The following is a 57,671-nucleotide window of genomic DNA, read 5'->3' as shown; positions in this document are numbered from 1 at the left end:
TCAGTTTTCCGGAGCCGGGCATCGCGGAATTTCGAGAGCAACGTCTCTCAGTCCCACCGGCGGTCCCGTCCAGCGGCTTCTACCGGGTGCGGGTCGTGCGCCCGACGCCCTGAGGGAAGGCGGTTCACCGCCCGGTCGCGGCTTGACCGGAACGCGGGCAAGCCGGGAGGCTCCGCCCGCTTTCGACCGCCCGCGGATCGCCAGCGACCAGGGAGTTTCCCCCCTCGATCGCCCGCAAGCTCCGTGGTGCGGGCTGGATGCATCCTGAGGGCCTTCAGTTGGCCGCCCGGTGAGCGGGCTGCCGCTGCGATGCCTTCGGAAACAGCAACGCATGAAGATCCTGCTGCACGATTACTCCGGTCACGCCTTTCTGGTGCAACTGGCGCGCCGCCTTGCCTCCGAGGGCCATGAGGTCCTGCACGTCCACTTTCCCGGATTCCAGACGCCCAAGGGGGTGCTGAGCCGTCGTCCAGACGATCCACCGGGTTTCGAGACCCGGGGTCTGGCACTGGATGAACCGTTTGCGAAGTACAGCTACATCAAGCGCCTTCGTCAGGAGTTTGCCTACGGCCGGCGTCTGGCAGCGACCATTGAGTCCTGGCGGCCGGACGTGGTCTTTTCGGCCAACTCGCCACTGGATCCGCAGGACCTGGCCCAGCGGGCGGCCCTTCGGCGGGGCATCCCCTTCGTTTTCTGGGTCCAGGACATCTACTCCGTGGCGATTGCCAACATCCTGCGCCGCCGGCTTCCCGTGGTGGGACATCTGGTCGGGGCCCGGTATGTGGCGCTGGAAAAGCGGCTGCTCCGGCGGTCGGCCCGGATCATTGCCATCACGGATGATTTTCTCCCGGTTCTGGAACGTTGGGGGATCCCCAGGGAACGGATGGAGGTTGTGGAAAACTGGGCCGCCCGGGAGGAATTACCCCCCCGGCCCAAGGACAACCCTTGGTCCCGCGCTCACAGTCTTCAGGACCGGCTGGTGTTTCTCTACTCAGGCAGCATTGGTTTGAAGCACGACCCGGACCTGCTGCTGGCGGTGGCCAGGGCGTTTCCCGACCGGCCGGATGTCCGCGTCGTCGTGATCTCCGAAGGTCCCGCCATGGAATGGCTGGCGACCCACGGGGCCGGCCTGTCCAATCTGGTGCTGCTGCCGTTCCAGCCGTTCGATGTGCTGCCGGACGTCGTCGGGACCGGCGATGTGTTGATGGCCGTGCTGGATCCTGAAGCGGGGATCTACTCGGTGCCTTCCAAGGTGTTGACCTACCTGTGCGCCGGCCGCCCCCTCCTTGCCGCCATGCCGCCTGAAAACCTGGCGTCACGGATCCTATCCCGGGAACAGGCGGGCCTGGTGGCACCGGCAGGGGACCGTGAGGCCTTTGTTGCCGCGGCGCGACGACTGGCGGGCGACCCGTCCCTCCGCGCCTCCCTGGGCGGGCGGGCTCTTGAGTATGCCGCACGCACCTTCGACATCGCCGCCGTTTCGCGGCGTATTCAGGACATTGCAAAGGCCGCCATGGCCGGCCGGTCCGCATCCTGAGTTGCCCGAGCCCGGGGCGCCATGGCTGCCGCTGCACCGCTGCGGCGTTCCCCGGATGGGGATCAGGGCTTCGGCGGCCCCACGCTGGGGCTGCCCGCCGGTGACACCATGATGTCCAGCATGCCGACCATGGCGTCATGGTTGCGGCCGCCCAGTTCGGTCAGCTCCTTGAGCCATTTCGCATTCCGGTAATAGACGGCCTCGGGGTCGGCGATCCGGCCCGTGACGATGGCCTCGATGATCTCCTCGGCGCCCGTGCGGATGTCCACGCGCGGCACAATCCCCTCGGCCTTCATCCGCGCAGTGCTGACGTGGTAGTTCCGGGTGTCGGGGTTATCGAGCTTCACGTAGACCTCCCGGCAGGAGGGATTGATCGCCTTGAAAATGGGAATGAGGTCCACGACCCGCAGGTTTTCAGAGGCGATGTTGTAGACGAGATGCTTGTGGTCCGGGTGCTCGGCGAAGTGGATCAGTGCCCGGGCGCAATCCGCGACGTGCAGCATCGGGCGCCACTGGAGACCGTCCCCGAAAACCCGCACTTCATTGTACAACGTCGAGCAATAGCTGAAGATGTTGATCACCAGGTCGAAGCGCATCCGCGGACTGAACCCGAACAGCGTCCCGTTCCGGAGGATGGCGGGGCGCCACGACTTGTTCGCGATGCCGACGATGAAGTTGTCGGAGTCCACCTTGGACTTGGCATAGGTGGTCAGCGGCTTCGTCTGCCCGTCTTCGTCCACCTCCTCCTCCAGTTCGCCGTAAACGGAGCAGGACGATGAGAAGACCGCCCGGATGCCCCGCTGTTTGCAGGCCAGCGCGAGGTCCCGCGTGGCCTCGAAATTGACCTCCTCGGTCAACCGCGGGTTCAGCTCCGCACTGGGGTCATTGGAAATCGCCGCCAGGTGGATCACGACGTCCATGCCTGCGAGCAACTGGTCGAGCGCGGCGGGATCCGCCAGCACCGAGCGCAGGTCCTGACGCAGAATCTCGACTGCCGGACGCATGGCGCGCAGGTGTTCGAGTCCAAAGTAGCCGATGTCGAGGGCCCGCACCCGGTGTCCGCGAATGAGCAGCTTGGGAATGAGTACGGAGCCCAGATAGCCGGCGCCGCCGGTGACAAGTACGTTCATCAGGTGGGATTGGTCCGGGTGGAAACGATCACTTAACGAAGTACGCGTTTACGGAGTCGAAGAGGTACTCCATTTCGGAATCGCTCATCACGGTGTGCAACGGGAGCGAGACGATGTTGTCCTTGATCGCATTCGTAAAGGAAAGATCCTGGCGCCGGTACCGGTCCCGGTAGTACTTCAGGTCATGCGTCGCGGTGTAGTACCGGCGCACCGCGATGTTGCGGGCCTGCATGTGCTGGACGAATGCCGTGGCGTCCTCCCCAAGGAGGATCGGGAAGTACAGGTAGGGGCACTCCACCTCCGGGAGCACCCGCATGGTCCGCAGCCACCCCTTGGACTCCAGGCCGCCGAAGAATTCCCGGTAGCGGACCGCGTTGCGGGCGCGTCCGCCCAGAATGACGTCCACCTTCTCCAGATTGCGGAGACCCACGAGGGCGCAGATTTCGGTCATCTTGGAGTTGAGTCCCGGGAGGTCCACGTCACCGCGGACCTTTTCGTACTGGCCGAAGTCGCGCAGGCGGATGAGTGCGGCGGCGATTTCGTGGTCGTTCACAATGTTGGCGCCGCCCTCCATGGTCGTGAAGATCTTCGTGGCGTGGAAGCTGATCATCTCGCTGAAGCCGTACTCCCATGCAAAACGGCCCCGGAACCGCGAGCCGAATGCCGGCGCGTTGTCGAGGATCACCGCCAGCGGTCCGGTGGCCGCCAGATCCCGGAGGTGCTCCAGGTTGACCAGGTTCCCGTAGGCCCCCACGGGGACGATCATGCGGACGTCCGGCGAGTCCACCGCCACCTTCTTGAGGTCCAGCATCAGCCCCTCATCCACATCGCAGAACACCGGACGCAGGTTGTTCGTCACGAGCGCGTGGATGGTTCCGGAGAAGGTGAAGGACGGGACGAGCACCTCGAACGAGTCGTGCGGACCAAAACCCATCCGCTCCTTCCACGCCTGGATCAGATGGTACAGCGACAACTCGCCGTTGCAGTTGACCGACGGGGTGATGGGACACCCGAAATACGCCTGGAGGCGCTCCTCGAAACGCCGGGCGTATTGGGAGTTGTTGGTGACCAACCCGGTCTGGAGGCACTCGGCAAATTCGGACTGGATCTCGGAAAGTTCCGGGAGGAACGGGCGAACGATGTTGAGCTTCATCTGGGTTGCACCACTCGCAGCGTTCACCCGTTTGGAAACTGGCTTCCCTCGGGCGATCCACGCGGAAACCCCGCCCGGTCCCCCCAGGGGATCGGCCAGAGGCCCCCACGGTCTGCGCGCCTGCAATTCGGAAGCATTCATCGGCAACCGGGCCTGAAGGCAAGCATTTCCGGGAATCGCGGGAGGCCATCCGGGGAGAATGCCGGGCCCCGGGGCCCCCCCGGGCGCGGACCCGGCGTCCCGAACTCTTGACCTTCGGATGCGCGTACCCATGCTCCGCGCGCCGGTGACTCTGGATTCGCTCAACCCGCAGCAGCGCGAGGCGGTGGTCACGCATCGCGGACCGCTGCTGATCCTCGCGGGTGCGGGCACGGGAAAAACCCGGGTGATCACCTCCCGCATCGCCCACATGGTGGCCCGCGGCATCCCCGCGGACCAGATCCTGGCTGTGACCTTCACCAACAAGGCCGCGCGGGAAATGCTCCAGCGTGTCGTCAGCCTGCTGCCACGGGTGCGGGGCGCCGGGGAGGCCAGGCCGACCGTCTGCACCTTCCATTCCCTGTGCGTCCGCATCCTGCGCCAGCACATCGAGCGTCTGGGGTATCGTCGGAACTTTGTCATCTACGACCACGGCGACCAGATCGCCGCCATCAAGAAGATCTTGGCCGGGGTTTCCGACGGCGGACGGAAGACGGACCCCGGCGCGGTCCTTTCCCTGATCAGCCGTTTCCGCAACGGCGGCCGTCGGGCGGAGGCGTTTGCCGACCCCGAGGTGCGTGCCCTTGCGGCGCACGTCACGGGCCGGTACGAGTCCGCCCTGCGCGCCGGCAATGCGGTGGATTTCGACGATCTCATCCTGTTGGTGCTCCGGTTGTTCCGGGAGCACCCGGACGCCCTCGAGTCGTGTCGCACCCGGTTCCAGTACGTGATGGTGGACGAGTACCAGGACACCAATGCGACGCAGTTTGAGGTCGTCCATGCCCTCACGCAGACCTCGCGCAACCTGTGTGTCGTCGGTGACGATGACCAGTCCATCTACGGTTGGCGGGGTGCGGAGACCGCGAATCTTCTGGAGTTGGAGCGGCATTTCCCCGAAGTGCGGGTGATCACCCTCGAACAGAACTACCGGTCCACCAACATGATCCTGCGTGCGGCCAACGCGGTGATCCGCCACAATCCCCGGCGCCGGGGCAAACAACTCTGGTCGGCCCTCGGCGAGGGCGGGCGCATCGTGCTCCAGTGCCATCCCCACGATGAGGCGGAGGCCGCCGCGGTGGTGGAGGACATCGAATATGACCGCCTCGGCCGGGGCGTTGGCTGGGGGCACCATGCGGTGCTTTTCCGCACCAACCAGCAGGCGCGTCCGCTGGAGACCGCCCTGCGACGGGCCCGGGTCCGTTACCGCCTGATCGGGGGCCAGAGCTTCTTCGACCGTCGGGAAATCCGCGATTTTCTGGCCTACCTGCGCACGTTCCTGAACCCCCACGACGACGTGGCCCTGCTGCGCATCGCCAACACGCCTGCACGGGGCCTGAGCGATGTGACCATGGAGCGTCTACTGGCTGCCAGCCAGGAGCGGCAGTGCAGCGTGTATGCGGTGATGCAGCACACGGATGTCCAGGCGGGGTTCGCGCCGCGCACCGCGGACGCGATCCGCGAGTTCCAAGCCCTCGTCGCGGCCACCCGGGCGCCCCTCGAATCCACCGGGGGGCTCTCGCTGGAATCCTGGGCTGCGGAATGGCTTGAAACCATCCGGTACGAAGCGGACCTGCGACGGATCGAGAAGTCCGCCGAGGCAGCCGACGGCCGCTGGCGGACCCTATGCGAGTTGCTCGCGGATTTGGACGACCCGGATGGCGTCCGGGTGAATCCCCTGGGCGACGGGACCCAGGCGCCGGACGCCGTGGCGCTGCGTCCGCACCGCCTCACGCGGCATCCCCGGGAACGCCTGGGGGGCTTTCTCGAGGAGCTGGCGCTGGACCAGGATCGGGAGGGTGACGATCCGGCGGGCGACTCGGTGACCCTGATCACCATGCATGCGGCAAAGGGGTTGGAATTTCCGCACGTTCACATCGTGGGGGTCGAGGATGGCCTGCTGCCCCATTCACGTTCCAAGGCCGAGGGAACGCTCGACGAGGAGCGGCGCCTGTTTTACGTCGCCATCACCCGGGCCCAGTCCACGTTGAAGGTGTCCCATTGCTCCGGCCGGCGACGTCATGGGCAATTGCTCCCCTGCCACCCTTCGCCGTTTCTGAGGGAACTGCCTCCCGAGTGCGTCGAGGACGGCGAGACCGCAGGCACGGCGCCGGTCGCCCGCGGCACCGGTGCGGACCTGTTCGCCGCCATGCGGGCGGCGATCGAGTAGGACCCGGGCGTTTGCCATCGGGGAAGGCCGGCTTCAGGATCCGGGAAGGTCCGGGGGGTGGTCCGCCCGACCGTCTGCCCGCATTGCCAGAGCGGGCGGTCCGGTGTCCTATCTCCGGAGAGGGTTGATCCCGGCAAACGTCTGACATGAATCGTTTTTCCGCCGCTCCGCGCAATCTCCTGGACCTGATCGAACCGGGGATGGAGGCCCATCGTGGGAAGCCGGCCGTGGAGCAGGACGGAGCCCGGGTCAGCTATGGAGAGCTGAAGGATCGCTATGACCGCCTGGCCGGCGCGCTGGCGTCGCGGGGTGCCGGCCCGGGAACCACGGTTGGGTTGTGTCTGGATCGCTCCCCGGGGCTCATCGTTGGGGTGCTCGGGATCTTGAAGTGCGGCGCTGCGTATGTGCCTTTGGATCCGGCCCTTCCCGCCGGACGCCGGGCGGCAATGATGGAGGACAGCCGCCCCCGGGTGATTCTCACCGAGCGCGCCCACCGGAGCCTGTTCCCGGAGCCTGCCGGGGGCATCCTGATCCTTGACGATCTCGATCTGACGCGCGGTCCCGGGATGTCCGGCGGGTGCCCGGCAGGGCCGGAGGATCTTGCCTATGTCCTGTTTACCAGTGGCAGTACGGGACGCCCCAAGGGCGTGGCAATGCCGCACCGGGCCCTGGTGAACCTGGTCCGCTGGCAGTGCCGAACCTCCGTCCTGGGCGAGGGCGACCGGACCCTGCAATTCGCACCGGTCGGGTTCGACGTCAGTTTCCAGGAAATCGCCACCACGCTCGCCCAGCGGGGCACGCTGGTCCTGATCTCCGACACCGATCGCCTGCAGGCCAGCCGTCTGCTGGGGCGGATCCGGGAGCAGCGCGTCCACCGTCTCATCCTTCCGTTCGTCGCCCTGCAGTATCTGGCCGAGGCCGTGGAGCGCACGGGGACGGCACCGGAGGCGTTGAAGGAGGTTTTCACCAGCGGTGAGCCGCTGCGCATCACGCCGGCCATCGCCGCCCTGTTTCAGAAGATTCCCGGCTGCCGGTTCTGCAACCAGTACGGTCCGACCGAAGGTCACGTGGTGAGCGAATTCGAGCTCTCCGGTGATCCCGCATCGTGGCCCCTGAGCCCGCCGATCGGCCGGGCCATCGACGGCGTCGCCCTGCGGGTGCTGGACGAACGGCTGCAGCCGGTGCCCCCCGGCACCGAGGGGGAGCTGTGCCTCGCCGGCGCCTGTGTCGCCGCCGGGTATCTCCACCGTCCCGAACTCACCGGGGAACGGTTTGTGGAGGACCCCCAGGCACCCGGGAGCCGGATGTATCGCACCGGGGACCGGGTCGTGGAGCGTGCGGATGGTGTCCTGGAGTTTCGCGGGCGCCTGGACGAACAGGTGAAAGTCCGCGGGTATCGGATCGAGTTGGGCGAGGTGGAGGTCGCCCTCCAGTCGCATCCCGCCGTCGCCCAGGCGGTGGCGGCAGTGCGTGAGGACCGCCCCGGCGTTCGACGCCTCGTGGCCTACGTGGTCCCGTGTCCCGGGAAGTCGCCGGCGCCGCATGAACTGCGGCGGCATCTCGCCTCCCGGCTGCCGGAGCCGATGGTGCCATCCACCTTTGTCACCCTGGAGTCGTTGCCGCAGACGGCGAGCGGCAAGATCCACCGGATGGCCCTGCCGGCGCCCGATGCCCGACGTCCGGAACTCGAGGTGCCCTATGCGGCGCCGCGGACGGCGGTGGAGCGGGCGCTGGCTGAAGTGTGGTCCGAGCGGCTCGGACTCGATCGGGTGGGCCTCGACGACAATTTTTTTGACCTCGGCGGCGATTCCCTTCTGAGCATCCAGTGCGTCGCCCTGCTGGAGGAGCGGGGGCTGCGCCTGCCCATCGTGAAGCACTACCAGCACCCGACCGTGCGGGCGTGCGCGGCCTTTCTGGAACGGGCCGTGGGCGCCTTCGAGCCTGCGGAGATGGCTCGGGCGCGCCAGGCCCGCAGGCCTTCGGGGCCACGGGCGGACATCGCCATCGTCGGCGTGAGCGGTCGTTTCCCGGGTGCGGAGTCCGTGGAGCAACTTTGGGAGAATCTGGTGGCGAACCGCAACAGCATCACCCGATGGGCCCCGGACGAACTGGATCCCTCCATTCCGGAGGCAGTTCGGCGGCATCCGGACTACGTGCCGGCCCGGGGCGTTATTGCGGATGCGGACAAGTTTGACGCGGCGTTTTTCGGGGTGAACCCGCGCGTTGCGGCCCTGATGGATCCGCAGCAGCGGGTCCTGTTGGAGACGGCGTGGGGGGCCCTTGAGGATGCCGGCTGCAACCCATCCCGGTTCGACGGGCTGATCGGGGTTTACGTTGGGGTGGGCAACAACACCTATTACACCCGACACGTGGCGGGGCACCCGGATCGGGTCGAGGCGGTGGGCGAGTTCCAGGTGATGACCGCCAATGAGAAGGATTATGCCGCGACCCGGCTCGCCTTCGAATTCGACCTGCGCGGGCCGGCTCTGAGCATCCACACGGCGTGCAGCACGTCCCTGGTGGCGGTGGTGGAGGCGGTGCGCGCCCTTCGGGACGGTGCCTGCGACCTCGCGGTGGCCGGCGGCGTGGCGATCACCGCCCCGATCCGCAGCGGTGGCCTGCATCAGGACGGGGCCATGTTCAGTCCGGACGGCCTGACACGACCCTTCGATGCGCGGGGTCAGGGCACCTGCTTCAGTGACGGGGCCGCAGTGGTGGTGCTGAAGCGGTTGGAGGAGGCGCAGCGCGACGGAGACCCGGTGATCGCCGTGATCGCGGGGGCGGCCGTGAACAACGATGGGGGAGACAAGGGGAGTTTTACGGCGCCGGGGATCCGGGGCCAGGCGGAGGTGATTGCGATGGCCCATGCCGATGCCGGGGTTTCACCGGACGACGTCACGTACGTGGAGGCCCACGGCACGGCGACTCCTCTGGGGGATCCCATCGAGGTTGAGGCGCTGACGCTGGCCTTCCGCCAGGGCCGACCGCCCTCGGGGGCTCCTCCCCATTGCTGGCTGGGTTCGATCAAAAGCAATCTGGGACATCTCACTGCGGCGGCCGGGGTGGCGGGCCTGATCAAGGCGGCATGGGCGCTCCGCGAGGGGGTGATTCCCGCCAGTCTGGGATTTGAACGGCCCAATCCGGCGATGAACTGGGATGCCAGCCCGTTCCGGGTGGCGGCGACCAACGTTCCGTGGCCGCGCTCGACGCGGCCGCGGCATGCCGGCGTGTCGTCCTTCGGTGTCGGGGGCACGAACGCCCATGTGGTCCTCAGGGAACCGCCTCCCGCGCCCGAGCCGGGTCCCTCCCGGGATCGCCATCTGTTGCTGCTCAGTGCCCGCAGCCCGGCATCGCTGGAGGCCTTCACGACGCGGTTTCGTGACTGGCTGGCGGCGCGTCCGGATGCCCCGCTGGCGGACGTCGCCTTCACGCTGCAGACCGGGCGCAGGCACTTCGCCCACCGACGCGTTGTGGTTGGCGGCGCAATGGATGACGTCCAGGAGGCCCTTTCCGGACGGGATCCGGCGCGGATCTCCACCCGGGAGCTGAAGGAGGTGGCACCGGGGGTGGTGTTCCTGTTCCCGGGCCAGGGCTCGCAGTATGTGGGCATGGGACGTGACCTGCATGCGCGGGAGCCCGTGTTTGCAAGGGAACTGGACCGGTGTTGTGCGCTGTTTTCCGAGGCGCTGGGCGAGAACCTCAAAGACGTCCTGTTCCCGGAGACCGGCCGCGAGGAGGCCGCTGCCGAGACCCTGCGGCAGACCCTCTTCACCCAGTCGGCGCTGTTCACGATCCATGTGAGCCTTGCCCGGCTCTGGATGCATTGGGGGGTGGTCCCATCGGCCATGCTGGGACACAGCATCGGCGAGATCAGTGCCTGCCACCTTGCCGGCGTGATGTCGCTGGAGGATGCAGTGACGATGGTGGTCGCCCGCGGACGCCTGATGCAGGCGCAGCCCCCGGGCTGCATGTTGAGTGTCCGGCTTTCCGAGGACGAGCTGCGGCGACGACTCCCGGCGGATTGTGACCTTGCTGCGGTCAACGGTCCCCAGCTGTGTGTGGCCAGCGGGCCAGCGGAGGCGATCGCGGCGCTGGAGACGTCGTTGGGGCAGGATGGGGTCGCCCGCCGACGCCTGGTGACTTCACATGCCTTTCACAGCCCGATGATGGATGCCGTGGTCGAGCCGTTTCGACGGGCGGTGGAGCGGATTTCCCTGCGACCGCCGCGCATTCCGATCGTCAGCACCGTGACCGCCGCCTGGTTGAAGGACGCCGAGGCGACCTCCCCGGAGTACTGGAGCCGTCATTTGCGGTTGCCGGTCCGGTTTGGCCCGGCTGTTCGGTTTGCCTGGAGCGACGGGGACCGGTTGATGCTGGAGGTTGGCCCCCGGGCCACGGCGACGACCCTGGCCCGTCAGCAAAGTGCGGACCCGCGCCGTCAGGTCGCGGTGGCGTCCCTGGGCGACCGGTCGGGTGACGGCACCGAGTTTGCCGCCCTCCTCCATGCCGTGGGCGCGGTCTGGCAGTCCGGCATCGAAGTGGACTGGAGGCGGTTCCACGAGCATCAGCGGCGCCGGCGGATCTCGCTGCCGACCTACGCGTTTGAGCGGATCCGGCACTGGGTGGATCCGGTCCAGGTCCAGCCGGCAGAAGCGCCGGTGACCGGAGTGGCGTCGGATGTGGGCGCTGGCCCGGCTTTGGCCGGGGCGGTCGCGGGAGGGGCCCCGGCCGGCAGGTCTCCGCGGGACGCAATGATGGCCAGGATCCGGGAGCTCCTCGAAACCTCCAGCGGGCTCGACCTCGCCACCGCCCCGCCGGGCGCTACGTTTCTGGAACTCGGACTCGACTCCCTGTTTCTGACCCAGATCGCGACGACCCTGACGCGTTCGTTCCGCGTCAAGGTCACCTTCCGTCAACTGAACGAGGAGTATGCCACGCTCGAGCGGCTCGCCGATTTCCTGTTGTCGCAGGAGAGCCGCCGGGATGAGAGGGCCCCGGCGAAGGCCTCCAAGTCCGAGGCCCCGGCTTCGGCGGCATTGGACGATGCCCCTGAACTCCGGCGCGCCTTCGGCGCGCAGGCGAAGATTGTCCGGGAGCGGGCGGACGACCTGAAACCCGCGCAGCGGGCATGGCTTGACGATTTCGCGCGGCGCTACAACGCACGGACGGCGAAGAGCAAGGCGTTTACCGGGGCCCACCGGCGTCACATGGCCGATCCACGGGTGGTCACAGGCTTCAAGCCGCAGCTGAAGGAACTCATCTACCAGCCGGTGGTCGAACGTAGCGAAGGCAGCACGCTTTGGGACCTGGATGGCAACCGCTACATTGATGTTCTCAGCGGCTTTGGCAGCTCGCTGTTCGGTTACATGCCGGACTTCATCCGTGACGCCTGCCACCGTCAGTTGGACACCGGGGTGGAAATCGGCCCGATGCACCCCATCGCGGGGGAGGTCACCGCCCTGTTGTGCGAGCTGACGGGCCATGAGCGGGCCGCCCTCTGCAACACCGGTTCGGAGGCGGTGCTGGGGGCGCTCCGCATGGCGCGCACGGCCACGGGACGGAATCTGGTGATTGCGTTCAGCGGCAGCTACCACGGCATCAATGACGAGGTGATCGTGCGCGGGAGCCGGAGCGGTCGGAGTTACCCGGCCGCTCCGGGGATTCCGCCCGAAGCCGTGCACAACCTGCTCGTTCTCGACTACGGCACGCCGGAGTCGCTGCGCATCATCCGGGAGCGATGCGCCGAGGCCGCTGCGGTGCTTTGTGAACCTGTCCAGAGCCGCCGGCTGGAGTGGCGTCCGGTGGACTTCCTCCGCGAGGTGCGGACGGCCACCCGCGAGCATGGGACCGCGCTGATCTTCGACGAGGTCATCACGGGATTCCGCATGCACCCCGGCGGCGTCCAGTCCCTGTTCGGCATCCGCGCCGACATCGCCACCTACGGCAAGGTCATTGGCGGCGGCATGCCCATCGGAGCTTTGTGTGGTGCCGCGCGCTGGATGGACACCCTGGATGGCGGCCCATGGCAGTTCGGCGACGACAGCGTGCCCGAGTCACCGGTCACGTATTTCGCGGGCACCTTTGTCCGGCATCCGTTGGCCCTTGCCGCGGCCCGGGCCTCCCTGCGGCATCTCAAGAGACATCCCGAGCTCTGCGGGCAGCTCAGCGCGATGACCGAGGATCTCCGGACGCGGGCCAATGCCATCTTCCGTCGGGAGAAGGCCCCGTACTGCCTGGTGAACTTTGGCAGCTGCTGGAAGGTGAAGTATGACGACTCGGTGCCGTACGTTGAGCTGTTCTTTGTCGCGATGCGGGAGAAGGGCATCCACATCTGGGACGGATTTCCGTGCTTCATGACCACGGCGCACACCGCGGCCGACATGGACCGCGTCATCGCCTGCATGGAGGACACGGTGCGGGAGCTCAAGGCCGCCGGGTTTCTCCCGGAGCGGGCATTGGTCCTGGAGCCGGTGGACCGCACTCTGGGGGGCGCCGGGGCCACGGCGGCGGCTCCACCGGACCTACAGCCGGTTCCGGAGGTCCCGATCGGACAGGTCCTCCGGGCCGACCAGCCTCCGGTGCCCGGCGCGCGTCTGGGGCGGACGCCGCGGGGCGATCCGGCCTGGTTCATTCCTGATCCCCGGCGATCCGGCAAGTACCTGATGGTCAGTCCCAACGGGGATTGACGTTCCCGATCGGGTCTGGAAACGATACCGCACTCATCGGCGGCGCGGCGGTTCCTCATGGCATCACCACGCCCGGTGGACGGAGCCTTTCACCTGAAATCTTCCTCCATAGCTGCTCTTGGGCGGCCGGAATTCCCCACGGGAATCGAGGCCGACGGGAGTCGCGTCCACCGGGTCCATGAGGGTGGCCCACCACCAAGCCTGAATGGAACTGCAACCTGACCCCAACGAGCGCCCGGTGGATTTTGATCCGTTCGCCGGCCCGGAAATTGACTGCACGATCCCCACGACGGAGGCCCAGCGGGAGGTGCTGGCCGCCTCGGAATTGGGGGTCGAGGCGTCGTGCGCCTACAATGAAAGCCTGACCCTTGAACTCAGGGGTCCGCTGCAGCGTCCCGCCCTGGAGCAGGCGGTCCGGCTGCTGGTCGAGCGTCATGAATCCCTGCGGGCCACGCTCAGCGCCAATGACCTCCAGATGATTGTGGCGCGCGGCAGGGTCGTGGAGCCGGCGTTTGTGGATCTCTCGGGATTGAATGAGGCCGGACGCGAGCGGGAGCTGGCAGCCATCGCGGATTCGGACATGACCACGCCCTTCGATCTGCGGACGGGTCCGCTGCTGCGCGTCCGGCTCATCCGGCTGGCACCGGATTTCCACTGGCTGCGCCTGACGGCGCACCACGTGGTTTGCGATGGATGGAGTTTCGGAATTCTGATGGCGGAGCTCAGCGTCTTGTACACGGCGATCGTGGACGGCGGGGTGCCGGAGCTGCCGCCTGCCGTGCCCTTCAGCGACTATGCCTCCGCCGTCATGCAGTTCGCCGCCAGTCCCGAACAGGAAAAGGTGGAGCGGTTCTGGCTGGACCGCTTCGAGGGGCCGCTGCCGCGGATGGAGCTGCCGACGGACCGTCCGCGACCCCGACACCATTCCTTTCGCGCACACCGACTGGACATTGAGCTGCCGCCTGAACTGGTGAAGGGACTTCGGGAGACCGCGGTGCGGGCGGGTGCCAGCTTCGTCACCATCCTCCTCACCGCCTATGAGGTGCTGTTGTACAAGCTCACAGGATCGCACGATCTGGTGGTCGGCCTGCCGGCGGCCGGACAGGCGGACCTGGAGATGAAGCACCTGGTGGGTCATTGTGTGAATCTGCTGGCCCTCCGGAGCTCCGTGGATCCGGACCGGACATTTCTGCAGCATCTCGAGGAACGGCGGCGGGCCGTGCTCGATGCCTACGACCACCAGCGGTACACGTTTGGGACGCTGGTCCGGCGCCTGCGGGTGCCCCGGGAGCCCGGCCGCGTCCCGTTGGTGCCCGTTTTGTTCAACATGGATACGAACATGGACGACGGCGTCCGGTTCGGACACCTCTCCCACCGGTTGATCAGCAACCCCCGCCGGTTTGAGAATTTCGACCTGTATCTCAATGCCACCGGCAACAGCAGTCGGCTGATGCTGGAGTGGACCTACAAGACCGATCTGTTCGATGAGGATACCATCCGGTCCTGGATGCAGGAGCTGATGCGCCTGATCGAACGGATTCACCGGGCACCTGAGGCCACCCTCGAGGAGTTGGTGGGTGACGGGACCCTGTCCGGGGCGCCGCAGATGCCTCCGGCATCCTGGTTTGGCGAGGAGCCTCCCTATCCCCGGGATGTCCCGCTGGGGGACCTTTTTGACGAAGTCGTCTCGCAATTCGGCGGTCGCGTGGCCGTGGAACTGGCGGACGAGCGCATGGACTACCGGACCCTTCAGGAGCGGGTGCGGATATTGAGCGCCCGGCTGGTGGCCCTTGGGGTCCGGCCCGGGGATCCTGTCGGGCTGTGTCAGGAACGGAGTTTCGGGCTGATCGTCTCCATCCTGGCGATTCTCAGGTGCGGCGGGTGCTATGTGCCGTTCGACCCGACGTATCCCCAGAAGCGGCTTCAGTTCATGATGGAGGATTCCCAGGTGTCGGTGCTGCTCACCCAGGAGCACCTGAGGAACCGCCTGCCGGTGACCCAGGCTCGCGTGGTGGTGCCCGAGGTCCCGGAGGCCGCGCCCGTGGATCCGGATCCACCGATGCCGGTCGTCCGCGCCGATGCCCCGGCCTACATCATGTACACCTCGGGCAGCACCGGCACCCCCAAAGGGGTGGTGGTGCCCCATCGCGCCATTGTCCGGCTGGTCCGGTCGCAAAACTTCCTGCCGTTCGGCCCCGACCTCACCTTTCTCCAGATCTCCAACCTGTCGTTTGACCTCTCCACCCTGGAAATCTGGGGCGCGCTGCTCAATGGCGGGCGGCTCGTTCTCCAGCCCCAGCCAAAGCCGACCCTCCAGGAGATCGCCGACACCATCCAGCGGCACCAGGTGACCACCGTCTGGTTCACCACCGGATTGTTCAGTCTCATGGTGGACCGGCACCTGGAGGATCTCCGCGGCCTGCGGCACATCCTGGCGGGCGGAGACGTCCTCAGCCCGCCACATGTCCGCAAGGCCTTCAAGGTTCTGGGTCCCGGGGTCTTGATCAACGGGTACGGGCCGACGGAAAACACCACCTTCACCACCTGCCACATTCTGAATGAAGAGGTGCCTCCGGGCGCCTCGGTATCCATTGGCCGGCCGATCCACAACTCCCTGGTTTACGTCCTGGATTCGGAACTGCGGATGGTTCCGATCGGACGCAAGGGGGAGCTCTGCACCGGGGGGGACGGGGTGGCCCTCGGTTATTGGAAACGGGAGGCGCTGACGCGGGAGCGCTTTGTTCCGGATCCCTTCTGCGGGCGGCCCGGCGCCGTGATGTATCGCACGGGCGACCTGGTCCGCTGGCAGGCTGATGGCACCCTGGAGTTCATCGGCCGGGTGGACCGGCAGATCAAAGAGCGCGGGATCCGGGTGGAGCTTGGGGAGATCGAGGCGGCGCTGGATGAACTTGGCGGGCTCCGGGAGCGGTTGGTGGAGGTACGCCAGGACGCCGGGGAGCGGAGGCTGGTCGGCTATCTGGTCCCTGCGGCGTCCCGTGACCATGAGGATCCGGAGGCCCGCGAGCGATTGATCGCGACGGTGCGCTCCCACCTGCGGGAGCGGCTGCCGTCCCACATGGTGCCCACGGCATTCGTGGTGATCGCCGCACTACCGCTGACGCCCAACGGCAAGGTGGACCGCGCCGCGTTGCCGGCCCCGGGATCCCACATGGGCCCCGGGCCCGCGCGCCATGAGGAACCCCGGGACGAGGTGGAACGGGGTCTGGCCACGCTGTGGTCCCGGCTGCTGGGGCGCCAGCGGATCGGCATTCACGACGACTTCTTCGACCTGGGCGGCCACTCGATGACGGCGATCCAGTTGCTGTCCCAGGTGGACCAGCAGTTTGGCCGCGCCCTGCCGCTGGCGACACTCTTCGAGGCTCCCACGATTGCCCGGCTGGCCGGAGTGCTCCGGCAGAATGCGCCGCGCCCCAAATGGCCGAACCTCTCCCTGCTCCAGCCGGACGGTGCCGGACTGCCCCTGTTTTGTGTCCACGGGAACGAGGCAAGCTATTTCATCCCGCGCCACCTCGGTCCGACCCGGCCCTTCTACGCCTTCATGCACCAGGGGCAGGAGGGCGATGAGATCCGCCTGCGCACCGTGGAAACCATTGCGACCTCCTACGTGCGCCAGTTAAAGGAGGCCTGCCCCAACGGCCCCTACCTCCTGTGCGGCTATTCCTTCGGAGGGGTTGCCGCATTCGAGATGGCCCACCAGTTGATTGCGATGGGCGACTCGGTGCCGCTGCTCGCCATGATGGACACCTACGCGCCCGGGCTGCATCAGGAGGCGATGAAGCTGGAGTGGCGTTTTTATCAGCCGCTGTGGAAACCGGTGAAGCGATGGCTGGTCCGGTGGTTCCTGCGGCGGGGGCGTCTGGTCCCGCCAAAACTTCGCACCTTCTATATCAACGACACCTACGACCAGGCGGTCACCGCATTCCGGCCGCGCCCATACCCGGGACGCATTACGATCTTCAAGGCGGAGCATGCCTGGGGGCCCGCCGACCTGGGCTGGCGCGACCTTGCCGGCGGCGGGCTGGTGCTGGAGTCGGTGCCTGGCGACCACTTCAGCATGATTGAGGATCCGCAGGTCGAGGGGCTTTGCCGGAAGCTTGCGCAGGCGCTCGCGGATGCCGACAACGCCCGCTACTTTGACGGCGCTTGAGGCGCGAGGTGAACGTTCCGCATCCCAGACTGCGTCCGGACTGCGGGTCCGGCCCGGATGGCTTCACGTTGGTGGAGCTGCTGTCCCTGCTGTCGCTGCTTGCGGTGTTGCTGACCCTGGGACTGGCGCTATTCGCCAATGCCCGGGTGCGGCGCCAGCAGATGGTCTGCATGGACAACCTGCGGCTTGTGGCCCGGGCCGTTCATGAGTTTGAGGGGGATCCCGGAAAGCGTCCGCGATCCTTCACCCGGGTCATGACGGCACTGCCTTCCGGCATCCAGCCGGCCAACTTCCTGTGCCCCTCCGACCCCGCCCTCCGGGGCGCCGCCGACCGGCTCCGCGCAACCAACACCTACTGGGGGAACCAAGCCAACGCCTCCCAGGAGCCTTGGACCCAGACCGACCTCCGGGAGCCGGAGTCGGGGTCCTGGTCGGCCGAGATGGCCGAGATCAAGGAGACGGAGCCGTTCTCCTATCTGCATCCGCTCGGATGGCGGCGTCCGGCGTGGCAGCGTTTGGTGGGCACCGGACGCGACTTCGGCCTGGTGGTCTGCCAATTGCATGGTGTGCGGGTGCCGCCGGCCCCGATCTGGCAGGGTTTCAAGCCGTACCTGCAGTATGAGGGGGAGATGTTTCGCGGGACGGACGACGGGGCCGTCTTGAAACGCAAGGTGTTCCGTCCCGGAGCCACCGCCGATGGTCCGCCGGGAACCGATTATCCCTGGGAATTCTACACGGACGTGGTCCCCGGGCAGTCCCGTTGATCCGGAGGCTCCATGGTTTCAGCAACCAAGTCCCGGCTGCATCTGGTGGAGGCCCCGACGCCCGCCCCACCGGAGCTCCGGGACCGCACCCTGCCGCTGCGGCGAACCCTCCGTTGCTGGGGCGGACTGCTCTGGGGGGAATGGTTTGCGCATAGCCGTCTGATCCTTGCGGTCAGCCTTTTGTGGTTGGCGGCCGTCTGGTTTCTGCCGGTCGTGGCACACCCCTCATGGATCCTGGCGTTGGGGGGCCTCTTCGGGGTGGTTGGCGGACCGGCCTTCGGAGGCAGTGACGTCATGGGCGGATGTGAGGAATTCACCTTCTCCCAGCCGGCGACGCGAAGGCAGCGATTCGACGCGCGACTGCTCGTTGCCGTGGGCTGCCTGGGGATTCTGACGGCCCTCAACGTGCTCACGTTGCAGAACAACCTGACCGACCTGGTGCTGAGCTTCTTCGTCTCCACCGGCATCGCCGTCGTCGAGTTGAGGCGTCCGGAATTCCTTTACTGGGTGGTGCTGGCCCTGCCGCTCGCGGCGCTCGCGGTCGGTTTCTCGGTGGCATCCCTGGCCACGACACGCGCGGTCGCCTATACGGCGTGGGTCTGGGGCGCGCTGGGGTCGTTGACCGGGCTTCGGGCGGGGCTGTCCCTGGAGGACTACGTTTGGGAACGATTGAACGGCCGCATCACCATCCCCCTCCTCCTGGCCATCGCCGGCATCACGTTGGGGATGGCCCGCCGGCTTTACGGGGAGAAGGAGGCCGGCCGGACCTCCTCGCCGCTGCGATTGCCGCTCAGCGGATGGGCTGCCCTTGGCGCGGCGGCCCTTGCCGGGCTGGGGGTGGCGTTGCTGCTGACCTGGTTCGTGGCCAACTTCGCCCGCTGGATCTGAGGTTGGGGACCCGTGGGCCGCTTTCCCTCCCTGCCGCGGGATTGCAGGCGGGACCGCCGTCGCCCACGCTGCGGACCGCGACGCCGGGTCCCCTGCTCACACGTGAAGGTCCCCATCCTCAAATCCCTCCGCGCCCTGGCGGATCCCACCCGCCTGCGCATCATTGCGCTCCTGGAGCGGGAGGAACTCTCGGTCAACGAACTCCAGGAAATCACCCGTCTTGGGCAGTCCAGAATTTCGACCCACGTCGGGCTTCTCAGCGAGACGGGTCTGCTCGCGTCGCGGCGGGAGGGCAAACGAACCTTCTACCGGCTGAATTCGCAGGCGGGCGCGGAGGTGACGGAGTTCGGCCGCCTCGCCATTCGCGGCGCCGCGGAGCTGCCGGAGCACGAGGGGGACCGCGTCAATCTGCGTCGAATCCTCGCGCGACGGGAGGATCAGTCGCAGGTGTACTTCAACCAGGTGGCCGGCCGCTTTGACCGCAGCTACGGGCCCGGCCGGTCGTGGCAGGCCTTCGGACACCTGCTCCTTCGCATGCTCCCGCCCATCACCGTGGCGGACCTCGGTTCCGGGGAGGGGCTGCTTTCAGAGCTGCTCGCGCGGCGGTGCCATCGGGTGATTGCCGTGGACAACTCCGAAAAAATGGTGGGCTTTGGCGCCCTCAAAGCGCGGAAGAACGGACTCAGGAACCTGGAGTTTCGCCTCGGGGACCTTCAAGCCCCGCCCATCAGTCCTGAAAGCGTGGATGTGGTGGTGCTCAGCCAGGCGTTGCACCATGCGGAGGACCCCCCCCAGGCCTTGCGCGCCGCGTTTCGCATCCTCAAGCCGGGAGGACGCCTGCTCGTGCTGGATCTGGTCCGGCACGCATTCGCCCGGGCGGCCGAGCTGTACGGGGATCGCTGGCCGGGGTTTGCCGAGGCGGACCTTCATCGTTGGATCGAGGCGGCCGGTTTTGTGGACATCGAGGTGAGCGTGGTGGCCCGGGAGGAGCAGGAACCCCACTTCGAAACCCTGTTGGCCGCTGCGGACAAACCCGCTGCCAAAACGGCCACTTCTCCGCGTTGAGCAGCGCACCCGGTTCCACGCCGTCTTCGGGCGGTTGAGACCCTCGTCGCGGCCGGGTCAGGCCGTCATGGCCGCCACGGTTCTGCGAATCCTCGCGAAATTGGCCTCGATGAGATCCAGATATTCATTGCGTCCGGTCACCGGGTTTTCGAGGAACCGGTACAGCCCGAGGAAGTCCTGCTCAATCTTCGGCAGGACGTAATGGGTCCAGAATCCCGGGGTCTTGCGGATGAGGTCGTCCGCGGATTCGAACGTCATGCCGCCGCCACCCCGGCCGGCGTTGTATGCGGCGGATTCGGCAAACTCGGCAAACAGGATGGGCAATTTCTCGGGATAGTCGGCGGCCGCCATCTGGCCGAGCAGATCGGCGGTTCCAAGGGCGTAGCCGGCGATCCGCTCCTCTTCGCCCTGGAACTGCAGCGCGCTGACGTTCGCGCCAAGTCCGGTGCACCGGATCATGCTCTGCACCGACTGGATCTGCCGCAAGGTGAAGCTCCGCGCCTCCAGGAACCGTTCCGCGAAGTCACAGGATCGGTTGACATGGATCGCGGTGTATTTCGCCCCGGTGCCTGTGGTGTCGTCGCGGCGCTTCAGATAACCGGTGTCATGGAGCAGGATGGCCAGAAGCCCCAGCTGGAAGGTCTCCTCCCGGAGGGCCGGCAGGGCGCGGACCTCGGCGCGCCTCCGGATCAGCGTGGAGAAGCAGAGCGCCCCTTGGAGCGTATGTTCCAGATCGTGGTACCGGGCATCAATCGCCTGGTAGTCGGGATGCCTCCCGGCGAAGCAGTCCACGACCTGCGGGAACAACCGCGTCACAAAGTCCGGGTCTCCGGCGGGAAACTGCCACAAGTAATCCTGGGCGATCCGCCGCCGGACGGCGTCCGCATCCGTGGTCTCAACGTCCAACCGCATTCGGCCCGAGATTCGCAAACAGGCGGGGCCGGTCACGGGAATTCGACAGCCGGGATGGTGCGCCGGTGCATCCCGAAGCTGTGGGTGGATGTCAGTTCCAGAGGAGGTGATCGTCGTTGTTTTTGAGGGCGACACCGCAGCGCAGGCATCCGCCGCCGCCTGCAGTCGCCTCTCCCGTTCGACTCGTCCCCACTGGCGAGCGTCCTCAATCGCCCCCTGCTCCAGTTCACGCAACGGGTTCACGCCGGCCTCCCCTGTTGGGTCAAGCGGTAGAGGTACAGGTCCTTCACGGGAACTTCGAGGCGGTGTTCGCGGTCCTGTCGGCCGCGACCGAGGGTCGAGCCCACGCACTTCCAGTTCGCCCCCTGTAGCAGGCTCCCCGGAAGCTGTTCCGCTCCACGAGGTTCTCACCGACCACGCGGAATCCCAGGTCATGGTAGCGCTGAGGGTAGAAGGCCCACCGTCGGGTCGCATCGCTGCCGGGATCGAGCCGAACGTTCCCGAGGCGCGTCAGCCCAACCCACGACCGCTCCGGGGTCCTGCCACCCGGGGGGGGCGATGCTGTGGCGGGGCGCAGGACGCTTCTGGGTCTGGAGCGCCGGCAACTCGAGGTGTCCCCGGGCCTGGAGGTTGATCAGAAGACTTCGTGCAGCGAAATCCTTCAACCGGCCCCTTGACATCCCGCCAATCCCATCGCTGGCACACTTCACGCGCGAGGCGCTTGCGGCTCCACCCGGGGTTGGACCCAATCCACCCTGGCAACGCTTCCACCTCCGGCCCAGACACCAAGCCGACCTTGGATCACTTCCGTGGATTCCATCCCTGCTTCTGCGAGGCGGAATGCTGGTCCTTCAGATCAAACACCAACAACTTCGGGATGCACGGAGAATTCCGTTGACGCGTTCCTGGAGCGAATTCCGTTGACAATTGTAGGTGGTTTTGGACTCTCAGCCCAGCTAAACCTCGAACCTACCCGCCACTTAAAATGGATTCCAAGCTCTCTTGCGGCGACGGATCCTCCGCTGCCACTTTCGCCCGAATTTCGGTCACAGCCATCCCATAGGAAATGGGGTGGAAAAAGGCTGAGTTGAGATGTTTTATGATTACACGGCAACTCATGGGAATGTTTGCGAGCCTGATCACTCTATGTGCAGAGCCTCTGATGGTCTCCACAAACTTTAACGACATTGACTTCGATGGGAATGGAGCGGTTGACGCGAAGTATCGAGCAAGTGTTAGTGTTTCCGGTGAGGGGAGTAATGTGCAGGTAAGAGTGGTGTCCTGGGTCGTGTCTCAGTTTGGATCGATTGCCCTGCGGATGTCACCGGAGGCGCTCTACTTTGACGAGGGCAGTCCGGTTTCCACGGACTCGCCTGCGAATGGCGCTCCTCCATTGGTGACCACTGTAGCGCTGACGCTCTACCTTGCGTATTGGAGTCAGTTCCTGGAGTGGCTCTACGTGCCGTTATCTGAGGTGGACCACCTTGGAAGCCGCCTGTCGGTGTACGTTGGGCTGAGGTTTCCGACGGAAGGCGGGATGTGCCATGGGTGGCTGAAGTTTGTTCGGCCGGATACCCAACTTCCGACGCTGTTCATCCTGGATTCCTCCGACTGGAATCCGATTCCTGGCGCGCCGATCCGGGCAGGGCTGCCGCCCGAGATTCCGATTCAGTCGGAGTGGCTGCCCGATGGGGAGACCCTGCGGTTCACCTGGCCGCCAGCACTGGTCTCCTGGGTGCTCGAAAGTACCCCTAACTTTACACCGCCGGTCGTCTGGGAACCGGTGGAGAGCGGCGGCGGCTACGCCGACGTATCGGCCACGGAGCAGGGCCGGTTCTTTCGGTTGAGGCGACCGTGAATATGGGGCAGTCACGGCGGACAGACGGGAGTTGGCGGATCGGCCACAGCGGGTCCCGGGTGGGATTCACACTGATCGAGCTGCTGGTGGTCGTGGCCATCATCGCAGTTCTGGCCGGACTGTTGCTGCCAACTCTGGGGCGTGCACGCGATCGGGCTCTCGCGGTGGGCTGCCTCAACAACCTAAAGCAGCTTCAGCTCGGCTGGATGTTGTACGCCGTTGGTCACCAAGTGGGACTTGGGGTTATTGAAGGCACATTTTGGTTGCCACGGTCAGAGTCTGGACCTACGAGTGGTCAGCTGTCACCGGCGGTGGCTTTGGGGAGATGGAAAGATCCTGTGAGCGAGTCTCCTGATCCCCAAAGTATTGCATTTGGAGTCAACAGCAGTCAGATGGTTGTGGGTTGGTCTGGAACCTCGGCCAGCAAGCGAGCGGTATTAAAAATGGGCGCCACGGCACGATGGCTCAATCTAAATGATAAGCATGTCGTCCATGGTTTGGGCAATCCACCGCCCGTAGGATGGAATCTTCAGGAAGCAGTCGCGATCAACGAGGAGGGAAGCATTGTTGGCAATGGAACAAAAGGTAGCTCCAGCACCCCGAGAGCGTTTCTTTTGATCCGACGAACTGATGAAAAACTAATTTAATGTAGTTTATGATCAAGATACTTCTTGTCGAATTGTTTGCGTGTGGTTTTGCCTTGTCTGCACAGCCGCTTATGGTTTCGACTAATTTCAACGACATTGACTTCAATGAAGACGGGGTCATTGAGGCTAGATACCGAGCATCTGTCAGTGTATCTGGCGAGGGTATGGATCTTCAGTTTGGGGTCGGTACTGGCGTTGTAGCTCAATTTGGTGTGGCTGCCCTTCGAATGTCATCTGAAGATCTCTACTTTACTGAAGGTGCGCTTGTTTCGGTGAACTCTCCTGCGAATGGTTCACCTCCATTGAATACGACTGCCCGGCTTGTTAGCTATGTTTCCAGTCAGAATCGCTTCTTGGAATGGCTCTATGTGGAGGGTAGTCCGGTGGATAGCCCGGGTGATCGACTCACGGCGTACGTTGGCCTGCGGTTTCCGACGGAAGGCGGGATGTGTCATGGGTGGCTGAAGTTTGTTCGGCCGGATACCCGGCTCCCGACGCTGTTCACCCTGGATTCCTCCGACTGGAATCCGGTTCCCGGTGCGCCCATCCGGGCAGGACTGCCGCCCGAGGTTCCCATTCAACCTGAGTGGTTGCCCGATGGGGAGACCCTGCGGTTGACCTGGCCGCCAGCACTGGTCTCCTGGGTGCTCGAAAGCACCCCGAACCTCACACCGCCGGTCGTCTGGGAACCGGTGGAGAGCGGCGGCGGCTACGCCGACGTATCGGCCACGGAGAAGGGCCGGTTCTTCCGGTTGAGGCGGCCGTGAATGGAGGGCAGTCACGGCGGACAGACGGGAGTTGGCGGATCGGCCACAGCGGGTCCCGGGTGGGATTCACACTGATCGAGCTGCTGGTGGTCGTGGCCATTATCGCGGTTTTGGCCGGGCTGTTGCTGCCGACTCTGGGGCGTGCACGCGATCGGGCTCACGCGGTGGGCTGCCTGAACAACCTGAAGCAGCTTCAGCTCGGCTGGATGTTGTACGCCGGTGATCACAACGACTGGCTGGCGCCCTCGGAAATGAACGCCTCGCTGCCCAGGGCGCCTCGTTGGGTGGACGGCAACATGAGCGCCTTCGGCGATTACGCCATGACCCGAACCAACCGTGCGCTGCTGGTGGCCCCCGGACCCGGGCACATCGGCCCTTACGTCAAAGCGCCCGACGTGTTCCATTGTCCGGGAGACCGGAGCACGACCAATGTGTTCGGGAGGCGCGGTCCGCGGCGGGTTCGCAGCTATTCGATGAACCAGTTCATCGGCGGAGGAAGTGGCGTCGGATTCACGGGAGATCCGAATGACATGGAGAGCTTCCAGTGGACCTTCGCCCCCAGCGCCTTTGTGCGATACACCGACTTCGGCCGGTTTTCGCCCGCGCAGATCTGGGTGCTGATTGACGAACATGAGGCCACCATTACCAGTGGACTCTTTGCGATGGACTGGTTTGGCGGACCGCAAAGCAGTTGGATCCGCCGTGTGGCGGGCCGGCACGGCGGGGTGGGCAGCCTGAGTTTCGCCGATGGGCACGCAGAGCTGCGTCGGTGGAAGGATCCCCGGACGGCGCCGCGGGTAAGCAGTTGGGAGCAGTTTTGGGCCGCGTCGCCCAGCAGCGCGGGCAACCCCGATTACGTCTGGCTGTGGGAGCGGACCAACGGGCCCTGGCCCCTGGCCGGCGAGGGGGAATAGAGATCCGCGTTCTTTTCACCCGAGCTGGGCATCAAGAGGTGGAGGCCGCGGGTCGAGCCCACGCACTTCCAGTTCGCCCCCTGTAGCAGGCTCCCCGGAAGCTGTTCCGCTCCACGAGGTTCTCACCGACCACGCGGAATCCCAGGTCATGGTAGCGCTGAGGGTAGAAGGCCCACCGTCGGGTCGCATCGCTGCCGGGATCGAGCCGAACGTTCCCGAGGCGCGTCAGCCCAACCCACGACCGCTCCGGGGTCCTGCCACCCGGGGGGGCGATGATGTGGCGGGGGAGCTGCGGCTCAATTCTCCGGCTCGGCGAACGCGAGGATCTGCACCAGTGCTGCGTCCTTTTCGGGACCGGTGAGAAAATCAAATGCGCGAAGATACCGCGGGTGGTCCGCTGGGGGCGTCGCCGGGTCGCCGACGATTTTGACGAGGAGTTCCGGGGTGCGCCTGGCGCGGGATCTCCAGATCACGTCCCGTCCGCCCGGTGTGTTCCACGAGTCCCCGGCCATGCCCAGCCAGGCATCCAGAAAGGCGTCCCATTGGCCTTCCGCCCCGATGCCGAGCGCCTCGAGGTACCAGCGGTCGCCACCCTCATGCTGCAGCGCCAGGGCGGCCCACAATGCGGCGGCCTCCGGGGACCGCTGATGGCGCAACGCCAGGGCCGCTTCGCGGCGGACCGCCGGGCTTGGGTCCTTCACCAAGGCGTCCACCAGCGGCAGGATGTTGCCGTCGCGCTGACGGGCCAGCCGGAGGGCCGCGATGCGAATGTCGGGGTCGGCATCCCGGATCGCGGCCGCGAGGAACGCGTCTCCACGGCCGGGAACGCGGGACAAAAGGGCCAGCGCCCGCGCCCGCTGACGGGGATCGCTCCCCTGCCATACGGCATCCAGCACCCGCACCGCCTCCGGATCCCTGCTCAAATGGCCATCGAGCGCCTTCCACGCCAGGTAACGGGTGGCGTTGTTGGGGGAAGCCAGCGCGGCCACCGCGGCCCGCGGCGTGGAAAGATCGGGAGGACGCACCCGCACGGCCGTACCCGGAGGCGCCACCCGGTAGATCCGCCCGGTCATGGATTCCAGCTTCTGGTCCGCCATGTAGTGACCGCCGACTCCGGCGTCGTTCCAGTCGGCGATGTACAGCGCGCCCTCGGGGCCGACGGCAACATCGCTCGGACGGTACCAGTCATCCGTGCTGGTCAGGATGTTGGTGATCGTCGCGGTGTACCCGGCGCCCTGCGGCGTGACCGGATAGGCGCGGACCACGCGGGGGCCGGCGTCGCAGTGGATCATCTGCCCGCGGAACACGGCGGGAAGCAAATGCCCCTCGTAAATCGTGATCCCGGTCGGCGAGCCCGCCCCGGTTAACAGAAGGTTCGGGACCACTCCCGGGTCGTTCAGGTGCCAGTGCCGCCGGGGAATCTCCGGCTCCCAGTTGGTGCGCTTCTTGCCCCAACCGGCACCGGTCAACTCGTCCACATACCCGAAGTTGCCGCCCTCCATCACGTAGTTGATGCGCACGCCCTGGTTGCCGTCATCGTCGTTGTCCGACTGCCAGACGGTCCCGAAGGAGTCCACCGCCGTCTCATAGTTGTTTCGGAAGTTGTGCCCGAGAACCTCGAGATTGGACCCGTCTTCGTTGCAGCGAAAGGCCATGCCCTGCCGGAACGGCCTGCCCTGGTCGGTCACGGCGCGGCCCGCGGTATCCTTCACAAGGTCCCCCGTCGCCAGCGCCTCGGGATCCGGCGTCCCGTGGAGCGGCAGCTCCCGCATGCCGGCGGGGGGGTGGCGCAGAAATCCGCCGGTATTGCCGAAGTTGAAATAGAGCTTGCCGTCGGGGCCAAACACAAAGGCGTGGGCGGCATGGTCGTGATCCGCCGACTTGGGATTGGTGGTGAACAGCAGCTCCCGGCGGTCGGCGACGTCATCGCCGTCGGTGTCGGTCAGGATGAACAGGTAGGGCGACGCTGAGACGAACACGCGGTTTCCGAGCACGCAGATGCCCAGGGCGGTATTGATGCTGGGGTCCTGGTAGAAGGTCTTCGCGGTATCCGCCACCCCGTCGCCGTCGGTGTCCTCGAGAATCTGGATCCGGTCGCCCCCGGGCCTGAGGACACCCCACTTTTGGAAGCTGGAACGGTAGTTGGCCCCTTCGGTGACCCAAACGCGGCCGCGGGCATCCACATCGAGGTTCGCGGGATTCACCACCCATGGCTCGGAGGCGAAGAGGTTCACGGCCAACCCGTCGGCCACCGTCATCTTCTCGAGCTGCTCAAGGGCGGGCCCGCGCCCGGCGCGGGACTCTTCGGACTGCACCGGAAGCAGAAGGGCCGCCGCGGCGGCTGCAAGCGCTGAGGATTGGATCGGATTCATGGCGATGCGGGGATTGAAATGGGCGGGCCGCCCGGTGGTCAAACGACGAATCGGCGCATTCTCGCAGACGTGAAAGGGTCCGGGGGGTGGCTTCGGCTATTTGGGATCCAGGTTCCGGGCGAGGGCATCCGGTGTCAGGCGGGACTCGACGCCCGCGGCAGGCACTTCGGCTCCAGCGATCCAGACCAGGCCGTTGAGCACGACCTTGCGGAAATTGGGGTCGGCCCAGTTCCGGTGGAAATGGCCGCCGGTGAATCCGAATCCGCGGCCGCCGCCGGGCCTCTCGTAGGCCCACATGAGCACCTGCGAATCCCCCCGTCGCACCGATTCTCGGACGGCGGGATTGCCGGAGTGCGGGCCGTCGCCCCGCTGCATCGTCTCGGGTGGCGCCACGGCGCTCAGGATCGGCGTCACCCCCTTCATCTCGGGAACAAACCGCATGTGGAAATACCATTCGTCGTTGATTTCGAACGGCGTGACGCCCCGGGTGACGGGGTGGTCGGGCAGGGAGGTAAACCGCGCCACCCAGTGGGGATTCACGCTCCAGAAGGTTTCAAAGTAACCGCCGGTCCACCGCAGCATCGCCTCGCCGGGCTCGCCCTTGGGAACCTCGACGCCGTAATGGGCCGCGCCAATCCCGACGCCCCGGGCGGCGAGCGCGTCCAGTTGCCGGAGCCGCTCGGGGCGGATCGCCGGGTGTCCGTTGCCGCCATCGGCATAGAGGAGCACGGCGTCCGCGCGCTCCAGCAAAGACGGATCCGCCGGCCATCCGTTGCTGGCGACGGTTGCCTGAAATCCGGGAACCCGGTTCAGCGCCTCGGCCAACAGCAGGGCACCCGCCCGGAACTCGTGTTCGCCCTTGCCATGGCTGGGGGACCCGGCGACCAGGAGGATCTGCTTGTCGGCACACGCGGTCAGCGCCGAAGTCAGCAGGAGAATCGCGGAGACAAATCGTTTCATGATGTGCAGCACGGTGTCCCAGCCCGACGTCCCCGGAAACCCGTTTCTTCAAGGCCGCATCCCACAACTCCATGCCATGGGAACGTCACTGAAACGGCATTGACTGCCGCAGGCCGGCATGGACTCTCGTCATCAACACGCAGTTGGTTCAAGCCCGCTGGGCCCCTGTGGTTTGGGAGGACACGGCACTCCTGTTCCCCCAGGCACCGGCCTTCATTGCGGGGTCACGGGGCCCCGCAGGGAAGCTTTGGCCATGGTGTGGCCCGACCCGTCTGCGGCTCCAATTCTCCCATGATGACTCGTCCTTCTTCCCTCCCGCCGGCGTCCGTCGTCGGTCGTTCCTCCAAGTACCGCCTCCCGCGCCTGCTTCTGACGGCGCTTGCCCTCTCCGGTGCGCTTCGGGCCCAGGATTATCCGGCCGCGGTCCTTGGGGACAACCCGCTGGCCTATTACCGTCTCAACGATTCCCTGGTTCGTGGAAATGTCCTGACCAACTCCGGGTCCCTGGGCGCCCCGGGCGATGCCGCAAACACGGGTGCGCGGCCGTTTCCGGGCGCGATCGCCGGCACCGGCGACCTGTCCCAGTTCTTTGACGGCGCCTCCTGGGCGGAAATCCCGTGGAATGCCGCGATCAATCCGCCAAACACCGAACCGTTCACCATGGAGGCGTGGCTCTACCCGGCCTCCGACCAGATCAATGCGGGCCAGGCACCGGTGATGAACCGCTATTCGTATCCGGGCGTGAATCGCCAGGGCTGGGTGATTTTCCAGCGTGCGCGCGATGACAGCTACGCCGGAGCGCCCGGATTCGAGGGCGTGGGCTGGAACTTCCGGATGTATCGCGGCGAGGGCGGCAGTTCGGGACTCGATGTCACCAGCAATGTGCCCTTCGAGATCGGCGTCTGGACCCATTTGGTGGTGGTGTACAACCCGGACGATGACGGCAGCCAGTCTCTGACCATGTTCGTCAACGGCGTTGCCGCGGCGACCAACGTGTGGACCGGCGAGGGACCGGGCTATGTCGCCAACACCGACGACCACCCGTCGGACGAGGCGCCCAACGGCCCGGCCGGGCTGGCCCTTGGCGCCTACAACAACACCAGCCCCGGAGGGAATCCGTATTTCGGCGCCGTGGATGAGTTTGCGATGTATGCGAGGCTCCTGACCCCGGAGCAGATCCTCGCCCACTACCAGAATGGAACGAACGCCGCCCGCGTCGTTCCCTATCCGGCCCTGGTCCAAGCGGACGCCCCGGTGGTGTACCTGAGGCTGGATCAGTTGTCCGACGGCCCCCCGGTCACGCTCAACCTGGGCAATCTTCGCAAGGCCGGGGAAGGGGTGCCGTCGGTCGAGGTGGTCCGCCCGGTGCCCAGCGCCCTCGCGGCCCCGGGTGGGGACACCGCCTACGGCTTTCATCACCGCAATGGCAGCGCGGTGACCACCATTCCCTTCACCCCGGACAACAATCCCGACGCCGGCATTCCCTTCACGCTCGAGGCCTGGTTGCGGCCGACGTCGGCGCGGCAGAACCCGGGTGCCGCACCGATCGCCAACCGCTATGTGAGCTCGGGGAACCGCACCGGCTGGGTGATCTTCCAGCGGGCTCCGGACGAGGAATCCGCAGGCGGGGACGGTGTGGGCTGGAATTTCCGCATGTTCACCGGCTCCGGTGGCGGCGGTCAGAACGTCGTCACCGGGGTGCCCTTCACCCTGGGTGAATGGCAACAGCTTGTGATCACCTGGACCCCGACGGAGGACACCGGTTTTGGCGACGGCAGCTGGTTCGGCACGCTGACGGCATACGTCAACGGCGAATTCGCAGCCTCCAATGAGTTGGCCATGTACAAGGCGAACACGGATCCCACCGAGGATGGCACCCTCCCGTCCGATTTTGCCGTCGGCGCCTACAACGCCGCCTCCGGACTCGGCGACAATCCGTTCGAGGGCGACGTGGACGAGGTGGCGTTCTACAACAATTACCTTCTGACTCCGGAGCAGATCCTTTCGCATTACCAGGCCGGCACCAATGCGCTGGCCTCGCCGGCCTACGCCAGCCAGGTGCTGATGGCCGCCTATGACGGCACCGGCACGCAGCGCAGCATGCCGGCCACCTACCTTCGCCTCAGCGACCCGGCGTTGTTCCCCGCGGCCAACCACGGCACGTTGGGCTCGGGCGCGGACGGCAGCCTGGTGGTGACCACCAATGATGTGGCCGGGCCCCGCCCGCCCGCCGAAATGGGCTTCAGCGACACCAATGCCGCCGTACCGCTGGATGGCACCAAGGGTTGGATCAACCTCAACAACCCCCCGGGTCTCGACATTGCCGGTGCCATCACCCTCGAATCCTGGGTGAAGCCCGGTGCCATCCAGGGGGAGCTGGCCAACATCATCTCCCATGGGACCAATGGCCTCGGCGCCGAGGTGTACCTGCGGATCAATGCCGAAGGTGCCTATGCCGTGGGTTCCTCGGATGGTGCCACCGCTCAGGGCGTCACCTTTCCGGTTCCGGGGGGCGATCTCGGCAGTGCGGACTGGATCTATCTGGCCGGCACCTATGACGGGACCTCGTGGAACCTGTATCGCAACGGCGTTTTGGTCGCCTCCGAACCGTCTACGACCGGGGCGGTGGCGGTTCCTGACGCCAACTGGGCGATTGGATCCACCGGCAGCGGCTGGGAGCACTACTTCACTGGCACGGTGGATGAAGTGGCGATCTACGACCGGGCGCTGACCGCCGCGCAGGTGCTCGCGCACTACAATGCGGGCGTGTCGGGGCAGCTGCCAATCACGCTCCAGATCGGTCAGGACGGCGGGGTCGTCACCATCACCTACACCGGTGGGACGCTCCAGGAGTCCGAATCGCTTGGGGGCGGGTATCAGGACGTGCCCGCGGCGACGTCCCCGTACACGCCTGCACTTACCACGGACACCCGATTCTACCGCGTGCGCCAGTAGGCGGTCGCCGGTTTCAGGGCCGGTGGGTGGGGACCCGCTGCCGCGGGTCCGTAATTCTCCGTCCGCGCAGGAGGCGCGGACGGCCTGTGCGTGTGGAGTCACCACCCCGAATGCCGCGATCGGAGCGTTGGGAGGCCCCGGGATCCGCGGTGGCACAGCCGCGGATGGAAGTGAGGGCGGCGCAGCAGCACCGCCCCCGTCCAGCCTTGGAGGGCCCCGAGGCCTACCGGCAAAGGTTCGTGACCATGAACGACTTGGTCATCAAACAAAGCCGCTCATGGAGGACCCGGCTTTCCGGAAACAGGGAGGTCAGTTCCTTGCGTGTCAGCAGCCGTGTCTCCTCGCAACGAATCCTCGCCTCCAGCCAGTCCGGCTCCCGTCCCATGAAGCCCATTTGGAAGTGCTGGTGAAGCCACGTTCGGATGCCGAGGGGAAGCAGGGCGAAAAACGGGAAATAGAAATGGGGTTCGATCGGGAAGGTCCTCGCGGGTGTTTGAACGAAGTGATGCCGCCCGTGACGGCGGATGGTCTCCGCCATGCGCCGTTGCTGTTGCAGGCTGCCCACATGCTCAATGACCGAATTGGAGTAGATGATGTCGTAGTGTTGGAGGCGCAGCGAGCCTGGATCCAGCGCATCGCCGCCGTAGACGTTGAAGGCGATCCCATGGAGCTCGTGACTGGCGGGCTCCACGGGGGGCAGGTTGACAATATCCACTTCGGCAAAGAGGCCGGGGGGCAGCGCGGGACCGTTGAGCTTCCAATAGTTGAGCGTCCCACCGACATCCAGGAGCGACAGATCCCGCCGGCCCAACTGCGCCACCAGCGATCCGAAGAACTCGACCCGCTTCCGGCGGGCTCTTGCCGACAGCGAGCTGGAGTTGCCTGGGTCACTGATCATGGGGTGTTTTGCACGTCTTGAACCGGCCCACTCTTTTGAATCGAAGGGTCGGGTCAAGGAGTTCCAGCCCTCGGGCGGGGCGGCGGGTGGGGACAGGCGGCCTCCGGGGTTCATCGGTGGTGCTGTTGGCCTCGGCTGCGTCCGACACCCGATCGCGGACCGTTGCCGTGCGGGTCGCCGGCGGGACGGTGGTCATCGCGGACGAAATGGAGCCCGCCGCGTCCCGAGCAGTCCGGTCGCGCCGGCCTGCAACGCCGCGGCAATGTGAAATTCCGCCACGACACGACGCCAGATTCGCGACAAGGTTTCGGCCGACGCATGAAGCCCTTTTGGTCCGGAGTCTTTCCAGCCATCACCACCCAGATGCATCGCGATGGATCCCTCGATCTGGAGGGGACGGCGGCGCATGCGGAGGCCCTGATCCGTTCAGGAATCTCCGGACTGATTGTCCTGGGTTCCCTCGGCGAAAATCAGTCGCTGGACGCCGGGGAAAAACAACGCGTGATGGCGGCGATGCGGGAGGCGGTGGCCGGGCGCATCCCCCTGCTCAGCGGGGTGGCTGAAGGCAGCCTGGAGGCGGCCGTGCGCCACGTGCGGGAGGGCGAGGCACTGGGGTTGGACGGCTTCATGGTGATGCCGCCCATGAGTTACCGGTCGCCCGATCCGCGGGAGTCGCTCCATCACTTCCGCGAGGTGGCCCGAGCCACGGGCCTCCCGATCATGATCTACAACAACCCGATCAGCTACGGCCACGATCTGACCCCGGAATTGTTTGCGAAGCTGTCCACCCAGAAAAACTTCGTCGCGCTCAAGGAGAGCTCCGGAAACCCCCGGCGGATCACCGACCTGCACAACACCGTGGGCGGACGCTACGCCCTGTTCACCGGTGTGGATGACCTGGCACTGGAAAGCGCGGTGCTGGGAATTGATGGGTGGGTTGCCGGGGCCGGCATCGCCTTTCCCCGGGAGAACCAGCATTTCTGGGAGTTGACGCGCCGGGGTGAGTGGGACCGTGCGCGGACGCTTTACCGGTGGTTCACCCCGCTGCTGCACCTGGATGTGCACCCCAAGTTTGTCCAGTACATCAAGCTGGCGGTGCAGGAGGCCGGCCTGGGCGGCGAATGGGTGCGGGCGCCCCGGCTGCCACTGATCGGTGCCGAGCGAAGAGCCGTGCTCAAGATCATCCGCGAAGGGATCGCCACCCGCCCACGCCTCCGCTGAATCCTTCTGGACGGTCTGTGGAGGATGGAGCGGGTGAAGGGAATCGAACCCTCGTTACGAGTCTGGGGGCAAAAGGGGTGAGAAATGGCCTGAATTGCCCGGCTCAAGACGGTTCACCGGACGCACACGCTTGATTTCCCGTTTCAGCCTTCGCGGCGATGGCAGCAGTTCTTCATCAAGATCAAGAAGCCGCATCTCTGCTTTCCACTGCCCTCGGGTGACCTACGTGAACCGGTTGCGCCGGGCAGGTGTGCCACGCGAAGCCGCCATGCGGTTGGTCATCCATGCTTCCGACCTTGTGCACCAGATTCACGATCGGGAGAAGATTCAGGACGTCGAGCAGCGGCGCGACGCGGTCGCGTTTCCCCAATAGTCGGAAGTCCGTCTCCTCCTCGCCTGCGATGAGTGGGTCGCCGGGTCGCCCGTCCGGGCTTAGGTGGCGGAATCGGCAGTTGGCTATCCCTCCCGATTGGTGGCATTTTGACAGCATGCAAACGGTGACCTTGCCTGAAGCACAGCGGCGGTTGACGGAGCTCGTGCGTGACCTCGCCATCCGGGGTGATCTGGTCATTACCGATGCGGACAAACCCATTGCCAAGCTCTCCTTCCTGTCTTCCCGCCCGTCGCTGAAGGATCTCCAGCCCAAGTCCGTCGGAGCGATTCTCCGCCCCTTTCCCTCGGCCGACGACGATCTGCTCGGAGAGTTGCTGGATCCCCGACCATGATCGGCGTTGACACCACGGTTCTGGCATCGTCAGCAGAATTTGTGGGTAGGAGGCGGTCGGCAAACTCCGCTGGCGGTGGAATCAAAGCCACCAATGCGTCCTTGTCGATTTCGCAAAAAGCCCATGTTCTTTCCAGCCGTCTCCAATCCTCAGAATCCACAAGGCCAGAGATCCGAAACACGCGCAGAATGTTCGGGAATGATTTCACCTTGATGAGGTTGGTCAGAAGCTGCTCGCCCGTGTCGTTCACTAAGTCTTCGGCGCGTGGGAAACTGGAAGCCGCGAGTGGCGCAGCGTTCGCGAGCGAACGCGGAGCTGAAATCGAATCCAACTTCTTGAGGAGCGCCCGCCAACCGTCTGCCCAACCGCGCGTGAAGGAGATTTTGGAATGTCCTGCAGCCGGTCACTGAGGGTTACCGAAAATACCGCGACATGATTGGCCTCGGAGGCCTTTTCGAAAAGATCATCGTAGTTGGTTGTATATACGCGCCGCCAAGGCAAAGACGCGATGGTTGTCTGAGCCTTGGGAACCGGGGTCGCTGCAGTAAATTCTGGCTTAATAATGTCTATTATGGCATCCGTTCCTCGCTGCTCACGGAATATCTCTGCGGCGAGGGAGAGGGGTGTTTCGGCAGGGAGCTCCGCCAACCCGGCGATCTGTTCGCCGAGTTGTTTTCCACTCGAGAACGCGGAGCTTTTGATGTTATTGGCTCCAAAAGAGAACCCAGCGCCCAAGAATAAAACAGCGTCTCCTTTGGCTGCGTAGCGGATGGCAGTTTCAATGTTGATATTCAGTTGGTTGAGTTGTTATTTTTCAATTGGCGTTGTCGGTTCGCGGCAGGCTGAAGAGGAGGGTGCGGACCCGTCCAACCATGTCTTTTAACCGTTCCTTGTCCGCGGCGTCGGCGTTGAAGGGCGAGTTTGCGATCACGGAATCAGGGCGGAGGGCGGGATCTAGGTCGCGGTGGAAGGCGTCGGCGTTCTCGGGGCCGAAGTCGGTATCGATGCTGTGCAGGGCGAGATTCATGACGGCGAGGGGGCTGGGCGACGACGCCGGGAGGCTGGGCATGTCGGATGTGGGGCTCATAGTTTGGGCTTCACGTCGGGATATGGCCCGAGGAACCGCTCGCCGTTGAAGTGGATCATGTGATCGGGGTCCTCGGCGATCCAGACTTCGGATTCCCAGGCGATGTGCGAGAGAAAGGTTTGCATGGTGCGGCGGGTCTCGAAGGCGGTGACGAATACCAAACCGGCTTTGCAGCCGGCGAACAGGTCTTTGAGTTCCTTGCGGCGCTTGCCGTCCACCGGGCCGGCGCTGGTGACGGCTTCGATGAGCAAAAGCCAGTTCTTCGCGATGTGGTGGACGATGACGTCGGGAATCTTGGCGGCGGAATCCAAGGTGACTCCGAGTGCGGTCAAGCCGGCCGTTTCGAGGTGGACGAACTTGTTTTCCGTATCGCCGATGTAGAGCACCAGGCCGCCGGGAGCGAAGGCGGGGCAGAATTGTTCGATGATGGCCTTGATGAGCGGGTTCTGCCCGCCGGGCGAAAGTGCGACCTGGGATCCGTCGGGCAGAGTCACAGGCACACGGGCCAAATCGCGTTTGCGGGCGATCTCGTGTTTGAGGGTTTCGCGGCTGGCGAGGTAGCGTTGCAGCACCGATGTCCATTCACGGGTGCCAACCTTGCGAAGGAGGGCGAGCGCGGTGGGTTCGATTTGATACACCGTCTTCCCGCTATTGGTCGGGCGCTTGGGGTCGTCGGGATTGCGCAGCAGCAGACCTTCCTCCACGAAGAACTTCACCGCGTCATCGCGAATGGTTTCGCGAGTATTCGGCGCGTAGCGGTTGCCATAGGCATCGGCGATGAAATCAATGATCGGCGTGATGCCGCGCAGCGGGGCTTGTGCGTCTGCCCAGGAAACATCCGGTCGCAGGTCCAGCAGGGCGAGCAACGTGTAGGCGGCGGTTTCGTTCCGCTGCTTCTGCCCAAACTGCAAAGCGGCGAGTGCCGCGATGGCCTCAGCAAGTCGCCGCTTTCGCGCGGCGGATTTTCGGTTGGGTTTGTCGGCTGGCATGAAGGTGTTGGGTGACGAGTTGGTCGATCTCGTCCTGCGTGAGGTCGAGCGTGGTCATTTCGCGGCCCATCGCTTGGAGAGTGTCACGGTCAGGATAGGTCAACGTGCGGAGGTCGGTGGCGTTCACCTGGGTGTGGCCGCTAAAACGACGGAAGTACTGGTCAACCACGGTCGAGTTTAGGAAGGCGTAGAGGCCGAAAGCGAGATGGCGCTCCAGACCGCGACCGTTAGCGTGAAAGTAATTCAGGTGGTTCTCGAATCCGATCCATTCCGCCTTCACCTGCTCGGGATCGAACAGGCACGCCACGAGGCGGCGGCGCTCTTCCTTCGACGTGAAGCGCTTCGTGAGCAGATACATTCCGGAGGGCACGAGCCACGGGCGGGTTTCGGCGTTGTCGAGGATGGCGTTGGGCTTGCGGGCTTCGAGCTTGGGCCAATGAACGGTGCCGCCATTGAAATGACAGGGATACAGCAGCGGCACCGTGCCGCGTTCCGGTTCTTTGCGTAGCGCGTCTTTGAGGCGGAAATCCACGACGCGCCCGGTGGACACCGTCACACCCAATGAGGAGAGGCTGGCGCTGAGGCCGTCCATGGTTTCCTTGGCGGTCGCGTGGCCGGTGTTGGACGGAATATGGATGAATTTTCCGACGTCGTGCGGATGGACGATCTCGGTGAAGGGAAAGACCGTCTCGATGATGTCGTCATCTCCCTCACCGCTGCTGCTGGACACCATGACTTCGGGCGGTTGGTGGCGGCCCTTTACCGCATGAAAAATGATGTTCTCCTGCAAAACGCTGTCTTGGCGGAAGGCTGCTCTGCGGGATTCGAAGACGTGGAGTCGGCGTAGTTCCAGTTGGCTCAGGAAGTCCTCGCGGAACGGGCGGAAGTATGGGCCATTGCAAAAGCTCCGGGGCGTGATGCCGACGAGTTGTCCACCGGGAACGAGCAGTCGCTGAACGAGTGCGATGAAGCCCGTGTAAAGGTTGCTGGTTTCAACCCCGACGGAATGCAGGGCGCGGCGCTCGCCGGAGTCGGTGCTGATTTTGCGATAGGGCGGATTCGCGATGGCGGCATCGAAGGCGGGCGGCCGAGTGCCGAACAAGTCGCCGGCAAGGCGCGACGACATCTCCCGGATGAAGTCGGTGGAATGGATGCTGAAGGTGAAGCGAATCCCCGCGTCAGAGCACCGGCGGTCGCACTCCCGCATGGTTGCGGCCAGCGCGTCCAAGATTTCGCCGTCAAGTTCGTAGAGAGTCGCTTCGATGGTGCGAACATCGTCACGCCCCTCGCAGCACCGGGAGACGAAAGCCAAGGTGAGTGCGCCCGCGCCCGCGCCTGCATCCAGCAACCGAACCGTACGAGGCAGCGGCCCGAACATTGAGGCCATGAAGTCGGCCACCGGCGAGGCGGTGAGGAACTGACCGAGTTCCCCTTGCCTTTCCCTAAGGTTTTCTCTGGCAGCGATTTTCATCTCGTCATCCTACCGGACGGAGGTTCGTTCCTTCACCAATGCAGGGGAAGCCGTGAGTCGGTCTTGACCATGGTTGAGGTTAGTGTTTCGCCTTGGGCCGAATCGAGAAATTCCATGAATCCCGCGACTTTTGAAAGGAAATCCAGCCTCCGAGGCCAGACATCCAAACCGTTATTGAGTCACGGTTTGGGGCTGGGAAGAGGGATCATGCGCTGAAATTGGCGCTGGAGAACGGCTCGGCGGCGTTCGGTTCGGAGGGGCGACCGGATTGGAGCCAGGCGAGTCCTTCGGCTCCTTTTGTGTATCGGAGACATCCGCGAATCCCCAGAAGGCGGTAGAAGTTCCAATGACATTGGATTCCCCGTTTTGGGAATGACTCCTTGTGCATCGCAACCGGCATGTTCCCGGACAAGCAACTATGCAACGTGCGGCTCGACGAGGTGGTCGAGAAGCGGCGCTTGGCTCAGGCACTGAACGCGAAGGAGTTTGCGGTGCTGGCGGGGATTTCGTACTCGACGGCGCGCTCTTGGTTCAGGTCACCCGGGTTCCCGTCGTTCCGTGGGCACGTCTTCTGGACTGACTTCGAGAAGTGGCGGTCCACGGAGACTGGTATCGCACAGAGCGGCGAGAACTCGAGTGTCACGGGGCGTCAGGCCCTCGACAAGGCACCGGTTTTTCCGGGGTACTCGAAACTCCCGCCCCGAGCTGTTCGGCTCCTCGCCGAGGCTTGAATGGTTGCGTCAGGCCGCAATCTCCCGCGGTAATCCCTCAGACCATCCCACAACTATGCCTTTGCTCGGACCCGTTCACCTTACTGCACACTGACTGCACTTTCTCGTAAGTGCTTTATAATGAGTGGAGCGGGTGAAGGGAATCGAACCCTCGTCTCAGGCTTGGGAAGCCCACGTTCTACCATTGAACCACACCCGCAAGGTGTTCTGAGCGCCCAAGTAGGGTATCCGAGATTGCCAAGGTTCGCAACTGTGGAGTTTCGAGGTGTCTTTTCGAGGATTGCCGTGCATCCGGAACTGGATGTGTCGCGGGCCGCCTTGGTGAGCGGCACCCGCTGGTAGCTGATGACCCGCGACCAAGGCTGCGGGCTTGCCAGAAAGTGGAGTGCGGATGTCCCGCTACTGGTCGCCATCCGGTTTCCGTTCCGGCACCCGCTCCGCTGACAGTGGCTACTTTGGGGCAAAGACGGCGACCACCCCCTCGGAAGGTTCGCCCGGCGCGTAGCCGTCTCCGGGGAGGACCGAGAGGGTGACAAGTCGCCCACTGCGGGCCTTGTCGCGGACGGGGACGATATCGAGGATGAGCTCCTGCTGGCCGCGCGCAAACGCCACCGTGGATCCGACGGCCTCCGCACGGGATCCACGGCCGGAAGACGCGGTCATCAAACGGAAGTCGGTGCCGGCCTGCGCGGCCTGCGGCCCTTCGGCGGTGCCGATGCGCACGGTGAGCGGCCGGTCGGCTGGTCCATTGCGTCGAAGCCGCACCCGGCCCGCGTGATCGTTCTGGGCATCCGCCACCGCGAACTCGACGAGGACGTCCACGGTCTGGCCATGGGACACATGCGCGGTGGCCCAGGCATCCTGATATTCATCCCACTCGCCCGCGCGCCCGCTTCCACCGTCAGTCCAGGCCCGGATTCGATCCACGCCGTTGGCATCCCGGGTCACGGGCCAGGAAAACACCGCGACCCCGTCGGCTCCGGTGGTCGCCGTCAATCGGCGGGTGTGGAGACTTCCCGGCAACACCTCCAGGTGCACCTGACGGCCGCCGAGCGGCGCCGTTCCGGGGATTCCTGCACGGGGGGTGGGCTGGAAAGCGACGCGGACCGGCAGGCGGAACTCGCCTCCCGACGGTGGCAGCGGGACGCCGCACAAAACCTCGACGGCGCCGATGAGCACGCGATCCAATCCCTCGGTGAATCCTTCACTTGGACGCGTGTTGGCCGTTCCAAACGGGACGCCCTTCCAGGGGATCCGGCGCTGAACGTTGGTAAACATCATCTCCACCCGTTCAAGAGCTCCCATCGGGGCAAACCCGCGACCTGTTTTCAGGGCCTCGCGAAGTTCCATGAGGGGCGAACTGCCCTCGGTCAGCGTGGCCAGGCGTCCCCCCCGCAATGGCTGCATCCTGGCGAAATCCAGTGGCTCGGTGGAAATGCGGTTCCCTTCAAGGTCCACCTCGAGTGCGTCCCCGCGGAACACCGGGGGCGAATTGGTGACCCCGGGGTCCCGGGCCGGGAGCCGGTAGACGATCCGATACTCCGGTTCGCGGGAGAAGAGGGGATTCAGGCTGCCGAACTCCTCGCGGGAACGGGTGGTGAACCAGTTGTCCGTCAGCCGGATGTCCCGCGCGATGCCCTGCACCTTCAAACCGCCAAATTCCGGGAAAGCATGACGCCCCGGGCGCAACCCGGGATCCACGCTGACGAAACGCGTGCCGTCCGGCTTCGCCAGCGATTGGTAATTCCGGTAGTTCGGAACGGTGAGCTGGCCGGCAAACCGAAAACTATTACCCGAGATCTGATAGTGCTGCATGAACGGCGTCCGGGTGGAATGGGTGCCCACATAGCCGATCGCAAATGCGTCCAACGCCAGGTTGTTGGTGATGTCCACGTGGCGGATCACGCCGGTGTCGGTGTTGAAGGGCGTCGAGTTCAGGACGGCGTTGTCGCTCCAGACGATCCGCCCCGTGTGGTTGGTTCCGATTCCCGCGGCGCCGAGCGCGATCACTCCGGGGGCGCCCGGCAGGCCCCGCACCTGGTTCCTGCGGAACCACAGCAGGCGACGGGCGGTGTCGCTGGTGGCCCACGAGGGGGTGTTCGGCACATTGAGCCGCACCACACCCATCAGGCAGGTGGCGTATCCATTGTACTGCTGATGAAAATCCGACACCTCGCAGTCCTCGACCACCCAGGGTTTCGGGTCGCCGTCCTCCGGACGCTGCCCTTCGTCCACGGTGAAGACATGGAGGGGGAAGACCTCCACCCCGGCGCTCAGGTCGTTGGTGCGGTGGGGCATCAGGCCGTGCGCGCCGAAATTGCGCACGATGACGCGGCGGATGCGCCCGGTCCGTGCACTGACCTGGACGGGGCTGTTCTTATACCCCCGGAAATAGCCCGGACCGTTGTAATTCGTCTGGCCGGTCCAGTTCCCGTCAATCGTCAGGTTCTCCATTTCGAAGCGCTGCAGATACTCGTTGTTTCGCGAGAGGTTGATCACATCCACCCAGTTGCCCCCGCGGTCGCTCGCGCCGGAATTGAAATTGGGCAGGAGCTTGAGCACGACGTCCTCCGGATTCTTTCCCAACCCCCGGATCCGGATCTTCCACTCGCTCGGGCCGACAATCGTGGTGTCCAGCGGTTGTACGAGGTATTCGCCGGGATGGAAATGAATGGTGACGTCGCGGACCTGTCCCGGGCCCCCGTTGAGCACGCTCCACTGCATGAAGTTGGGGCTGTAAACGCGAGGCTGGTCCGGAGCGGTGCCATTGCCGCGGCCTCCGGGGGCGAACCAGAAATTGGTCGCCCCGGGCTCCGCGGCGGCGGCAGTGGGGATCAGGGCGGAGCCCAGGACTGCCGCGATGAGGGCGAGGGAGCGAAGGAACGTCATGGTGCTGCCTTTTGCGGTCGGAGTGTTCATGGATGCAGTCCTCGGTGGAATCGGCACCGTCAGGCCGGCAGGCCGGCGGGTTCCAGCGCGGGCTCCGGAGGTCGTCGCGAACCCGCCACCTCGGTCAGGGCCTGCTGCGCGGCTTCCCGGCGCCTCAGGTGCCAGTCACAGGCCACCATGAGACCGGCGGGCAATGCAAAGGCGCGCAGAGCGGTCTCGGCATCGCCGTGCAGAAACACGAAGGAAATCGCATTGGAGGTCCAGAGGGATGCGATGAGTGCGGAGAAGCGCAGGAAGTCGTCCGTTGCGCCATCCCGCCGGACCCGGCTGAAGATGCGCCACGCCAGCACGCTGCCGCCGGCCAGGAGCAGGAAGATCGAGAGCGTGCCGGGGAGTCCGGTGTTCACCAGCAGGCCGATCGTGCCGTTGTAAAACACCCCGTTGTCCACGTGCAGGTACGCCATGTCATACCGGTACTGGGCCGGATCCAGGTCGGTCATCTTGCCAAAGCCGCGGCCGATCCAGCGGTACTGGCTGGACAGCTCCCAGCCGATCTTCCGGATGGTGATCCGGCCATCGAACGTTGCCCGGCCGTCCTCGTCGGCGAGCCGGTCCACGGTAATTCCAGGAATGATGGACAGGGCTCGTTGTGCGGACAGCGGCAGATCCCGTACGTAGAAAAAGGCGGCGAAGTAGGCCGCGGCAAGGAGGGCGGCCGCCGTGACCAGTCGCTGGGGATTGAAGAACCGCTGCGACCAGGCCAGGACGATGGCGGTGACGGTGGCGGTGTACACCAGCACCCGGTGGCCGCTGAGCACCCCCAGGGCGATGAGGGCGATGGTGAGCGGCCACATCCAGACGCCATGGCGGTTCGCATAGTCCTGGAACGGTCTTTTCACCCACAGCACCAGCAGCATGGCCTGGGTGAAAAGGAACAGGGACTGGAACCGGCGGATGCCAAAGCGGAGGCTCTGAATCTCGAAGTTGATGCCGTCGCCGGGAAGTTCGAGAAAGAGCAGCAGATCGAAGAGCGGCCCCTTGCCGAACGAGAAGATGAAGTCGGAGGCGAGGTAGGTGACCGACAGGACGCATTGCAGGATGAACAGGCGGACCAGCAGCCTCTCGGAGAGAGGATTGAGGGCGAGCAGCACGGGAAATACGGCGCAGACGATCTGCTGCAGGTAGATGCGGCCGCCCATCTGGCCGCCGGCCATCGAGCCCCCCAGGGCTCGCAGTCCGACGCCCCGATAGTACATCAGGAAGAGGAGCACCAGGCAGTAGCCGGCAATCCCGATGAAGACCGCCCGGTTGCGCCCAAACCGCTCGGCCGTGCCCTCCGTCTGCCGTCGCAGGGCCAGGGTGATGATCACTCCGGTCCACCCGAGAGCCGCCGCAAGTTCCCAGACGAAGGGGCGCCCGGCGATCCCCGGGATGATCAACGCCGAATTCAGCGTGACGATCCCGATCACCATCGCCAGCGTGGCGTGATACGGCAGGGTCAAGAGCCAGCCGACGCCGAAGACCGCGGCGATCAGAAGGACCGGGGCGCTCGCGAGGAACAATCCGACCATCAGCGCCGCCAGCAGGCAGGCCACCACCACGACGGACTTCTGAAGATGAAATTGCAGCTCACCACCGGTCACAGGCCGCCATGCTAGGACGACGTCGCCCCTCACGGCAACAATTCGCACCGGTCCTCACATCGGGCGGCGGATGCGTTGCCGCCACCAAGCCCGCACGGCTCCGGCCCGTCCGCTCCCCAGAAGTCGGCGTCCGGCCACCACGGGCAGTGCGTGCAGGGGGTCGGCGCGCAGCGCGATCCGGTGAAACGCGGACTCGCGCCGGTCGTCGCCCGCCTCGGCGGCCAGGCGGGCCAGATGCAGGTAGGCCTCCGCCCGGTGCCGACGAGAGGGGTGCGGCAGCGACGGAAGCCGCTCCTCCAGCAAGTGCATCCGGATCCTCCGGATCTCCGACGCCCGTGTCTCCGTCAGGGATGCTTCATGTCTTCGATATCGGTACAGATTGCGATGGATGGCTCGCAATGGAAACTGGGAAGCCACCCGCATCCAGTACTCCCAGTCCTCCACGAGGCGCCAGCAGTCATCGTATTGCCCCACGGACTCCATCACCTCCCGGCGGTAAAGGAAGCACGCGCCGACGGGGTTCACCCGGCCCATCGCCTCAGGCTCCGGCGCCACCCAGTCCCCCACATCGCGTCCCTGGTCGTCCATGTCCGTCATGTCGCAGTACACGAGGCCGGCCTTCGGATCCGATTCGAGGGCGGACACCATCGCCTCCAGTGCCTCTGGACGGTACTCGTTGTCATCCGAGGTCCAGGTGAGGAACCGGCCGGAGGCCCGGGCGAATCCGGCGTTCAACGACCTTGGCAGCCGGAGGTTCTCCGGATTTGTGGCCGGAAGAATCCGGGGATCCAGTGCCGCGAAGTGGCGAATGATTTCAGGAGTTTCATCGGTGGAGGCGTCGTCCTGGATCAACAGTTCCCAACGGGTGTGGGTCTGGCGACGAACGCTTTCCACCGCTCCGGCGAGATAGCGGCTGCCGTTGTAGGTGGGCAGGACGATGGAGACCAGCGGTGTCGGGCTCATGGGACGGTGCGGTCCAACAGGACGGATACGATCCGCTCCGCTGCATGGCCGTCGCCATAGGGATTGGGGATGGCCTCCCGGCGACCCGGGCTCGAAAGGTGGGCTTGTGCGGCGGCGACGATTCGGGAGCGGTCCGTGCCTACGAGTTCCACCACCCCGGCCTCCACGCCCTCCGGACGCTCCGTGGTGTCGCGCATCACGAGCACCGGCACTCCAAAACTGGGCGCCTCCTCCTGCACGCCGCCGGAGTCGGTGAGGATCAACCGGGCCGCGCGCATTGCCGCCACCATGTCCCGGTAGTCCAGCGGCTCCAGCAGGTGGACGTTGGGCAACTCGCGGAGGATCTCCTCGACCGGGGCGCGCACATTGGGATTGCGATGGACCGGAAACACGACGTGGATGCCAGCGTCTCGCGCTTCTGCGGCCACATCGCGAATTGCGCGGCACAATTCGCGAAAGGGGTCACCGAAGCTTTCCCTTCGGTGGGCCGTGACGAGGATGGTGGGCGCTCCGGCGGGTACCGCCGCCAGGGGCCCCAAGGAGCGGTCGTAGGGTTGGGATGCCACCTGAAGCAGGGCGTCCACCACGGTATTGCCCGTCTCATGGATTCGTGCCGGCGCCACCCCTTCCGCCCGCAGCACTTCCGCGGCACGCCGCGTGGGCGCAAAGCATGCTGCTGCGGCGAGGTCCGCGATCCGGCGGTTCATCTCCTCGGGAAACGGCTTCCCAAAATCGCCGGTTCGAAGACCCGCCTCCACATGACCGAATGGAATCCGGTGATAGAAGGCCACAAGGGACGCGGCCATCACGGTGGTGGTGTCCCCCTGGGCAAGGATCCAGTCCGGACGTCGGGACGTCACGACATCGTCCAGTGCGTGAAAAAGATCCCCGGTGAGGCGCGACAGCGTCTGATCCGGTCGCATCAGGTTCAGGTCCACGTCGGGACGCAGTCCGAAGAGCCCCAGGGCCTGATCCAGCATCTCGCGGTGCTGTCCGGTGGAGACCAGGAGGCCCCGGATCCGTCCCGGATGCCGCGAAAGTTCCTGGACGACCGGGGCCATCTTGATGCCCTCCGGACGGGTGCCGACGATGCAGGCGACGGTGATCATTCGGGCCGTCAGGGGGCGGGGACCGATCCCACGGTCATGAGGAGGTATCCCTGCTGCTGACGGATCGGATCGTCAGCGGGCAGCCCGGCGAGCCAGGCGGCGGCCTCGCGGCGGATTTCCGGATCCACGAAATTCAGGAAATCCATTCCCGCCTCCGCCCAAAGGGTCTCCTCGGTCACGTCCCGAAGTCCCGCCTGCTCGAAGACCGCGCGCAACGAGGCGCGGGGCAGTTCGCGTCCGAACGGCCAGGTGCCCTCCGCCTCGGCGACGGACTTGCCCCACCGGTAGGCGAGACAGCCTGCATGGGGAACTAGGGCAATGACCCGTCTGCGGCTGATGCGCGCCTGTTCGCGCACGATGGGCACCAGTTCCGCATCCGGCCAGTGTTCGAGGACGCCGCTGCTCCAGGTGACGTCCACGGATTGGTCCGCCCACGGCAGCGGCCGGGTGAGATCACAGACGGTGGTCTCGGGGGCGGGAAGCCCCGACGCCTCGAACAGGGCGCGGGCGCGGATGAGGATGGCCTCGCTGAAGTCGGCGAGGGCCACGCGGCGGCCGGTGGTCGCGAGTTCGGCGGAGATGGCGGCGGCGCCGCAGCCGGTCTCCAGCAGCAGTTCGCCCGGGAAGGAACAGCGGGTCAGCGCGCGGGCGATCGGGGATTCCAGCGTGCGCACGGGCCGCCGCTCGGCGGCATAAAGGGAGGCCCATTCATCGGCATCGTTGGGACGCTCCGTCTGGCCGGGGCGCGCGGGGCGCGACAGATGGCGTCGAAGGCCTCGCAGCAGGCGCTCGGCGCGCGCGAGCCCTCCGGAGGCGAATTGGGCGGGGTTTCTGGCCATGAAGTTTCCCGGGCGACGAACACGCTCCGGCCCCGCGGGTCGGTGCATCCGTGAAGTGGGCAGGCTATCCGGGTCCCGATCTGAGGTAAAGGACATGCCCCATCCACTCGATCGAAGTGGCAATGGTGGAGGCGGCGCAGTTCGGGGTCGGAACGGCGGGAGACGTCTTCGACGAGGCGCATGAGGGGGCGTCTGCCGACCCGACCCATGAAGGTCCGAAATCCGGTGCGGACCCGGCCGGGCCGGCGGCGGCGTTGGCCTCCGGAAACGGGCCGCCCCATTCACGCCGCCCCGAGCAGCGCTGACGCGATCCCGAGGTACGTCAGCACTCCAATGATGTCCGCGAGCGACGTCACGAGCGGCGCGCAGGCCGCGGCGGGATCCAGCTTCATTCGCTGCAGGACGAACGGCAGCGACATCCCGATCAGGCTGCCCAGGGCCACCACGCAGGTCATCGAAATCCCCACGACCTGCGCCACGTCCGGCCCCGCCCGCCAACGGGCCACCACAAAAACGGCCGCCGCCATCGTCACCCCGAGACCGAGACTCACCCGCAGCTCGCGCCAGAGCACCTTCCCATAGTCGGCGAGCGTGACTTCCCCCAGCGCCATCGCACGGATGATGATGGTTGCCGCCTGCGAACCGGCGTTGCCGCCGCTGTCCACGAGGAGGGGCAGGAAGAACACCAGGGCGACGACGGACTCGATCAGCTCGGCATGCCGCGCAATGCCTGCGCCCGTGAAGATGTTGATGAAGACCAGCACCACCAGCCAGCCCACCCGTCGCCCGTACATCGCGCCGAAGGAGGCCTTGAGCACGTGCGTCTCCAGCGGCTGGACCCCGCCACCCTTGTGGAAGTCATCCGTCGCCCCCTCGACCGCCACGTCCAGCACGTCGTCTGCCGTCACGATGCCAAGCAGCCGGCGCGCGCTGTCCGTGACCGGCAGCGAATAGTATCCCGTCTGCTTCATCAACCGGACCGCCTCGTCCTCGTGATCGAAGGCCGAGAGCGCGGTGCACTGGTGGTTCATCAGGTCGCTGATCTTCACGTCGGGCGCCGCCACCACAAGCCGGCGCAGGCGGATCTCGTCGAGCAGCGTTCCGTCTGGATCCACGACGTAGAGGACGTTCAAGGTCTCGCTCTCGCTGGCGTGGGCGCGCAGGTGATGGATCGCCTCGCGCACCGTCCACTCCGGCCGCACCGTGGCGAAGTCCGGCGACATCAGGCGTCCCACACTGCCCTCGGGGTACCCGAGCAACATGAGCGCTTCGCGTCGGTCCTCGGACGACAGGAGTTCCATCAATCGTCGCACCGTTCCGGGCGGCATCTCCTCAAACAGCTCCGTGCGATCGTCGGGGCTGAGTTCCGCGAGCAACGTGCGGGTCTCCTGTTCGTTGAACTGCTTGAGCAGCGCCTTTTGCTGATCGTCCTCAAGAAAGCCAAAGGTGTCGGCCGCGAGATCCGGCGGCAGGGCCCGATACAACAGCACCTGGTCGCCCGGCGCACATTGGCTCATGATCGAGGCGAGGTCGGCGGGTTCGAACCGGGCCAGCCGCGCCTTGAGTTCATTCCAGCGCTTCCGGCCGATCAGCAGCCGGATCTCATCGGGAGCGAAGGTCATCATGCCACGGAAGGTTCGCGGACCGACCGCCCCTGCCAAGACGGGTTGGACGGCGGCCCAGATCCACGATCGGGCGTGCTGGTCCACCGTCGCGCGACCCCGGCCAGGGTTGCGATCCGCGCGTTTCTGCTTGCCCCCGCCTGCTGATCGCGATTAACAAATCTGCGGTCCCCTTCACCAAGCCCTGCCCGGGGTCTCGACCCGGGGCCGTGGCAGCAACACCAACATCCCTGCGGAGGCGTATCCGCGATGAAATGGAGGCCATGGACCGCCCGGACGAGGTTCCGTCCACGGGCGTCTTGATTGTGGCGCTGTTGAGTCCGGCCAGTCCCGGGGGGAATTCACCAATCATGAGTCATCACCCATCTGTCGAGATCTCGATTCGACGCCGTATCGCCGGGACCCTTGCGCTGACGGCTGTCGTCCTTCACTTCGGCATCCTGGCGACGTCCGCCCGCGCCGTAACCATCCTGCAAGCCCCGGGATCCACCGTGGCCGCATTCGAGGCGGAGAATCCGTCAGCCATTGTCAATGGCACCCCGGAGTTCTGGGGGCGCGTGACCGACGAGACCGCATCGGGGGGTGCGGCGCTGGAGGCGCTGGGCGAGAACGATGTGGGTACCGCACCCCACAGTTTCGCCCAGTATCGGATCCAGTTTTCCACCCCGGGCACCTACTACCTCTACTATCGCTGGCGGGCCGACCCGTTGCGCACGGAAGGGGACATCTTCACGGCGAACAGTTCGTGGTTCGCCGAGATCTGGGATCCCCCGATGGTTCCGGGCGATCCTTCCGGATATTACCGGTCGAGCAGCAATGACGAGGTCGCACCGGCCGACAACGTCTACGCGTGGCGTCGGGAGCCCGACACGGCGATTTACGAGGTGACCGCGGCGGACGTGGCGTCCGACCGGGACCTGATCTTCGCCGTGGGCACCCGGGAGGCGGGGATGATGCTCGACCGGTTCATCTTCAGCACATCGCCGGATCTGACCGCGGCCGCCCTGGATGCCCTCGACAATTCGCCGACGGACGTCGTGACGCAGGGGACGGGCGACACCTTCATTGCCTTTCAGGCCGAGGGGCGGGCCCGGCTCATCCCGGGAACCCCGGAGACCTGGGCCAACGTCTCCGATCCGGAGGCCAGTGCCGGCGGCGCCCTGGAGGCGGTTGGGGAGAATAACACCGGCACCTCGCCCCATTCCTTCGCCCAGTACCAGTTGCGCTTCACAACCGCCGGCACCTACTACCTCTACTATCGCTGGCGGGCGAATCCCGCGCGCACGGAGGGGGACATCTTCACGGCAAACAGCTCGTGGTTCCCGCTGTCCTGGAATGCCCCCATCATCCCTGGCAATCAGGACGGTTACTACACCTCCAGCAGCAACGCCGAGACGGCCCCGGCGGACAACGTCTACGCATGGCGGCGCGAGCCCGATTCGGCCCTGTACGAAGTGACTGCCGGGGACCTCGCGGCCCCCGATCCCCTGGTATTCACCATCGGCACGCGCGAGGCCGGGATGATGATTGACCGTTGGATTTTGAGTACCGTGCCGGATCTCACGCCCGCCGCGCTCGACGCCCTCCCCGACTCGGGATCGCTCCCCCTGCCGCCGGAGGTCGCTGCAGCCACCGGATCCGCCGCCCTCAACACGGTCGTGATCCAGTTCACGCGGCCCCTGGATCCCGCCACGGTGAGGGCGGACGCCTTCAATGCCACCCCGCCGCTGGCGGTGACCGATGCCCGGCTCGATGCCGACGACGCGCGCCTCGTCCGTCTGTCCACCGCGATGCAGGCGGCCGGGACGGCGTACACTCTGGCAATCACGGGTGTGAAGGATGCCAGCGGCACGGAAGTGGCACCGGGCACCACCGCCCGGTTCACCGCCTGGCAGCGGGTCAATGGCTGGACGCTTACCGAGATCTGGTTCGGGATCCCGGGGAACACCGTGGACGCGCTGCTCGAGGATCCGCGGTATCAGGCCGGCCTGCCGGACCGGGCCTACTGGGTGCAGGGTTTCCAGCTCAACCAGGATCCGCGGGCGGACAACTACGGAGCCCGGCTTTCGGCGTACCTTCAGCCTCCGTCCACCGGGGCCTACGACCTGTTCATCAACAATGATGACGAGGCCCAGTTGCAGCTCAGCTCCAGCCTCTCGCCCGACAATCTCGCGTTCCTCGGCGACTTCCTGCTGTCGCCTCCGGTGTTCGATCCCTTCGTTTATGCGACGACGCCTTCCCTGACCGCCGGCCAGGGCTACCTCCTCTACGGTCTGCTCAAGCAGGGCGGCGGTGATGTGTATCTGAATGTGGCCGGACGCGCCTCGGGCGCCGACACACCGCCGGTGGAATCCTTGCAGCCGCTGGGCGGCGATTGGATTTCGACCTGGATCAATCCCGACCTGGGTCAGGTGACCTTGGTGGAACCTCCGGCGAACCAGAATGTTCCCGCCGGCCGCCGTGCCACGTTCTCCGTGAAGCTCGAGGCCCGGAGCAGCCCGGTGTACTACCAGTGGCAACGCGACGGAGTGGATCTGCCCGATGCGGTCCGGTCCACCTACGTCACCCCGGTGCTGACCGGCGCGGACTCCGGGGCGCGCTACCGGGCCCTGATCCGGGTCGCCGGTGTGGAAACCGCGAGTCCGGAGGCCGTCCTCACCGTTTCCGGCTCCGAACCCCCGACGCGGCAGCCCTACGTGGGCATCAACTTCGTTGGCGGTGGCGGCGGCTCGGTGGGAGGGATCCTCAGACCTCTGGACGTCGCCGGTGTCGTCCCCCAGGAACACTGGAACAACCTTGAAGGATTCCAGTTTGACGGTGTCGCGCTTCAGGATGCCTCCGGTGCGCCGTCGCCGGTCCTGCTGACCTCCTATGAGAACACGGAGACCTGGTACAGCGGAACCCGCGTCGTGGGGAACGCCGACGGAATCCTGTTCCAGGGCTTCGTGGATGCCGGGGCCTCGCAGGAACCGATCACCTACTCCCTGTCAAACGTGCCGCCGGGTTTGTACCAAGTGCTTGTGTACAGCATTGGATTCGATTTTTCGCCCTCGTATCTCCAGGTGTACTCGCTGGAAGCGGGCGGGAGTTATCCCACCTACTATGGCCGGTCGGAGACCGGCCTGAATTACGTGCAATCCCCCGAATTCCGCCGGATGGCGGGAACGGATCCAGGAAATCGGCCGACCGGAAACTATGTGCAATTCGACGCTGTGCAGCCCGCCGCCGACGGGTCCATCACCCTTTCGGTCACCTGGGATTCCACGGAGGCGGGCAACGGGCACCAGCCTGCGGTCAGCGGGTTGCAGTTGGTGAGGGAGTTGCCGCCGCCCCAGAACCCCGTGATCACTGGAATTGCGGTTGAAGGCGACAATCTGCGCTTGGTTTGGACCGGCGGTACCGCCCCGTTCCAGGTCCAGCGGCGGAGCTCGCTGACTTCCGGTGGCTGGGACAACGCGGGAACACCGACCACCACCCGGACCGCCCTCGTTCCGCTGGGTGCGGACCCCGTGGCCTACCTGCAGGTGGTTGGGCGGTGAGCCGATGACGGCCGTGGGTCGCGTTGCGCGGCCCAAGGTTCAGCCCGTTGGCCCCGGCCCGCGATCGGGCCGGGGCTTCACGAGTGCCTCCGCTTCAGGCAGCCGGCGGCTCGAATCCTGCCCGGTAGTTTCGCAGGACAATTTCTGCGTTGGCGCGGTCATGACCCACGAAGCGGCATCCAGCGCCGTCCCAGCGCAACTCCTCGCCAGGAAACCGGGTGGCCTTTACCGCGAGCAACGCCGGCTCGGTGATGCGCCAGCCGACCGTGAACGGGGCCCAGAGGGGCTTCTGCGCCCCGAGGCAGTTGTCGGCCCAGTCCCGCCAGTGGTGGCGCGGTGCAACCTCCGGCATGGGCTCGTGCTCCGCAACCCGTCCCCCTCGGAAGATCGTCAGTTTGCCGTCGGCCTGCAGCAGCAGCGCACCGTCCTCGCAGACCACGAGGGTGTGATTGGCGGGGACCTTCATCGGCGGCAGGCCCAGCGCCGCAAAGGACGGCATCTGGGCGCTGTCGTTGTAGTTCACGACGAACCGGTCCCGGGCAAACCGACCGCCTCCCGGATAGGTCAGGGTGCTCCGATTGTGCGCGGAATGCCCGGTGTTGGCGGGCCGGATGGTGTGGGTCTGCACCGCCACCGGCGAGGGCAGGTCGTAGGCGAAATAAAGCACGTCCAGCAGATGGCACCCCCAGTCGGCGAGCTGTCCGCCGCCGGTCTCCCAGAAGGCCCGCCACCGACGGGGGGCGATGTCCTCACTGTACGGAATTTCCTCTGGGATGGGACCGAGCCAGAGATTCCAGTCCAGGGCCTCCGGCACCGGCTGGGCCGGTGTGTAGGCGCTCCACGGATCGGCAAAGTAATGTCCCTTCTCGATGCCGCCGGTCCAGACGTGCGCCTCGACCGGCCGTCCCAGCCGGTCGGTGCGCAACAGCTCCACCGCCTGCATCCGGCCCGGCAGACAGGCGCGCTGGTTGCCCATCTGCGTGACGAGTTCCGGATGCGCCTCCAGCGCCTCCCGGATCTGGCGCAGTTCGTCCAATTGGTGGACCAGCGGTTTCTGCCCGTAGACATGTTTTCCGTGCTTCATGGCCGTGAGCATCATCGGGGCGTGGTGGAAGTCGGGGGTCTCGACGATCACCGCATCGAACTCCCCGGCCCGTCCGGCGAACGCCTCCCGATAATCCCGCACCGTCCACGCACCGGGAAACTGGCCCCGGATGGCCTCCAGTTCCCGCTGGTCCACATCGCAGAATCCGGCGAACTCCACCATGGGATGATCCTTGAGCTGGCTGCGCTCCAGACCGCCGATGCCGCCCACGCCGATCTGGAACACGCGCAGACGGCTGTTCTTGTTGACCTGCGCCCGCGCGCGGGCGGACAGGGAGAAACCGGCGGCGGTGGCCAGGGCGCCGGTGCGGAGAAAGCCGCGCCGGGACAGGGGGGAGTTTGCTGAATTCATGGGATGACGACCCAATCTCACGTCGCCATCCCGGAAGCTCAAGGCAAACGATCCACCGGGTATCCTGAAATGGACGACGAAATGGAGCCGAAGGAACCAACCGTCGGGCAGTGGAGCCGGGATGCGAAACACGGTTTTTGCCGTGAGTCGTCAAGAGCTCCGGCAACTCCAGGGCAATGCTTTCCCGTTGCCGCCGGCTTCCGGTGATCAACTCCGGGACTTCCGTCGCACCGGCAGGCCACTTCGGCGGACGCGTCCCTCCTCTTGGCGAAGTCTCAGCCCGCCAGCCTCGCCGCGACCTTGGCAGCCATCCGCTCAAATCGCGGCAGGGAATCGGGTTCCTCCTTCAGATCCAGCAGTGGACGAAGCTCCTGCCGCGCGAGGTCCAGGTTGAGCTTGCCAAACTGCCGGATCAGGATGGTCTCCACATCAGCCCAATCCCGGTCACGTCCGGCAAATACCTTGTGGATCAACAAGTCCTCTGCCGAGCAGGTTTGCAGGGACCGGCCGCCGGGCAACAGCCAGGGCGACGCGCGCAGGATCGTGCGCTCCTCAAATGGAAATGCACCCAGGGCGGCATCCACGGGAATTCCTCCCGCAGTTCGCCCCAGGAACACGCGGTGCGTCAGGGCGAACTCCCGGGTGTCCGTCCGCCGGGGCCGCAGGAACTGGAGGAGGCCGTCCACATGCCGCTCCTCGTCCCCGAATCCCGTCAACAGCGTCAGGTCCACGTCCTGTGTGAATCGCGGACTGCCCCAGCGCTGAACGACAATTCCGCCGATGAAACAGAACCGCCATTGCTGGCATTGGCAGAACGCCTCGACTTCCAACGCCGCCGCAAGGACATCACTCAGATCGCTCATTCGGGAGTGGGCTGTCCAGAAACGGTTCGCGAGGTTCGGTGCCCGCCGGGCCGGCAGGGTCGGGTTTGGCCCTCGCCGATTTCGTTCGCCCCTGAAACAGCCGCTGTTGCTCCAGCAATCCGGATTCCTCCGGTTGCCCGCGCCACTCGGCGGCGAAGAGGCGCAAGGACGCCATAATCCGGAAGGCCTCCTGATCGGTCAGGGTGGACAGTTCCCGGGCTCGCGCCACTTCGAGGGCTTCGAGCGTTGTCCGAATCCGGGAACGCTCAGTCCCGGGTGTTGGCGGCTCGGACGAATCCACCGCCTGAGCCTACCGGCACCGCGCCGTCTGTCACCGCATTCCGAGAGCCCCCAGTGGGAATTCCACCCGGTGCTGTCTGGAACTGGCACTGCGCGCCAGGATCCTGGGGATCGTCGTCCGACATCATGCCGACGCTGACTTGAAGGCCGCTGGCGCGGAGGCCTTCGGACTCCTCAAATCCTCAATGTCCGGGCCGTTCTCCGCGCTCGAACTTCACCGCGGATACAAAAGCCAGGGTCGGCGGCGTTCCTCGAAGCGGACCAGATCAGCCTCCCAGAGGTTGCGGATGGATGCCAGGGGCTCGCCCTTGCGAATGGCAGCGAGGACCGTTGGATGGACCAGCAGACGCTGCATCCGGTCCAGGTCCAGGCGGTCCGGGTAACGCCGGTGCATCACGGTCGCGAGGGCCACCCCGAGGTCGGCCGGCTTCAGCCGATCCCGGTCGGTGAGCACCAGGCGCACGCCGCCGCACTCCTTCCCGGCAAACACGCTGGCGTCGGGCGTGAAGCGTACCGGCTCGAATCGCACGCCGTTGAGTCCGACCTGGTTGAGTTCGGCCGCCAGTTCCTTTTCCTGGACGTAGGGTGCCCCGAGCACTTCGAACGGCGTGGGCGTGCCGCGGCCGACGGAGAGGTTGCAGTACTCCAGCAGGCCGACGCCGGGATAAAGCGTCGCCTGCGTCAGGCTGCGCATGTTGGGCGAAGGGTTCACCCAGGGCAGGCCGGTTTGATCGAACCATTGGGATGGAGCCCATCCGCGGATCGGAATCACGGTCAGGTCGGCCCCAAATCCGCGCTCGGCGTTGAACAGCCGGGCCAGTTCTCCAACGGTCATTCCGTGGCGCAGGGGGATGTCGTGCCATGCGACGAAGGTTCGTTCCCCAAGGGCGACCGGGCCCTCCGTCCGTCCCGTCACCGGATTCACCCGGTCGAGCACGATAAACCGCCGGCCCGCCTTCGCTGCCGCCTCGAGGCAGAGGCCCATGGTGGAAATGTAGGTGTAGAACCGGCAACCGATGTCCTGAATGTCAAAGACCAGGGCATCGAGGTTGGCGAGCTGTGCCGGGGAGGGGGCGCGCCGCTCACCGTAGAGGCTGAACACGGGCAGGCCGGTCCCGGGATCCGTGCCATCGGCGATCGCCTCCTGATCCAGGGCCCCCCGGATCCCGTGCTCCGGACTGAACAGCGCCATCAGCAGAACGCCCGGAGCCGATCGGAGGAGGTCCGCCGTGGACCGGCCCTGACGGTCCCGTCCGGTCTGGTTGGTGACCAGCCCCACCCGGAGTCCGCCCAACGCGGCGAAATCCGTCGCCACGAGCACATCAACTCCGTTGAGCACCTCCGCCGTGGGGATTGCGGGTGATACCGCACGGGCCGGCACGGCGGTGGGCTGCGTTGGCGGAGCGGCTGCGGGTCGCGCCGGCGGTCCGCCGGACCGCATCGCCGGCGCGGAGAGGGCGGCGAAGTCCACGCCGCGAACCGCCCGGGCGGCCAGCGTTCCCACCTCGCGACGCAGGGCCAGGACGCTCCCCGCCTCGGTGGGGTGATTCCGGTTGGCGAGCAGCAGGACAAAGGTTTGCGAGAAGGGATCCACCCACATCGAAGTGCCGGTCCAGCCCGTATGGCCAAAGCCGCCGACGGGGAACACCGAACCGCGCTGGCCGGCATACGGTGAGTCGAGGTCCCATCCGAAGCCTCGTTTCGGCAGGCCCGACGGGGATTGCGCGGAGACCATCGCCTGCACCGTCTCCGGTCGCAGGACGCGCGCCCCGTCGAGTTGACCCTCCCGCAGGCACATCCGCGAGAACCGGGCGAGGTCCGCCGCCGTGGTGAACAGCCCGGCATGACCCGCGACGCCTCCCAGGCGCCGTGCCGTGGGGTCGTGGACCACGCCGCGCAGCACCCACCCGTTGGTCAAAACCTCGGTGGGTGCGATGCGTGCCACCTCCGCCGCGGGAGGGGGTGATGCCGGAAGGTCCCACGGGCCCGTGGGAAGAAACGGGCGATACCCGGTGTCGCGCATGCCCAGCGGACGGAACACCTCGCGCTCGCAGAACACATCCAGCGGTTCGCCGCTGACCCGTTCCACGAGAAACCCGAGCAGGATGAAATTGATGTCGCTGTAGCGGAAACGGGTTCCCGGCGGGTCGGCGAGCGGTTCGGAGACGGCCAGCGCCAGCGCGTTGGAGCGTCCGGTCCAGGCCGGGTCGCGTGGCAGTCCGGCGGCGAGTCCGGAGACATGGGTCAGCAACTGGCGCACGGTGATCGCTTCACGGCCGCCGCCGGAGAACTCCGGCAGGTACCGTCTTACCGGCACCTCCAGATCCACACGTCCGGTCTCCACCAGTCGCATCACCGCTGGCGTCGTGGCCACGACCTTGGTCAGGGACGCGGCGTCAAAGACCGTTTCCTCGGTCATCGGCTCCTTCGCCGGAACCAGGGACTGGTTGCCCAACGCGCGGCGATGCTGCTGGCCGTTGCGCTCAACCCAGACCACGGCGCCCGGCAGGCGTCCTCCGGCAATGGCGTTGCTGACAGCGAGATCAAGGGCACCCAGGGGGCCGGGGTCCAGGCCGGCCGGAGCTCCCCTGGAGGCCACGCAGGCCATGCAGGCCAGTCCAGCCAGCAGCCATCTCCAGTGGCCGCGCTGCCACGTCCTCGGCCATCGCCTCACCCGCGCACTTTGACCGGTCGCCTCGCGAGGGTCTAGCCCGGCCGCAGCTCATTCCCCTGCCTTCAATTCAAACTCCAGCTTCGTCGCCGTGCCCCGAACCTCATCAATCATCTCCATGTCCCGGAGCTGCCAGACACCGTCCACCTTCTTGAGCGACCCGATGCTGAAGCGTTTCACGATTTTTCCTGAAGCGTCGTAGGCGTCGGCGAGCATCAGGCCGTTGTGCTCAATGCTGACCCAGGAGAGCACTCGCGTGTAGCCGGGGGCGGAGGGATCGGTGCTTTCCAGGATCTTGCAGGGCTGGCCCTTCTTCATCGGAGGCGGGTTGCGCGGCAGCACGCGCTGGCCGGGCCAGTGCAGAAATTCAAGCCCAAGCTCCCTCAGGGAAAAATCCGAGCCGGCAAAGGGTTGGACGGCCTCCGCGGACACCGGCTCCGTCGTCGCGGGATCATCGCCCACGGTCATGCGGTACTCGGGCGGGCGATCCGGGGTTCGAATCACGGTCAGGGTCTGCGGTTGGGGGCCTCCGGCGGCATACACCACCTCCCAGGAAGACTCCGGGCCGATGCGATTGATGATCGTGAGGGGCAGCCGGCGGGTCCCGCCGCCGGCCTCACGGATTCGGAGGGTCGCCTGATTCGTGAAGCTCTCCACGGGCCGCATCGCCCGCACCTCGGCCGCGAGCAGCCGCCCGTCCTCCTCCGCCCGCAACACCCGGTCTGCCGCCACGGCCAGCCAGGGCAATGCCAGGAAGGCACAGCACAGCGCGAAACGCATGCGGGAGCGCATGGTGGTCATCAGCGCCCGGTGACCAGGATCCGCGGGGCTTCACCCCGGCGGCCGCTGACCAGCACGCCCGGCGGGCGCGTTCCCACCGAGTCACAGCCGCAACCGGTCCGGCGATGAAATCCGGGCCGACGCGCGCGCATCCAGCGCCAACCCAGCGTCAGGAGCGTCGCCGCTACAACGGCAAGGGCCGCGGGTTCCTGCCAGTCCATGGCTCCAGCGTAACGGGAGCCGTCCCCAAGGCAACCTCATGGGCTGGCAGGAGAGGGGCCGGCGCCTGCAGAAATGGGTGGCCGGCAACAAGGGGAACGTTTGTGGATGGCTTCCTCCGGTGGGCCTAGCCCCGCGCGCACCGCGCAACTTCGAGCCGGACTTGCGCAGACTCCCACATGAGGACGGTTCGGCGGAGCCTCACTTGCCTTCCAGTCGGCTTCCGGGTCGGTGCGGGGTGCCCGCGGCCAATGCGGGAATTGACGCCCGTGAACCTGACGGTGTTGATTGCTCCAATGCGCGTTGGGTTGCTGTTCATGATGATGGGGCTGCTGGCGTCCGCTGGCTGCCGAACCATCCCCGAGGTGCCGCCCGCACTTCCGTCTCCCCCCCCGCAGCCGCCGGTGCGCCTGATCCGACCCCTGGATGCCCACAAGGGCCGTGTCCACTCGGTCAACGAGCGTTTGCGCTTCGTGGTGCTCGACTACTCGTTGCAGTCCCTGCCGGCCGGGGGT

The 57,671-nt window shown here is 65.8% G+C and carries 41 protein-coding genes and 1 tRNA gene (2 of these 42 only partly in view); 19 read left to right on the top strand and 23 right to left on the bottom strand.

The annotated features are described in order from the left end of the window. Both KF791_03455 and KF791_03450 read left to right on the top strand, forming a co-directional pair. Positions 1-113 carry the 3' end of a hypothetical protein gene (locus KF791_03455; protein ID MBX3731632.1) on the top strand. 1,216 nt of this gene lie to the left of the window's left edge, so only the last 113 of its 1,329 coding nucleotides appear in the window; its start codon lies beyond the left edge, outside the window; it ends in the stop codon at positions 111-113. A 218-nt stretch (positions 114-331) separates the two neighbouring features. After that, positions 332-1,537 (top strand): glycosyltransferase family 4 protein, encoded by a 1,206-nt coding sequence (locus tag KF791_03450; protein ID MBX3731631.1) that lies wholly within the window; start codon positions 332-334, stop codon positions 1,535-1,537. A 62-nt stretch (positions 1,538-1,599) separates the two neighbouring features. On the opposite strand, the gene KF791_03445 is transcribed toward KF791_03450, so the two are convergent. Next, positions 1,600-2,667, bottom strand: a complete 1,068-nt coding sequence (locus KF791_03445) for an SDR family oxidoreductase (GenBank protein MBX3731630.1) — start codon at positions 2,665-2,667, stop codon at positions 1,600-1,602. A gap of 28 nt (positions 2,668-2,695) precedes the next feature. Beyond that, positions 2,696-3,847 carry a DegT/DnrJ/EryC1/StrS family aminotransferase gene (locus tag KF791_03440; protein ID MBX3731629.1) on the bottom strand — a complete coding sequence of 384 codons (1,152 nt, stop codon included), beginning with the start codon at positions 3,845-3,847 and terminating at the stop codon, positions 2,696-2,698. Between the two features lie 244 nt (positions 3,848-4,091). Here KF791_03440 and KF791_03435 point away from each other — a divergent pair, with 244 nt between their 5' ends. The 6 genes from KF791_03435 (at position 4,092) to KF791_03410 (ending at position 19,756) form a co-directional block, all read left to right on the top strand. Beyond that, a complete protein-coding gene (locus KF791_03435) occupies positions 4,092-6,185 on the top strand; it encodes a UvrD-helicase domain-containing protein (protein MBX3731628.1) in 2,094 nt (697 codons plus the stop codon). 146 nt (positions 6,186-6,331) lie between these two features. Further along, entirely contained in the window at positions 6,332-12,871 is a 6,540-nt protein-coding gene (locus tag KF791_03430; GenBank protein MBX3731627.1) for an amino acid adenylation domain-containing protein, read from the top strand. Positions 12,872-13,076: 205 nt separating this feature from the next. Continuing rightward, positions 13,077-17,039 (top strand): amino acid adenylation domain-containing protein, encoded by a 3,963-nt coding sequence (locus tag KF791_03425; GenBank protein ID MBX3731626.1) that lies wholly within the window; start codon positions 13,077-13,079, stop codon positions 17,037-17,039. Between the two features lie 8 nt (positions 17,040-17,047). Continuing rightward, positions 17,048-17,803: a hypothetical protein gene (locus KF791_03420; GenBank protein ID MBX3731625.1), complete on the top strand. Its 756-nt coding sequence runs from the start codon at positions 17,048-17,050 to the stop codon at positions 17,801-17,803. Positions 17,804-17,815: 12 nt separating this feature from the next. Next, positions 17,816-18,691: a hypothetical protein gene (locus tag KF791_03415; GenBank protein MBX3731624.1), complete on the top strand. Its 876-nt coding sequence runs from the start codon at positions 17,816-17,818 to the stop codon at positions 18,689-18,691. Between the two features lie 102 nt (positions 18,692-18,793). Then, a complete protein-coding gene (locus KF791_03410) occupies positions 18,794-19,756 on the top strand; it encodes a metalloregulator ArsR/SmtB family transcription factor (GenBank protein ID MBX3731623.1) in 963 nt (320 codons plus the stop codon). A 57-nt stretch (positions 19,757-19,813) separates the two neighbouring features. Here KF791_03410 and KF791_03405 read toward each other — a convergent pair whose 3' ends face one another. Continuing rightward, positions 19,814-20,668 carry a hypothetical protein gene (locus KF791_03405; GenBank protein MBX3731622.1) on the bottom strand — a complete coding sequence of 285 codons (855 nt, stop codon included), beginning with the start codon at positions 20,666-20,668 and terminating at the stop codon, positions 19,814-19,816. Positions 20,669-20,907: 239 nt separating this feature from the next. Continuing rightward, positions 20,908-21,042, bottom strand: coding sequence for a hypothetical protein (locus KF791_03400; GenBank protein ID MBX3731621.1), 135 nt, complete (start codon positions 21,040-21,042; stop codon positions 20,908-20,910). A 914-nt stretch (positions 21,043-21,956) separates the two neighbouring features. Here KF791_03400 and KF791_03395 point away from each other — a divergent pair. Genes KF791_03395 through KF791_03380 form a run of 4 tightly spaced genes read left to right on the top strand, consistent with a single transcriptional unit; the run spans position 21,957 to position 24,854 of the window. After that, a complete protein-coding gene (locus tag KF791_03395) occupies positions 21,957-22,526 on the top strand; it encodes a hypothetical protein (protein MBX3731620.1) in 570 nt (189 codons plus the stop codon). A 2-nt stretch (positions 22,527-22,528) separates the two neighbouring features. Beyond that, complete coding sequence (locus tag KF791_03390; GenBank protein ID MBX3731619.1) at positions 22,529-23,173, top strand: type II secretion system protein; 645 nt, start codon at positions 22,529-22,531, stop codon at positions 23,171-23,173. Between the two features lie 8 nt (positions 23,174-23,181). Next, positions 23,182-23,940, top strand: coding sequence for a hypothetical protein (locus tag KF791_03385; GenBank protein ID MBX3731618.1), 759 nt, complete (start codon positions 23,182-23,184; stop codon positions 23,938-23,940). Positions 23,941-23,999: 59 nt separating this feature from the next. Beyond that, positions 24,000-24,854: a type II secretion system protein gene (locus KF791_03380; GenBank protein MBX3731617.1), complete on the top strand. Its 855-nt coding sequence runs from the start codon at positions 24,000-24,002 to the stop codon at positions 24,852-24,854. Between the two features lie 296 nt (positions 24,855-25,150). Here the strand turns inward: KF791_03380 and KF791_03375 are convergent, their stop codons facing one another. Together KF791_03375 and KF791_03370 are read right to left on the bottom strand one after the other, a co-directional pair. Then, positions 25,151-27,226, bottom strand: coding sequence for a PQQ-dependent sugar dehydrogenase (locus KF791_03375; GenBank protein MBX3731616.1), 2,076 nt, complete (start codon positions 27,224-27,226; stop codon positions 25,151-25,153). Between the two features lie 96 nt (positions 27,227-27,322). Next, a complete protein-coding gene (locus tag KF791_03370) occupies positions 27,323-28,186 on the bottom strand; it encodes a ThuA domain-containing protein (GenBank protein ID MBX3731615.1) in 864 nt (287 codons plus the stop codon). 291 nt (positions 28,187-28,477) lie between these two features. On the opposite strand from KF791_03370, the gene KF791_03365 reads away from it, so the two are divergent. After that, positions 28,478-31,141: a LamG domain-containing protein gene (locus KF791_03365; protein ID MBX3731614.1), complete on the top strand. Its 2,664-nt coding sequence runs from the start codon at positions 28,478-28,480 to the stop codon at positions 31,139-31,141. Positions 31,142-31,364: 223 nt separating this feature from the next. Here the strand turns inward: KF791_03365 and KF791_03360 are convergent, their stop codons facing one another. After that, positions 31,365-32,039 carry a hypothetical protein gene (locus KF791_03360; GenBank protein MBX3731613.1) on the bottom strand — a complete coding sequence of 225 codons (675 nt, stop codon included), beginning with the start codon at positions 32,037-32,039 and terminating at the stop codon, positions 31,365-31,367. Between the two features lie 318 nt (positions 32,040-32,357). Between KF791_03360 and KF791_03355 the strand changes: the two genes are divergently transcribed. The 3 genes from KF791_03355 to KF791_03345 all read left to right on the top strand — a co-directional run bounded on the left by KF791_03355 (position 32,358) and on the right by KF791_03345 (position 33,985). Continuing rightward, entirely contained in the window at positions 32,358-33,260 is a 903-nt protein-coding gene (locus tag KF791_03355) for a dihydrodipicolinate synthase family protein (GenBank protein MBX3731612.1), read from the top strand. A 217-nt stretch (positions 33,261-33,477) separates the two neighbouring features. Beyond that, complete coding sequence (locus tag KF791_03350; GenBank protein ID MBX3731611.1) at positions 33,478-33,633, top strand: hypothetical protein; 156 nt, start codon at positions 33,478-33,480, stop codon at positions 33,631-33,633. 115 nt (positions 33,634-33,748) lie between these two features. Then, positions 33,749-33,985: a hypothetical protein gene (locus tag KF791_03345; protein ID MBX3731610.1), complete on the top strand. Its 237-nt coding sequence runs from the start codon at positions 33,749-33,751 to the stop codon at positions 33,983-33,985. Positions 33,986-34,799: 814 nt separating this feature from the next. Here the strand turns inward: KF791_03345 and KF791_03340 are convergent. The 3 genes from KF791_03340 to KF791_03330 are packed head-to-tail and all read right to left on the bottom strand — an operon-like array spanning position 34,800 to position 37,532. Beyond that, complete coding sequence (locus KF791_03340) at positions 34,800-35,072, bottom strand: N-6 DNA methylase (GenBank protein ID MBX3731609.1); 273 nt, start codon at positions 35,070-35,072, stop codon at positions 34,800-34,802. Further along, the gene (locus tag KF791_03335) at positions 35,069-36,061 is read right to left on the bottom strand and encodes a restriction endonuclease (protein MBX3731608.1); all 993 of its coding nucleotides are present in this window, start codon (positions 36,059-36,061) and stop codon (positions 35,069-35,071) included. Before KF791_03335 ends, KF791_03340 begins: the two co-directional genes overlap by 4 nt. Continuing rightward, complete coding sequence (locus KF791_03330; GenBank protein ID MBX3731607.1) at positions 36,006-37,532, bottom strand: Eco57I restriction-modification methylase domain-containing protein; 1,527 nt, start codon at positions 37,530-37,532, stop codon at positions 36,006-36,008. The genes KF791_03335 and KF791_03330 overlap by 56 nt, the downstream gene beginning before the upstream one ends. A 380-nt stretch (positions 37,533-37,912) precedes the next feature. On the opposite strand from KF791_03330, the gene KF791_03325 reads away from it, so the two are divergent. Next, entirely contained in the window at positions 37,913-38,263 is a 351-nt protein-coding gene (locus KF791_03325) for a hypothetical protein (GenBank protein ID MBX3731606.1), read from the top strand. A 125-nt stretch (positions 38,264-38,388) separates the two neighbouring features. Here KF791_03325 and KF791_03320 read toward each other — a convergent pair. From KF791_03320 to mgtE, 7 genes are all read right to left on the bottom strand, one after another. Then, a tRNA-Gly gene (locus KF791_03320) sits at positions 38,389-38,462 on the bottom strand. 251 nt (positions 38,463-38,713) lie between these two features. After that, on the bottom strand, positions 38,714-41,182 hold the full coding sequence (locus KF791_03315; protein MBX3731605.1) for a hypothetical protein: 2,469 nt from the start codon (positions 41,180-41,182) through the stop codon (positions 38,714-38,716). A 29-nt stretch (positions 41,183-41,211) separates the two neighbouring features. Next, positions 41,212-42,828, bottom strand: a complete 1,617-nt coding sequence (locus tag KF791_03310) for a hypothetical protein (GenBank protein MBX3731604.1) — start codon at positions 42,826-42,828, stop codon at positions 41,212-41,214. Positions 42,829-42,849: 21 nt separating this feature from the next. Beyond that, entirely contained in the window at positions 42,850-43,758 is a 909-nt protein-coding gene (locus tag KF791_03305) for a glycosyltransferase family 2 protein (GenBank protein MBX3731603.1), read from the bottom strand. Beyond that, positions 43,755-44,867, bottom strand: coding sequence for a UDP-N-acetylglucosamine 2-epimerase (non-hydrolyzing) (wecB, locus tag KF791_03300; protein MBX3731602.1), 1,113 nt, complete (start codon positions 44,865-44,867; stop codon positions 43,755-43,757). The genes KF791_03305 and wecB overlap by 4 nt, the downstream gene beginning before the upstream one ends. A gap of 8 nt (positions 44,868-44,875) precedes the next feature. Continuing rightward, positions 44,876-45,706 carry a class I SAM-dependent methyltransferase gene (locus KF791_03295; protein ID MBX3731601.1) on the bottom strand — a complete coding sequence of 277 codons (831 nt, stop codon included), beginning with the start codon at positions 45,704-45,706 and terminating at the stop codon, positions 44,876-44,878. Between the two features lie 281 nt (positions 45,707-45,987). Next, positions 45,988-47,331 (bottom strand): magnesium transporter, encoded by a 1,344-nt coding sequence (gene mgtE, locus KF791_03290; GenBank protein ID MBX3731600.1) that lies wholly within the window; start codon positions 47,329-47,331, stop codon positions 45,988-45,990. A gap of 347 nt (positions 47,332-47,678) precedes the next feature. Here mgtE and KF791_03285 point away from each other — a divergent pair, with 347 nt between their 5' ends. Beyond that, positions 47,679-50,867: an Ig-like domain-containing protein gene (locus KF791_03285; GenBank protein ID MBX3731599.1), complete on the top strand. Its 3,189-nt coding sequence runs from the start codon at positions 47,679-47,681 to the stop codon at positions 50,865-50,867. A 94-nt stretch (positions 50,868-50,961) separates the two neighbouring features. On the opposite strand, the gene KF791_03280 is transcribed toward KF791_03285, so the two are convergent. The 6 genes from KF791_03280 to KF791_03255 all read right to left on the bottom strand — a co-directional run bounded on the left by KF791_03280 (position 50,962) and on the right by KF791_03255 (position 57,158). Further along, on the bottom strand, positions 50,962-52,323 hold the full coding sequence (locus KF791_03280) for a Gfo/Idh/MocA family oxidoreductase (protein MBX3731598.1): 1,362 nt from the start codon (positions 52,321-52,323) through the stop codon (positions 50,962-50,964). 275 nt (positions 52,324-52,598) lie between these two features. After that, positions 52,599-53,186: a hypothetical protein gene (locus tag KF791_03275; protein ID MBX3731597.1), complete on the bottom strand. Its 588-nt coding sequence runs from the start codon at positions 53,184-53,186 to the stop codon at positions 52,599-52,601. Continuing rightward, the gene (locus KF791_03270) at positions 53,170-53,487 is read right to left on the bottom strand and encodes a hypothetical protein (protein MBX3731596.1); all 318 of its coding nucleotides are present in this window, start codon (positions 53,485-53,487) and stop codon (positions 53,170-53,172) included. Before KF791_03270 ends, KF791_03275 begins: the two co-directional genes overlap by 17 nt. Positions 53,488-53,700: 213 nt before the next feature. Continuing rightward, positions 53,701-56,160 (bottom strand): DUF1343 domain-containing protein, encoded by a 2,460-nt coding sequence (locus KF791_03265; protein MBX3731595.1) that lies wholly within the window; start codon positions 56,158-56,160, stop codon positions 53,701-53,703. A gap of 48 nt (positions 56,161-56,208) precedes the next feature. Next, the gene (locus tag KF791_03260) at positions 56,209-56,958 is read right to left on the bottom strand and encodes an outer membrane lipoprotein-sorting protein (protein ID MBX3731594.1); all 750 of its coding nucleotides are present in this window, start codon (positions 56,956-56,958) and stop codon (positions 56,209-56,211) included. Next, complete coding sequence (locus tag KF791_03255; GenBank protein MBX3731593.1) at positions 56,958-57,158, bottom strand: hypothetical protein; 201 nt, start codon at positions 57,156-57,158, stop codon at positions 56,958-56,960. The genes KF791_03260 and KF791_03255 overlap by 1 nt, the downstream gene beginning before the upstream one ends. Positions 57,159-57,452: 294 nt before the next feature. On the opposite strand from KF791_03255, the gene KF791_03250 reads away from it, so the two are divergent. Further along, positions 57,453-57,671, top strand: the 5' portion of a protein-coding gene (locus tag KF791_03250) for a hypothetical protein (protein ID MBX3731592.1). Its footprint extends 156 nt past the window's final position; only the first 219 of its 375 coding nucleotides appear in the window; it begins with the start codon at positions 57,453-57,455; its stop codon lies off the right edge, out of view.

It is taken from the genome of Verrucomicrobiia bacterium (assembly GCA_019634635.1).
In the GTDB taxonomy this organism is placed as follows: Bacteria; Verrucomicrobiota; Verrucomicrobiia; order Limisphaerales; family UBA9464; genus UBA9464.
The sequence above is the reverse complement of the archived record's forward strand: the minus strand, read 5'-3'. Positions and strand labels throughout refer to the sequence as shown.

What these genes read in the sequence shown, in the direction of transcription:
- KF791_03305 (MBX3731603.1), bottom strand. Translation starts at nt 43,758, where the DNA reads ATGAGCCCGACACCGCTGGTCTCCATCGTCCTGCCCACCTACAACGGC.
- KF791_03360 (MBX3731613.1), bottom strand. Translation starts at nt 32,039, where the DNA reads ATGATCAGTGACCCAGGCAACTCCAGCTCGCTGTCGGCAAGAGCCCGC.
- KF791_03425 (MBX3731626.1), top strand. Translation starts at nt 13,077, where the DNA reads ATGGAACTGCAACCTGACCCCAACGAGCGCCCGGTGGATTTTGATCCG.
- KF791_03430 (MBX3731627.1), top strand. Translation starts at nt 6,332, where the DNA reads ATGAATCGTTTTTCCGCCGCTCCGCGCAATCTCCTGGACCTGATCGAA.
- KF791_03355 (MBX3731612.1), top strand. Translation starts at nt 32,358, where the DNA reads ATGAAGCCCTTTTGGTCCGGAGTCTTTCCAGCCATCACCACCCAGATG.
- wecB (MBX3731602.1), bottom strand. Translation starts at nt 44,867, where the DNA reads ATGATCACCGTCGCCTGCATCGTCGGCACCCGTCCGGAGGGCATCAAG.
- KF791_03295 (MBX3731601.1), bottom strand. Translation starts at nt 45,706, where the DNA reads ATGGCCAGAAACCCCGCCCAATTCGCCTCCGGAGGGCTCGCGCGCGCC.
- KF791_03375 (MBX3731616.1), bottom strand. Translation starts at nt 27,226, where the DNA reads ATGAATCCGATCCAATCCTCAGCGCTTGCAGCCGCCGCGGCGGCCCTT.
- KF791_03285 (MBX3731599.1), top strand. Translation starts at nt 47,679, where the DNA reads ATGAGTCATCACCCATCTGTCGAGATCTCGATTCGACGCCGTATCGCC.
- KF791_03280 (MBX3731598.1), bottom strand. Translation starts at nt 52,323, where the DNA reads ATGAATTCAGCAAACTCCCCCCTGTCCCGGCGCGGCTTTCTCCGCACC.
- KF791_03330 (MBX3731607.1), bottom strand. Translation starts at nt 37,532, where the DNA reads ATGAAAATCGCTGCCAGAGAAAACCTTAGGGAAAGGCAAGGGGAACTC.
- KF791_03370 (MBX3731615.1), bottom strand. Translation starts at nt 28,186, where the DNA reads ATGAAACGATTTGTCTCCGCGATTCTCCTGCTGACTTCGGCGCTGACC.
- KF791_03255 (MBX3731593.1), bottom strand. Translation starts at nt 57,158, where the DNA reads ATGGACTGGCAGGAACCCGCGGCCCTTGCCGTTGTAGCGGCGACGCTC.
- KF791_03315 (MBX3731605.1), bottom strand. Translation starts at nt 41,182, where the DNA reads ATGAACACTCCGACCGCAAAAGGCAGCACCATGACGTTCCTTCGCTCC.
- KF791_03435 (MBX3731628.1), top strand. Translation starts at nt 4,092, where the DNA reads ATGCTCCGCGCGCCGGTGACTCTGGATTCGCTCAACCCGCAGCAGCGC.
- KF791_03445 (MBX3731630.1), bottom strand. Translation starts at nt 2,667, where the DNA reads ATGAACGTACTTGTCACCGGCGGCGCCGGCTATCTGGGCTCCGTACTC.
- KF791_03390 (MBX3731619.1), top strand. Translation starts at nt 22,529, where the DNA reads ATGGGGCAGTCACGGCGGACAGACGGGAGTTGGCGGATCGGCCACAGC.
- KF791_03365 (MBX3731614.1), top strand. Translation starts at nt 28,478, where the DNA reads ATGATGACTCGTCCTTCTTCCCTCCCGCCGGCGTCCGTCGTCGGTCGT.
- KF791_03415 (MBX3731624.1), top strand. Translation starts at nt 17,816, where the DNA reads ATGGTTTCAGCAACCAAGTCCCGGCTGCATCTGGTGGAGGCCCCGACG.
- KF791_03275 (MBX3731597.1), bottom strand. Translation starts at nt 53,186, where the DNA reads ATGAGCGATCTGAGTGATGTCCTTGCGGCGGCGTTGGAAGTCGAGGCG.
- KF791_03335 (MBX3731608.1), bottom strand. Translation starts at nt 36,061, where the DNA reads ATGCCAGCCGACAAACCCAACCGAAAATCCGCCGCGCGAAAGCGGCGA.
- KF791_03450 (MBX3731631.1), top strand. Translation starts at nt 332, where the DNA reads ATGAAGATCCTGCTGCACGATTACTCCGGTCACGCCTTTCTGGTGCAA.
- KF791_03345 (MBX3731610.1), top strand. Translation starts at nt 33,749, where the DNA reads ATGCAAACGGTGACCTTGCCTGAAGCACAGCGGCGGTTGACGGAGCTC.
- KF791_03385 (MBX3731618.1), top strand. Translation starts at nt 23,182, where the DNA reads ATGATCAAGATACTTCTTGTCGAATTGTTTGCGTGTGGTTTTGCCTTG.
- mgtE (MBX3731600.1), bottom strand. Translation starts at nt 47,331, where the DNA reads ATGATGACCTTCGCTCCCGATGAGATCCGGCTGCTGATCGGCCGGAAG.
- KF791_03340 (MBX3731609.1), bottom strand. Translation starts at nt 35,072, where the DNA reads ATGAGCCCCACATCCGACATGCCCAGCCTCCCGGCGTCGTCGCCCAGC.
- KF791_03260 (MBX3731594.1), bottom strand. Translation starts at nt 56,958, where the DNA reads ATGACCACCATGCGCTCCCGCATGCGTTTCGCGCTGTGCTGTGCCTTC.
- KF791_03405 (MBX3731622.1), bottom strand. Translation starts at nt 20,668, where the DNA reads ATGCGGTTGGACGTTGAGACCACGGATGCGGACGCCGTCCGGCGGCGG.